Raw genomic sequence first — 56,732 nt, 5'->3', positions numbered from 1 at the left:
TCCTGCTCCATCCAGTCCATCGTGGCGGCGCCGTCGTGGACCTCACCGATCTTGTACGACACACCGGTGTAGAACAGGATGCGCTCGGTGGTGGTCGTCTTGCCCGCGTCGATGTGGGCCATGATCCCGATGTTGCGGACCTTGGCCAGGTCAAGCGAAGTGGTAGCCATAAGGCTTCGGTCTTCTCTCGGTCTCGATGTGGGGTGGGACTACCAGCGGTAGTGCGCGAAGGCCTTGTTGGACTCGGCCATCTTGTGCGTGTCCTCACGCTTCTTGACGGCCGCACCGAGGCCGTTCGAGGCGTCGAGGAGCTCGTTCATGAGGCGCTCGGTCATGGTCTTCTCGCGACGGGCGCGGGAGTAGCCCACGATCCAGCGCAGCGAGAGGGTAGCCGCGCGACCGGGCTTGACCTCGATCGGCACCTGGTAGGTGGCGCCACCGACACGGCGGGACTTGACCTCGAGGGACGGCTTGACGTTCTCGAGCGCGCGCTTCAGCGTGATGACCGGGTCAGCACCGGTCTTCTCGCGGAGGCCTTCCATGGCGCCGTAAACGATGCGCTCGGCGGTGGAGCGCTTGCCGTTCATGAGGATCTTGTTGATGAGCGACGTCACCAGAGGAGATGCGTAGACCGGGTCGATGATGACCGGGCGCTTCGGGGCGGGGCCCTTACGAGGCATTCTTACTTCTCCTTCTTGGCGCCGTAGCGGCTGCGGGCCTGCTTGCGGTTCTTGACAGCCTGGGTGTCAAGCGCACCGCGGATGATCTTGTAACGAACACCCGGCAGGTCCTTCACACGGCCACCACGCACGAGCACGATCGAGTGCTCCTGCAGGTTGTGTCCCTCACCCGGAATGTAGGCCGTGACCTCGATGCCGGAGGTCAGACGCACACGCGCGACCTTACGGAGCGCCGAGTTCGGCTTCTTCGGGGTGGTCGTGAACACTCGCGTGCAGACGCCGCGACGCTGGGGCGAAGCCTCAAGCGCGGGGGTCTTTGTCTTCTCGACCTTGTCCTGCCGGCCCTTCCGGACCAGCTGCTGGATCGTAGGCACTACTTCTCCGGTTTCTGTGTGCCGTGTAGTGAAGCTAACCTGGAACATTTGCCGACCCACGCGGTCGGGTGTGTCGGATCCGGCGGACCTCCGTGCGGACACGGAAACGCTTGGATCGCGGCGGCCGATGCGGCTCACATGCGGTTGATGGACACGCACAAGAGCCTAGGCACACCCCAGGCACAAGGTCAGAGCGTACCTACCTCACAGAGGTAGGTCAAAACAAATGCCCAGCACGAAAACACACCAGGCGCAAGCGGGAGCGCCCCGGCCCGCCCGGGGCGGGGCGCCGGCCGGGCGGGCGCGTCGCCGCCGCACGGGCCCCGCAGCGGCCTGGGACCGGCGGCCGGACGGGGTCAGTCCCGCGCCCGGCGGCGGCCCTCCGCGGCGGCCGGCGCGTCGGCGGCCGCCTCGGCGGAGGCGTCCTTCCCGGCGGCCGGGGCGTCCGGCTCCAGGAACTGGCTGACCACCTTGCCGAAGACCTCGCGGCGGCTCTCGGGAACCCCCAGCCAGCGGGCGAAGTCCTCGATGGTCGTGGGCCTGCCCCCGGGCGGCAGGCTCTGGGAGGCGAGCGGCAGCTCCTCGGGGCTCACCCGGCCGGACCTGACCAGCATGTCGCGCACCGAGACACCGAGCAGCGGGGCGATCCGGCGCATGGTCTCCAGGTCGGGCATGCTCTGCCGCTGGAGCAGCCGCGTGACGGCCGCCCGGTGGACCCCGGCCTCGTCGGCGATCCTCGACTTGCCGCCGCCCCTGGGCGCGTCGATGTCGTATCCGCGCTCCCGCATCAGGCCTTCGATCCAGGCCGCGAACGCGTCCAGTTCGTGAGTGCTCATGTGCCGCTCCTCAAGTCCGCAGTCCGCTCCATGAGATCACAGCTTAGCGTGCTTGCGCGCACAGAATTATACCTTCCACCAATGCGGCGCACCTTGCGGTCGGAGATATTAATTGCGCGCTCGCACGCAACGTGTCACAGTGGGCGCGCCGTGAGCCACGGCAGTCCCACCGTCGCGGAGTCGCCATGTCCCTCGCTCTGTCCCCAGCCCGGCCCTGCCCTCCGGCACCGCCGGCGCCGTCCGCGCAGCCCGGTCGCACACCGGGTCACACCATCCGCCCCACCGCCCTGACGACGTCCGTACCCGGGTTCGAGTCCGGTGCGACCGTGCCCGGCGTGCCCGGATCCGGCGTGCCGGTGCCCGAGGTGTCCGTGTCCGGCGCGCCGTCCGCCGCGTCCGCCGCGTCCGCCGCGTCGGCAGCGGCTGCCGCGACCGCACCGGTCCCACCGACCGGTGAGCCGTGCCTGCCCGCCGAGCCGGCGGCCGTACACCGTGCCGGGCCCTGGCACTGGCGGGCCTCCGCCGCGTGCAGGGACCTGTCGCCGGCCGTCGTCTTCGCCCGGCGGATCAAGGACGCCGCCCCCGCGCTGCGGGCCTGCGCCGTCTGCCCGGTCCGGCGCGAGTGCGTGCAGGCCGTGGCCCCGGCCGAGAGCCTGTTCGACGGAGTCTGCGGCGGCCGGCTGTGGCGCAACGGCCGTCCCGCAGCCGTCCCCTCTTCCTCCGGGAGCCTCCGTGACTGACCAGACCACAACCGACAGCGCCCTCTGGATCGCCTCGCTGATCCGGCACTTCCCCGAGCTGTGCGAGGAGTTGGCCCCCGGCCGCGCCGCGCCGTTCACCACCGCGGTCCCCGCCCAGCGCGGCCCGCGCGACGACGCGCTCGTACGGGAGGAGCGGCGCGAGGCCCTGCTCCTCCAGCAGAGCCATGGCCTGGCCGTCCCCGGGCGCAGTGCCGCGCCGCTGCGGCTGCACGTCTCAGACGCCATTCGCGACATCACCGACGGCGTGGTCGAGCTGGAGGAGGCCGTCTGCGCCCGGCTCGGTGTCCCGCGCCCCCGGCGTGCGCTGGTGCCGGAACGGTTGCGCCGGCTCGCCGCCCTGCTCGACGAGGTCGCGGCGTACTCCGTCCTGTCCCGGCACGTACGGGACGAGACGCGTCGCATGGCCCGCCGCTGCGCCCGCGCGCTCGGGGACACCGAACAGGTGGTGCGGGTGTCCGGACGGTGCCCGAGGTGCGACTCGGTCTCGCTGCGCGCCTTCCCGGACCGCCGGGCCGTGCTGTGCGTCAACCCGGCGTGCCGCTGTACCGACGAGGAGTGCGGCTGCCGCGACGACCCGGCCTACCGCCACCTGTGGCCCGAGGACGAGTGGGCCGAGCTGGTCGCCGCGGCGGGATGCCGTGCCGAGGAAATCGACTCCGCGATGGAAGGCATTCCGCAGTGACTCCTCCCGCTCCCCTCTCCCTTCCACTGCCCGCCCTGGTCCCGGGACCGCTGGCCGCGCACGAGGCGGGTGTGGCCCCGGCCACCATCCGCAAGTGGGTCCAGCTGGGGCGGCTGACCGCGGCCGGCAAGGCCGGCCGGGCCCAGCTGTTCCGGCTGGAGGACGTCTTCGCCGCGGAGCGCGACGCCAGCCGCCGGGCGCAGCGGCCGCCGGCGCGGGCCGAGCCCGCACCCGCACCCGCACCCGCACCCGTACCCGTACGGCAGGCGGAGCGGCCCGGGCGTGGCGCGGAGCCCGTGCCTACGTCCCGACCGGGCGGGGCCTGATCCCCCGGCCCCGGCCGCCCGCGCCACCCGCACCTTCTGCTCCACGCTCCCCCGCCCGTCCCCGTCGCGCCGGATGCCCGGCCTCCCTTCCGGAGGCCGGGCATCCGGCGTTTCTACGACCCGCACCCCCGCCCGCACGCTGCACCCGCCACTCCCGGGCCGGACCGCTCCACGTCGGCTCCCACCGCTTCCCGGCGTTCAGCACCAGTCCGCTCCACCTCTCCGGTTTAGTTGCGCGCTCGCACGCAACGTGTCACAGTTGGTGCAGCGGCAGAGCTGCGCCCGCAGGACGGGCGGCGGCCGGCCGCTCCCCCCGCCGGGCGGTGCCCGACCCCCGCCCCCCTTCGGGCCCGCCCGGCATCCCCTCCATCCACCAGCTGAGGTGAACCGTCGTGACCACTCCTCCTCCGAGTGCCTTCCCCGACGTCGAGGCCCTGGTCGTCGACGTCCTCAAGGCCGACTCCGCCCTGTCCTCGGCCGTCGTCGCCGTCGACCCGCCCTCCGGGTTCGACGGCACGCAGAGGGCCGTCCTGGTCAATCGCCGCGGCGGCGCCTGGACCAGCGACCTGCACGTCGACGAGCCGCTGATCGAGCTGGAGGTGTACGGCCCCAGCAAGACGGTCGCGCACGGCCTGGCCAACGCCGCCCGGCACGCGCTGCTCGCCACGATCGGCAAGAGCATCGGCTCGAACGCCTTCACGGACGTCGAGGAGCAGGACGGCCCGCGCTGGCTGCCGGACTACCTCTACCGCGGCGCGAACCGCTACGTCTGCGTGATCAAGGTGTCCGTACGCGTCTTCTGACGCCCCCACAGACCAAGGCCCTGCCGTCCGGCGGGGCCTTTGCCGTACCCGGACCCGGATTCCCCCGCGGTCCGGGGCGGCGGACCCCTATATAAGGAGAAGCATCACCATGGCAGGAAACTCGTCCGAGATCCGCGTCGCCGGCAGCGGCCGCCTCTTCGTCGCCGCCGCCGGCACCGCGCTGCCGACCGCCTTCACCGGCAAGCCGGACACCGACTGGGGTGCCAACTGGAAGGACCTCGGCTTCACCACCAGCGACGGCGTCACCTTCTCCAAGAAGGACAAGCTGGAGCCGATCGACTCCTGGCAGGCCGTCAGCCCGGTGCACTTCACGTACTCCGACCGGGACCTGAGCCTGAAGTTCTCGCTGTTCCAGTTCAACGAGCTCACCCTGCCGTTCTTCATGGGCGGCGGCGCGGTGGCCGACGAGGCCACCCCGTCCAACGGCATCTACCGCTACGACATCGCGGACTCCCCGAAGGCCGATGCCCGCGCCCTCGGCCTGGAGTTCACGGACACCAAGGCCAGTGACGGCTCGGTCGTGACCTACCGCTTCTACATCCCGCGCGGCCAGGTCACCGCCTCCGACGACATCAAGCTGGCCCGCAAGGCGGCGTCCACGCTGGGCATCACCTTCACCGCCCTGACGGCGGGCGACGACAAGCCGCTGGCGAGCTTCGTCATGAAGGACAGCGCGTACGCCGCCGTCTGATCCACCCCCTCGGGGCGGGGCGGCCCTCCGCCGCCCCGTCCCTCCCCCCTTCTCGAATCCACTCACCCTGAGGAGACGCATCACCATGGCAGGCTTCGACGTCAACGCGGCCCGCGCCCAGCGCCAGGAGGCCCTCGGCCGTACCTGGTCCTTCGAGCTGGACGGCGCGACCTACACCCTCCCCACCGAGCTCTCCCGCTCCGCCGCCAAGGGGCTGCGCAAGCTCGACGACAACGACGTGGACGGCCTGCTCCGGCTCCTGCTGGGCGAGAAGCAGTTCGCGGAGTTCGAGCAGCACGACATCACGATGCAGGACATCGCCGCGATCCTCGAGGCCTATGGCAAGGAGTCCGGGCTCGGCCTGGGGGAAGGCTGAGCCTCGTCGAGTTCGTCGACGAACACGCCGAGGCCCTCGAGGCGGACCTGCTCCGCTATTACGGCAAGGACCTGCTCGACTGGCACCGCGGGGAGCTCTCCTCGCGGCGCCTGATGGTCCTGGTCAAACACCTGCCGCGGGAGAGCTCCGTCAACCGTGAGCTGTTCGGCGAGGCCGCCGACTGGTCGGTGACCGACCACCTGCTGGCGGCGACGGTGGACCATCTCGCGGCAGCGAACTGGATGTTCGCCTCGGTCAACTCCGAGGAGGACGCCGAGCCGCTGGAGGCACCGGAACCGGTGCCCCGGCCGAACGGCAAACCCGACTCGGGCGCCGCCGGGCCGGACGCGGACGCCGCGGACGCCGACGCCGACCCGCCGGCAGCCGCCGAACCGGGTCCCTCACCGCAGCAGCTCGTCCGGTTCTTCGGCTGAGCTCCCCGCACACCAGGCCCCGGCGGGCGCCGCGTCAGCGGCTGCCCTCCGGGGCCACGGGCCTGGTTCCGCCCGCCTTCGTCTCCATGTCCTCCGCGAGCGCGCGGGCCCGGGACGTCAGGTTCCGCCGCCTGGGCTCGCCGGCCCCCTGGGACTCCGCGGACTGCCCGTGCGGGCGGGACTGCGCGGGGACCGCCTCCAGCGGAGGCACGATGGGCCGCCCGTTGCGGCGTACGACCTTACGGCTGGTCGGCGGCGTCCGCTTCTCGCGGACCTGCTGGGCGAAGAGCGGCGCCTCCCCGCTCGCGCGCGCGGCGCCCGCGTCGTCGGACCCGTCGGACCCGTCGGACCCGACGGCCCCGCCCTCGCCGCCGGACGCGTCCGGCGGCTCCTGCCCGCCCGTCCCGCCGGGCTCCGCGGAGTCCGCGGGCTGCTCCTCGACCCCCGCGAGCTCCTCGGCCGCGTCCGGACCGTCATGACGGCGCGGCCGTCCGGCGGCCTGGTCGTCGTCCTCGGTGGCCTGGGCGTGGCCGGTCTCCGACTGCCTGCCGAGGAGGGCCTGGGCCCGGCGCATGCGCTCCTCGACCTCGCGCACCGGAGCGGGCGGCTCGACCAGCGCGGCGAACGGCAGCCGGATCACCTCGGCGCCCTGGCCGTGACCCGGGCCCCTCGGCCCGCCCCGGCGGCCGGAGTTACCGGCGGCGTACGCCTCGGCGATCCGCTTCTCATACTCGCGCCGCAGGCGGGGCAGGTCCTCGGCCATGGCCTCGGCCCAGCCGGCGGTGAAGGCGGCGGTCTCGCGGCGGTCGAGCTCGGAGCGGGGTATCAGAACGACGTCCTCCGGCGCGTAGCCCGCTCCGTGAACGAGCTCGGACAGTCTGGCGAACAGATGAGGCAGGTCTGCGGCTATTTCAAGCCAGTCGACGGCTTGCTCACGCGCCTTGGCCCCGGTGTTCCTGTTCATGCGTCAGCACTGCCTTCCCACCCCCGGGCTCCCCTCACGCCCCACGTGACCCGCGTTTTCCCGGGCCGGGGAACAGGGTTCCAGCGTACCCGGTCGCCCGGAAACCCCCTGTTCCGGCCTCAACCAGCCCCTCGGACGACGCGCCCGGACGCGCCATAAGGGCTATCGAGCTCGACAAACGACGAACGGATGTTCCAAACTCGATTCGTACACCCGTTCGATCAACTGGTGCCCCCGCTCCTCGTCCGCGGCGCCACCACACAGCAAGGGCAAGTAACTGGAAGGCAGGCGTCCATGACCCAGCAGGCCGAGGGATCACCGCAGATCACGCTCCACGACCGCCTCTGCCAGCTCTTGGACGGACCCGCCCCCCTCGACAAGAGGGCGCTCCTCGGCCGCCTGCACGCCGAGATCACCAGCCGTGAGACCCGCGCGTACACGGCGGGCTGGAACGACGCCCTCGCCGAGTCGCGGCGCCCCACGCAGTAGCCCCCTGCCCTTCTTACGACCGAGCCCCCGCCAATGTTCGACCGGCGGGGGCTTCTTGGTGCTTGGCCGTCACCGGCCGGAAGCGGAGGAATCCATGGCAGAAACGATAGGGGAAGTCTCCGAGCAGCTCAGGGAGCTCAAGGCTTCGCTCCTCCATTACAACTGGGCGGTCACCGCGAAGTACGACACGGATCACCAGGAGAAGGACCCCGACAAACAGCCGAAGACTGAAGTCTTCCCCGTCACCGAGCTCAAGATGAGCCTCATCTCGTTCAGTCCCAAGGTCGTCACTGACGACCTGCTGCCGTTCGACTTCGTCAAGCGGTTCGCGGAGATGTACGAGGAGCTCCAGAAGGAGCCGTTGTCCGAGTTCTTCGAGGCGGGCGGGCTCGACGGGATCGGCGCCGCAGTCGAGAAATGGTACGAGGGCCACGAGGCCAAGTGGGAATACACCCTTTACGCCGCCTTGGGCCTCATCGTCCCGTTGGCCATCGGCGGCGCGGTCATCTGGCTCAAGAGGGCGGTGCTCGAAGCCGTCCGCGATGCGCAGTTCGCCGCGACCGGCAGGGCCGCCACCCTGAATCCGGACACGAACAGATGGGAACGTCAGACCCGGGATCAGATCACGACTCGTGAGCAGGCCGCTGGCGGTGGCATGGCCTCCATCCCGCGCGACGCGGACTTCGGACCGCTGCGGGCGCAGCTCGAAGCGCTGAACCCTCGCCTGGCGGCGTTCAACAGGTACGCCCCCGACTTCATCTCGAACTTCAAGAAGCTGCCGAGCGAGAGCCGGGCGATCAAGGCGGGAGAGGGCGTCAAGGCGGTCTCCGGGGCCATCACCGGCATCAACCACCAGGCGATGGTCTCGGTGGCCAGGGGTATGAGCAAGATCACTGGCGCCGTGAACAACTCGAACCCCAAGAAGACCCGCGATTACGCCGGTGCCATCGGGAAGCTCGCCAGCGCGATCGGTCGGCTGAAGATCGATGACGTGAGGGCCGCGACCCAGGCCCTGCTGCGCCTCAAGGTCGTCATCAGGAACCTCAAGCCCGAGAACATCCCCAAGTCGGGCGACATGCGCTCTGCCGCCGGGGCCGCCAACAGCCTCGACAAAGCCGCCCGTCGCCTCACCGGCTCCCTCACCCCCCTGGGTCCCGCACTGCGGGGTGTCAGCACGGCCGCCGCGGCCACCGCCGGCAACCTCGGCGCCTGATCCGCAACCCCACCCACAAAGGAGGTGTAACCACCATGTCTCTCGCGAGTTCCACCAAGCGCGCCTCGGACGCCCTGCGCAACCTCAAGACGCAGGCGTCCGGTGCCGCGGCCCCCGTCAAGCGGGTCGGCGACGCCAGTCGCGGCGCTTCCGGCCAGCTCAAGACGCTCCGTACGAACGCCCAGGGCTCCACCGGGCAGCTCAAGAGCCTCAAGACAGCCGCCGACCAGGCCGAACGCGCCATGTCCAAGGCCGGGCAGACCGGTCAGCGGGCCGGCACCCAGCTCGGCCGGTTCAAGACCGGCGCCGACCGGGCCGCCTCGGGCCAGGACAAGCTCAACAAGTCCATGCGGGGCAACTTCCTCGCCCGGCTGCTCGAACTGTTCATGCCGCTCATCGAGAAGATCATCGAAATGGCGATGCGCTCGAAGACCATGCAGACCGTGATCCGGACCGCGTTCAACGCGATCCGCTCCGTCATCTCCACGGTCATCAAGGTGATCGGCCCGATCATCCGAAGCGCCGGCAACCTGATCAAGTCGGTCTGGAACAGCGTCAAGAACGCCGTCATGCCGATCGTGCGGGCCATCGGCAGCGCCGTGAAGTCCGCCTTCAACGGCATCCGGTCGGTCATCAGCACCGTCATGAACGCCGTCCGCTCGGTCATCAGCAGCGCGTGGAACGGCATCAAGGCCGTCATCATGCCGGTGGTCAACTGGATCAAGTCGGCCATCCCGGGGGCCTTCAACTCCGTCAAGAACGCGATGTCCAACGCCTGGAACGGGCTCAGGGGCATCGCGTCCGGCGCCTTCGGGGCCATCCTCGGAGCGGTCCGATCCCCCATCAACTCGGTCATCGGCCTGATCAACTCGATGATCGGGCGGATCAACCGCATCCGCGTCAGCGTCCCCGGCTGGGTCCCCTTCGTCGGCGGCAAGAGCTTCGGCGTCAGCCTGCCCACCATCCCCATGCTCGCCACCGGCGGCGTGGTCATGCCGCGCAGCGGCGGTGTCCCGGCGATCCTCGCCGAGGCCGGCGAGGCCGAAGCGGTCCTGCCGCTGTCCAAGCTCGACCGCCTGCTCACCCGTACGGCCGCCCGCGCCCGGATGACCTCCGCCGCCCGGAGCTCCGGTGAGGGCTCCGCCCTGCACATCGAGCACTACTACGCCGCCCAGAACACCGACCCGCAGCGCACCGCCGACGCGCTCATGTACCTGGCCAAGGCGCGAGGATGAGTGCGGCCGTCGTCGCGAACCCCTTCGGCCGGCTCACGAGGTCGATGAACGGTGTCCGTACCCACGCCGTGGCGGCCACCCGGAACGCCCGCCAGGTCACCTCGTCGCTGAAGCAGATCGGCTCGACGGCGAAGAAGGCCGCCACCGACGCGACAGGGCTCGCGTCGGCGGCCTCCCCGGCCGGCAAGATCCTGTCGACGCTGAAGACCCAGGCCACCGCCGCCGCGACCTCCGCGGCCAAGGTCGCCCGCTCCGCCACCCGCGCCTCCACCGGCACCAAGCGGGTGGACTCCGGAGCCCGCGGGGCCGTGACGTCACTGCGGAAGATGGGCAGGAAGACCAGCGGCGTACTCGCCGTCATCGCCGGGCTGCTGCCGGCCATCGGGATCGTCTCCACGCTCATGAGCACCTTCGGCATCGCCATGACCGTGGGCGCGGTCGTCATGACCGCCATCAACGTGGCCATGCGGGCCAACCCGCTCGGCTTCGTCCTCGGCATCCTGATCCCGCTCGGCGCCTGGCTCATCGAGCTCGCCATGAACTCCGAGACCGGGCAGAAGTTCATCGAGCAGACCTTCACCGTCGTCCTCCAGGTCTTCGAGGGCTACCTGAAGTTCCTCATTCCGGTGCTGACCGCCGTCGCCACGATCGTGACCACGTACTTCAAGGGGTACTCCGCGGTCATCTCGTCGGTGGTCGGCGGTCTGCGCGGAGCCGTCAGCGGCTTCTCCGGGACCGGCAGTTCCGCGCGCTCGGCCACCAGCGCCCTGCGCGGGATCGCCTCCGGCGCGTTCAACGCGATCATGGCTCCGATCCGCCCGGTGATCAGCTTCCTGACCGGCACGCTCCCCGGAGCCTTCGCCCGCGTCCGCACCGCCCTCTCCAGCGCCCTCGGCGGCATCGGCCGCATGGTGTCCACCGGCGCCCAGGCCGTCCTCGCCGCCGTCACCGGCCCGTTCAACGGCATCATCGCCTTCGCCAACTGGATCATCGACGGCCTGGAGGACCTCAGCTTCGAGCTCCTCGGCAAGAAGTTCGGCGTCGACCTCGACAAGATCCCGATGCTCGCCGAAGGCGGCGTCGTCTGGCCCACCTCACAGGGCCGGGCCCCGGTCATCCACCCGGTCTCCGACCTCGACCGCCGCCGTGTCGCGCCCGCGTCCGCGCAGTCCCCGCGCCAGGGCCCCCATCGCATCGCCGAGTACCGGGAACCCGCCGGCGCAGGACCCCGCTCGACCGCCGAGGACCTGCTCTTCCTCGCCGCCGCCCACGCGTGAACCACGCCCCACCACCGAGAGCGAGGTGACGGCCGCCATGGCCGAGACCACCACGACCGCCGAGACCACCGACCACGCACCCGGCTCACTCATCACCCAGGACGGGCAGATGCAGTGGGCCGGAATGCTGTTCGGCCCCGGAACTCCCTACACGATCGAGAAGTCCGGGCTGACCGGCTGGGAGGACCTGCCGGAGTACGACTCCTCCGACGCCGAGCGCCCCACCGGCCACGGCGCCTGGCCCGGCGCCCGCTACGCCAAGCCCCGCAAGGTGGGCGGCACCATCTGGCTGCTCCCGGAGGCCGGCGCCTCGCTGGAGACCGTACGGGCCCTGCGCCGGGCCCTCGCCCTCGGCGACGTGGAGCGCTGGCTGGCCGTACGCCTGCACGGCGAGACCCTCGCCGTGCGCGCCCGGGTCAGCCAGCGGGTTCTGCCCACCGACCGGGTGTACGCCACCCAGGGCGCCGGCAAGGCCGCCGTCCAGTGGACGGCCACGGACCCGCGCCGCTACCTGACCGGCGAGCAGAGCGCCGTCGTCCCGGCGCCGGAGCCGGAGAGCGGCCTGAACTGGCCGCTGGTGTGGCCGCTCAACTGGGGCCAGGCCGCCAAGACCGGCGACTCGGGCGCCGACAACACCGGTTCCGCGCCCACCCATCCCGTGATCACCTTCCGCGGGCCGTGCGGCACCCCGTCGGTGACCGAGCGGATCAGCCGCCGCCGGCTGCGGTACGCCATCGACCTCACCGCCGGCGACGAGCTCGTCGTGGACACCGCGGCCGGCACGGTCACGCTCAACGGCACCGCCTCCCGCCGCCACACCGCCACCCCGGACAGCAGTCCCGAGGAGCTCTTCACCTTCGAGGCGGGCCTGGCCGAGCTGTCCTTCCGACCGGACAGCGCCCAGGCCGGGGCCGAGATGTCGGTCACCTGGCGCAGCGCGGAATGGTGACCCGCCCGCGCCGCCGCCCCTGCCTCCGCGCCGTGCACCGCACGCTCCGCACGGCCCGCACCCGACCCGCAGATCCGGAGGACCGATCATGACCGTACGAGCAGCCTGGCTCACGCCGACCGGCCAGACCCGCGAGGACACCCGCATCGCGCTGTCCGCCCTCGTCACCCCCAACGGCCAGAGCGACGCCGACATCCCCCTCAGGGCCCGCGGAGGCATCGTCCCCGGCGGCTTCACGCTGACCCCGGCATCCGCCATGCAGTGCGCCATCGGCACCGGCCGCGCCATCATCCAGGGCGACTCCCAGCAGGGCGCGTACCCGGTGGCCGTCACCGCGCCGGAGAACCTCACCCTGGCCGACGGCGATCCCCAGCTGGAGCGGATCGACCTGATCGAGCTGGCCGTACTGGACGACGCGTACGACGGCACGGGGAAGACCGAGGCCGTGCTTCGCCTGGTCAAGGGCACCCCGGCGGCCGTGCCGGTCGCCCCGCCCAGCCCCGCCGGCAGGGCCCTGCAGCTCTACACCGTCCGGGTCCCGGCGGGCACCTCGGCCGGGAACGGGGGCATCGCCTGGGCGACCGCCGTCACCAGCCTGAAGTACCCGACGGTGGCCCTCGGCGGGATCGTCCCCGCCGACGGCTTCAGGGGTGCCTACGCGGGCCAGTACCGGGACGCCGGCGGCCGCTTCCAGCGCTGGGACGGCGCCACCTGGGTCTCGTACCCGGTGGAGGTGGGCGGCATCGCCGGGCCGGGCCGACTGTCGACCGGCACGTACCCGGGCCAGTACCGGGACGGGCCGGGCGGCACGCTCCAGCGCTGGGACGGCGCCGGCTGGCAGTACGCGGAAGGCCTTTCCACCCTCCTGTTCAGCGCCTCACAGACCGCCATGCAGTCGGTGGCCTCCTCCAGCACCAGCTCCTGGACCGCGGTCAGCCTGCAGAGCACCGACGTGGACGACGCCGGCGGCTGGAACGGCACCGGCTACACCGTGACCCGCTCCGGCTGGTGGCGGGTGAACGGGCACGTCGTGTGGAACGCCGACTCCACCACCGGCTCCCGCGGCGCCCGGCTGGTCGTCTCCGGCGTCGGCGTCCCCCGGGCCACCTGGCTCCAGGGGGCCGGTCCCGGCGCCACCTCGGTCGGCGGCGACGCGCTCCTGAAGCTGACCGCGGGGCAGGTCCTGCAGCTGCACGCCCACCAGAACAGCGGGGTGGCCGTGCGCACCCTCGGCGGCTCCGGCTACGCCTGCAACCTGTCCGCCGAGTGGCTCAAGTCCTGACGGTCCGCCACCCCGCCGCGGCCCGACGCCCCTGTCAATGAACGGAGTTACCGCATGAACCTGCGCTCCAGCTGGGTGGCCCAGACCGGCCAGACCCGCGAGGACACCCGGCTCACCCAGACCGGCGCGACCACCCCGGTCAACCCCCTCCAGGCCCGCTCGGGCATCCTGCCCGGCTCGTACGACGGCCAGTACCGCCTCTCCGGCTTCTGGCTGGAGGGCACCGCGGCCATGGCCGCCACCCTCCACGAGGGCCGCGCCGTCATCCAGGGCATGAGCGGCCAGGGCGTCTACCCGGTGACGCTGCCCGGGACCGTCGTCCTCACCTTCGCCGACGGCGACGCCCAGGCGGGCCGCGTCGACCTCGTCGTGCTGCGCGTGTACGACAGCTCGTACGACACCTCCGGCAAGTACGAGGCCGTCATCGAGATCGTCCAGGGCACCCCGGCCGCCGCCCCGGCGGCGCCCGCGGCCCCTCCGCTCTCGCTGCCCCTCTACCAGGTGGCCGTCCCGGCCGGCGCCAGCGCCGGCAAGGGCGGCATCCCGTGGGGCTCGGGGCTGACGGACCTGCGCAGCACCACCGTGGGGATCGGCGGCATCCTGCCCGTCGTCGGCGATACGGGCAAAGGCTCCTACCCGGGCCAGTACCAGGACGCCGCCACATCCCTCCAGCGCTGGGACGGCGCGGCCTGGGTCCCTTACCCGTCCGCCCTGGGCGGCATCGCCCCCAAGGGCACCCTGACGACGGCCAGTTACGCGGGCCAGTACCGCGACACCCCCCAGCGGGTCCTCCAGCGCTGGAACGGCAGCTCCTGGCTGTCCGCCTTCCCCGCGCCGCTGTTCGCCGAGTCCCGCGACGCCGGATTCCTCACCTCCGCCACCTACACCTCGGCGCTCCAGGACACCGGCGTCACCGCGCTGACGCTGGCCTTCACCGGCCCCGTGTCGGGCGCGGCGCTGCTCACCCTCGGCGCCCGCGCCTGGACCACCGACACCCCGGGCGGGTACGCGTACACCTCCGTGCGCATCACCCAGGGCTCGACCGTCGTCTGGGAGCCCGACGACGAGCGGGCCGCCATCGCCTCCGGGGCGTTCGCCAACTCGGTGTCCACCGTCCTGCGGCTGTCATCGCTGAACGGCGACGCCCCGTACACGGCGACCGTGATGCACCGCGGCTCCCAGGCGACCGCGCGGACCTGGTTCGACAGCATCTTCCTGCGCCTCGACCCGCTGTTCTGAGGCCCCGAGCCACCCCGGTCCGTCCCGAGAAGAACCCCAGAAGGAGAAATCCGTGAACCTCCGATCCGCCTGGCTCGCCGTGACCGGCCAGACCCGTTCCGACACCCGCGTCGCCCCGCTCGGTGCCTTCACCCCCGTGTCCCCGGTCGCCAGCCGGTCCGGCATCCTGCCCGGCTCGTCCGACGGCAAGCTGCGGATCTCCGGTTTCACGATGGCCGGCACCACCGCGATGGGCGCGACCGTCTACCCCGGCCGGGCCATCGTCCAGGGCACCGACAGCCAGGGCGCCTACCCGGTCGCGCTCACCCAGAGCACCGCGCTGACCTTCGCCGACGGCCACGGCGTGTACGGCCGCATCGACCTCGTGGTCCTCCGCGTCTACGACAACGAGTACGACGCCTCCGGCCGTGCCGAGGCCGCCGTCGAGGTCATCCGGGGCACCCCGGCCGCGACCCCGGCCGCCCCGGCGACCCCGGCGCTGTCCCTCCCGCTGTACACGGTCACCGTCCCGGCCGGCACCAGCGCGGGCGCGGGCGGCATCAACTGGAACACGGCGCTCGTCGGCCTGCGGTCGGCCACGGTCGCCGTCGGCGGCATCCTGCCCGTCACCACCGACACGGCCTTCGGCGCGTACCCGGGCCAGTACCGGGACGTCCCCGGCGGCTTGGAGCGCTGGGACGGAGCGGCCTGGCTGCCGTACCCGGCCAGGCCCGTCTGGCAGGACTGGACCCCGGTGTGGACGACGGCGACCGGCGCGGGCCTCCCGTCCTTCGGGGACGCGTCCATCGCCGCCCGCTACATCCAGCAGGGCCCGACCGTGCACTTCAACTACTCGATCACCTTCGGCGCGTCCACCAACTTCGGGGCCGGCGCCTCCACCCCCGACAACTGGCGCTTCACCCTCCCGGTCAAAGCGGCGTGGATGACCCGCTGCGTCGGCTTCGCCGAGCTGAGCGCCGCCGTCAGGGAACGGGCCGTGGCCCGGATGCGGCTCACCTCCACGTCCTTCTTCGAGCTGGAACTCTCCTCCGGCATGCCCAGCGGGGAGAACGTCCTCTACTCCGGGCTCGCCGACTCCGTCACCCCGTGGACCTGGGCCGCCACTCACAGCATCAGCGGCTCCGGCACCTACGAGGCCGCCAAGTGAGCACCCACACCCCGTACCGCGCGATCTTCTGCGACGTACGCACCGACCGGACCATCGACATCCTGCCGCTGCGGGACGTCTCCATCGACGACTTCATCGGCAAGCCGGGCGCGCTGTCCGGCACCGTCCCGATCCCGGACAGCGCCATCGCCGCGCGGGTCGCCCGCATCGAGGAGGGCCGCACCGCGGTCTACCTGGAACGTGGCGGCGACCTGTGGTGGGGCGGGATCATCTGGACCAGCACCCTGCAGAGCGACGGGCGCGGCGTGCTCTCGCTGAGCCTGCAGGCGGCGACGTTCGACTCGTACGCCGCCCGGCGCCGCATCCGCGACACCGTGTCGTTCCCGGCGACCGACCAGCTGGAGCTCGCCCGTGAACTCTGGCGGCAGCTGCAGCGCGCGGAGGGCGGCGACATCGGCGTCACCTACGGCACCGAGAGCTCCGGCCGGCTGCAGGCCGCGTCCTGGCGGGACGGCGACGAGGTCCTCTACTCCGAGGCGATCGAGGGCCTGGCCGCGGCGGAGAACGGCTTCGAGCACCAGATCTCGGTCTTCCGCGATCCGGTCACCGGTACCCGGACCCGCCAGTTGCGGCTGGGCAGCCCCCGCATCCACACCGGCGTCACCGACCTCGTACTGGACCGGCCGGGCGCGATCCTCTCGTACTCCTTCCCCCGCGACGCGACGCGGGGCGGCACCACCGCCCGGGCCCGCGGCGCCTCCGTCAACGCCAACCAGGCCGAGGAATCGCGGCCGGTGTACTCGGACGAGCTGGTCGCCCAAGACCTGATCGACGGCGGCTGGCCCCGGATCGACCTGTCCTCGGACCACAACACGGTCGGAGACAAGGCCGTGCTCACCTCGCTGGCCTCGGCCGAGCTGGCCCGGGCCCGGGGCGCCGTGGTCATCCCGGCGATCACCATCCGCCTCGGTGGCGTGGTACCGCCGACACTGCTCGGCCGCACCGCCCGGATCCGCATCACCGACGAGTGGTACCCCGAGGGCCTCGACGCCCGCTATCGGATCATCGGCGCCAAGGTCACCCCGCCGGAGCGGGGCCGCCCGGACACCGCCGAGCTCTATCTGGAGGAGGTCTGATGCCCCAGCTGCCCGAGGACATCATCGATCGGCTGACCGCGATGGAACGCCGCATCCAGCAACTGTCCACGGCCGTCAACACCCGCCCGGCGCTCAACAGCGTTTCCGGCGGGGAGGTGCGGATCACCGACGGCGGCTCGCTGTCGGTGATCGAACCCGGCGGCACCAAGATCCTCGGTGCGGGCTTCTGGTCGACGACCGAGTACGGCATGGAGATCAAGCGGCAGAGCGGCAAGACCGCCCTGAGCGTCCGCAACGTCACCGCCGGCGATTACGACCAGGCGTTCCGCGTCTTCGACGCCTACGCGCACGAGCTCTTCTCCGACGACGTCGTCAAGGGCGGCCTGGCCCGCCCCTGGCTGGCGATGCTCCCTCCGCAGGACACCTCCACCGCTCGCTGGCCCCAGACCACGAGCACCGCCTGGACCACCGTCGCCCGCTCCTTCAACCCGCTGTGGCAGCCCCGGATGCGGCTCAACTTCCTCACCGCGGCCGCCGCCGGGGTCACCGGCCAGGTCCGGGTCCTCGTCGACGGCGTCCAGTGGGGCGACCCGGTCACCACGCCGGCCGCCTTCGACCGTACCGCGCTGGTCGTCGAGGACCTCGCCACCCGCTTCGGCAGCCTGGTGAAGGTGGAGATCCAGGCCATGGTCACCGGCGGCACCGGGGCCGTGTTCGCCCAGCCGCTGATGATGTACGGCACCCAGAGCTGACCCACCCCGCCCCGAGAGGACCCGACCTGCCCATGGACATCGACCCGACCCAGCCCTGGGGCATCGCCATCGACTACGCGGGCCGCGCCACCGTCAGCGAGGCCGGCCACACCATCCACGTACGGGTCTACGACGCCGGACTGGGCAGCAGCCAGGAACCGGACCCGGTCAACGGCTACCCGGCCGTGTACGTCACCGCCCAGTTCGCCGAGAGTGGCGGCCTCGGGGCGCAGCTGCGCGGCTCCGGCCAGGTCGTCCTGGAGCCCCCGGCCGACGGCCCGGTGACCCCCGACCCCACCGCGGTGGCCGCGGCGGTGGCCGCGTCCCTCACCGATTTCGCCCACCGCGCCACGGCCTACCGCACCCTCTGCGCCGCCTGGCCCACCACCCCGTAACCCAGCACCGACCCCGCCGCCCCGGCGCATCCACAGACAGCCCCGTCGGCGTCTGAGGCGCCGCCCCGGCGCCGCGTTCCCAGCCCCGCCGGCGTTCGAGGCGCGGATCCGGGCAGCGCCCGGCGGCCCCGCGCAGCGGACACCACGACCGGCCCCCACCCCGCGCCCCCACCCCGCGCCCCCACCCCGCGCCCCCACGCGGAACTTCCGCATGCCCGAAGGAGCCCACCATGCCCGCACCCCTGCCTGCCCAGACCCTGCTGGAAGCACTCCGCGCCGAGGGGGCCAACGTCGTCGAACACCCCGGCTGGCGCACCCACAACCGCAACCACAGGGGCGCCTGGGGCCCGGTCAACGGCATCATGATCCACCACACCGTCAGCACCGGCAGCGCCTCCAGCGTCGCCCTGTGCCGCAACGGCTACACCGAGCTGCCCGGCCCGCTCTGCCACGCAGTCATCGACAAGGCCGGCACCGTCCACCTGATCGGCCACGGCCGTACCAACCACGCCGGACTCGGCGACGGCGACGTACTGGACGCCGTCGTCGCCGAGTCGTCCCTGTCCGCACCCCGCCGCAACGACACCGACGGCAACGCCCACTTCTACGGCTTCGAGTGTGTCAACCTCGGCGACGGCCGCGACCCCTGGCCGGAGGCACAGCTCGACGCCATCGAGCGCGCCTCCGCGGCCCTGTGCCGCGCCCACGGCTGGCAGGCCGCCTCCGTCATCGGCCACAAGGAGTGGACCGGCAGCAAGGTGGACCCGCGCGGTTTCACCATGGAGTCGCTGCGCGCCCGGATCGCCGCCCGCCTCTCCGCCACCCCCACCCGCCCCACCCCGCCGTCCGGCGGCTCCGGCGGCTCCGGCGGCTCCGGCAACGGCACCCGCTACGCCCCGTTCCCCGGCGCCGCCTTCTTCCAGGGCTCCCCCTCCTCCCCGGTCGTCACCGCCATGGGCCGCCGCCTGGTCGCGGAGGGCTGCTCCGCCTACTCCCTCGGCCCCGGCCCGCAGTGGTCGGAGGCCGACCGACGCTCCTACGCCAAGTGGCAGCGCAAGCTCGGCTTCCGCGGCGCCGACGCCGACGGCTGGCCGGGCCGCGCCTCCTGGGACGCCCTCAAGGTCCCCGCCAACTGAACGCCCCCCGAGAGAAGGTCCACCATGTCCGACGCGGCGAAACGCACCCTCCGCACCCTTGTCCAGACGGCCGTCGCCCTGGCCGTCCTGCTGCCCGCCGTCATCGACGCGTCCGGCCTCCCGGCGAGCCTCCCCTGGGTCGCCGGCGCCCTCGCGGCGGCCGGTGCCCTCACCCGCGTGATGGCCCTGCCGGGCGTCCAGGCCGTCCTGCCCGGCTGGCTCCGTACGGAGTGGCCGTACGACCGGGACCGGGAGCTCCTCGCCCTCGCCGCCCGCACCGACCGACCGGGCGAGGGCCACCGGAGCGAGGAGGGCGACCGCGCATGACGGAACCCGACCCGCTGTCCGTGGCGGTGGAACTGGAGCGCCTGCGCGGAACGATGGAGGCCGGCTTCGCCAGGGTCGACGGCTCCCTCGCCCTGCTGGTTCAGCGCAGCGACCAGACGGACCGGCAGCTCGCCGACCACGAGTCCCGCCTCGACTCCCTGGAACGCTCCCGCTGGCCCCTGGCCAGCCTGACCGCGCTGGCCGCGGTCGCGGCGGTCATCATCACCGCCTGGCAGACGGCCCGGTAGACCGCTGCCCCGGCAGGACCGGCACACCCCGCCGACACCCGCGCCGGGCGGCCCCACGACCGCCCGGCGCGGCCCGGCCCCACCGGACCCGAGGAACGCGCCCAGCGCGCACGCACCCCGCCCGGACAGCACGCCCACCGCCCCGGCGACCGTACGGGCGGCCCCGGGCGGCTCCCGCCCGGCCGCCGGACCCGTACCCGGCCGGTCCCCGCGGGCCCCGCAGCACAGACCGGCACGGAACGGCACGGACCATTACGGACCATCACGGACCCGACGGCGCCCTAAGCTGCGCATCGCCCCCGCGCAGTGCGCGAGCGTCGACCAAGCAGGGAGCAGGACCTTGGGGACCGCCACACAGGAGCAGACCAGCGTCGAAGACGCCCGCTTCCGCCCCGATCCGGCCCCCCGCGCCCCGTCCCGCAAGCGCCGTCCGTACGGTCCCCTGCTCGCCTTCCTCGTCACCTCGGGGGCGGTCTGCGCCGCCTGGGCGGCCCGCGGCACCCACCCTTTCGGGGGAACCGGCCGGGCCGTCAACGACCAGGCCAACCAGTACGTCCCCTTCCACCGGGCGCTGTGGGACCTGGTCCACGGGCAGGCCGCCGGCGACCTGCTGTTCACCTGGCGCGGCGGCTTCGGCCAGCAGTTCCTGTCCGACCACCACACCTACCTCGGCAACCCCTTCTCGTGGCTGGCCGTCCTCGTCCCGCGCGACCACGTCGACCTCGCCGTCTTCGCGCTCACCCCGGTCACGACGGGCACCGCCGCCGCGCTGATGACCGTCTACCTCGGCAGGCTGCACCCCGGCCCGTGGTGGCAGCGCGGCGTCCTCGGCGCCTGCTACGGGCTGTGCGGCTGGGCGCTCAGCGACGCCTCGTACATCCCCATGTGGCTGTGGGGGCTGGTCGCGCTCCCGCTGCTCGGCATCGCCGTGGAGTGGTGCCTGGAAGGGCGCCGCTGGCCCGGCGCGGCCCTCCTCGTCGCCCTCGCCTGGTACGGCAACTTCTACACCGCGATGATGGCCACGATGGCCGCCTGCGTCCTGCTCGCCGTCCGCCTGATCACCCTCGACCTGACCGGCGCGCAGCGGCTGCGCGCCGTGTGGCGGGCCTCGACCGCGGCCGCGACCGGGATCCTGCTCACCCTCCCCCTGCTCCTGCCGTCGTTCCTGTCCAGCGGCGCGGCCCAGCCCACCCGGGCCGCCGCCTTCGACCCGGTCGGCATCGACGTCTTCCTCACCGGCGTGCTCCCGGCCACCCACCTCTGGGGCGGCAGCCCCCGGCTCTGCGTCGCCTCGCTCGGCCTGGTCCTGGCCGGCTCCTTCGTCCTCAACACCGGGATCCGGGGCCGGACCCGCCTGGTGTGGGCGGCCGCGGTGGCGCTGGTCGCCGCCTCCTTCCAGTTCCCGCCCACCCAGTACGTGTGGCACGGGCTGGCGGTGCCGAACGGCAACCCGTACCGCGAGACCTTCGTCTTCAGCGGCCTGGTCGTCGTCCTCGCCTGGCTGGCGCTGGCCCACCGGCCGCGCCCGCTCCACCTGGCCCTCTCCGCCGCGCTGCTGGTGGCGGCCGCATTCGCGCTCCGCCACACCCCCGACTTCGGCGGCTGGACCTGGCCCGCGGTCCTCGGCGGCGGCTCCCTCTCCCTGCTGGCCCTGGTCCTGCTGCGGCTCGGCGAGAAGCGCCGGTTCCTGATCCCCGCGGCCGCCGTGCTGATGGTCGGCGTCGTCCTCGCCGAGTCCACGCTCGCCGGCGTCAACGCCGACGCCCGGCGCGCCCGCGAGCGCTGGGCGAAGCCGGCCGCCACCTCGAGCCGGTCGATCGACCGGCACTTCGCCGCCGTCCGGGACGCGGAGGGCTGGCCCGCCCACCGGACCGACTCCGGCGCGCCGCAGACCTCGTACAACGACCCGCTCGCCCTGCGCGCCGAAGGGCCGCAGTTCTACAGCAGCTACCTCCCCGAGGCCACCTTCCGGGCCCTCGAACCCCTCGGCTACGGCTACAAGAACGACGGCCGCACCTTCTTCGGCGCCGACAACCCCGTGCTCGACGCGATCTTCTCGATCGGCGCCCGCGTCCGCCCGGGGAACACCCCCGGCACCTGGACCGCCCGGACCTTCCCGGCCCCGCCCCTGGTCACCGTACGGTCGGCCCGCTACGCCTCGCCCCACCCCGCGGGCAGCGTCTACGCCCGCCAGGAGGCCGTCCTCGGCGCCACGGTGTACGAGGTCCCCCGGCCCGCCCGCCGCGGCAGCGCCGCCGTGCAGACGTACGCCGCCCGCTGCACCCCCGGCTCCGAGGCCTACTGGTACTCCCCCGCGCTCTACGGCACCCTCGCCGCCGGTGGTTCCGAGCAGCCCCTGAAGTACCGGGCGACGGGCGTCGTCCCGCTCGGCCGGGTCCCCGCCTCGGGCCGCGTCGACGCCACCGTGCGGACCCGCACCCGGGGGGCCACGGCCGGCTCCCACCCCATCGGCTGCCTGGACCGCCGGGCGCTCGACGGGGCCGTGGCCGCGCTGACCGCGACCGGCGCCACCCGGATCGAGGCCGCCGGGCACACCCTCGAGGCAGCCCTCCCCCGGGGCGCCCGCGGCACGGCCGTCATCGCCACCACCGCCGTACCCGGCTGGCGGTGCTCGGCCCCCCTGAAGCCCTTCCACGGCCTGCTCGCGGTGGACCTCCCCGCCGGCGCCGACGAGGTGTCCTGCACCTTCACCCCGCGAGGCCTCACCCCGGGCCTCGCCGGCGCCACCCTCGCCCTCCTCGCCCTCACCTCGGCCGCGGTCGCCTCCCGCCGCCGCCACCGCGCCTGAGCCCCCGCGGGGGCTCAGGCGACACCGGTCCCCCGCTCCCGGGCACGAAGAAGCCCCCCGCACTCCTCACGGAGTACGGGGGGCTTCTTCTCACGCCTTACGCGTCGACGGACTCTCAGCCGTTGTACGGGCCGTAGTCGTAGTCCTCCAGCGGGACAGCCTGGCCGGAGCCGGTGCCGAAGGGCGAGTAGTCGATGTCGTCGTAGCCGACGGCCGAGTACATCGCGGCCTTGGCCTCCTCGGTGGGCTCGACCCGGATGTTGCGGTAGCGGGCGAGGCCCGTACCGGCCGGGATGAGCTTACCGATGATGACGTTCTCCTTGAGGCCGATCAGGGAGTCGGACTTGGCGTTGATCGCCGCGTCCGTCAGAACCCTGGTCGTCTCCTGGAAGGACGCCGCCGACAGCCACGACTCGGTCGCGAGCGAGGCCTTGGTGATACCCATCAGCTGCGGACGGCCGGAGGCGGGGTGACCGCCCTCGGTGACCACACGACGGTTCTCGGTCTCGAACTTCGACCGCTCGACCAGCTCGCCCGGCAGGAGCTCCGCGTCGCCGGACTCGATGATCGTCACGCGGCGCAGCATCTGCCGGATGATGATCTCGATGTGCTTGTCGTGGATCGACACGCCCTGCGAGTTGTAGACCTTCTGGACTTCGCCGACCAGGTGGACCTGGACGGCACGCTGACCGAGGATGCGCAGCACGTCGTGCGGGTTGGTGGCACCCGCGGTGAGCTTCTGGCCCACCTCGACGTGGTCGCCCTCGTGCACGACGACCTTGGCGCGCTTGGAGATCGGGAACGGCGTCTCCTCGCTTCCGTCGTCGGGCGTGATGACGATCTTCTTCGTCTTCTCGGTCTCCTCGATCCGCACGCGGCCGGCGGCCTCGGAGATCGGGGCGACACCCTTCGGCGTACGGGCCTCGAAGAGCTCGACGACACGCGGCAGACCCTGCGTGATGTCGTCACCGGCCACACCACCGGTGTGGAAGGTACGCATCGTCAGCTGGGTACCGGGCTCACCGATGGACTGGGCGGCGATGATGCCGACCGCCTCACCGATGTCGACCAGCTTGCCGGTGGCGAGCGAGCGTCCGTAGCAGAAGGCACAGGTGCCGACCGCGGACTCACAGGTCAGGACCGAGCGGGTCTTGACCTCCTCGACGCCGTTGGCGACCAGGGCGTCGATGAGCACGTCACCGAGGTCGACGTTGGCCGGCGCGATGACCTTGCCGTCGATGACGACGTCCTCGGCCAGCATGCGGGCGTAGATCGAGGTCTCGACGTCGTCGGCCTTGCGCAGCGCGCCGTCCTCGCCGCGAACGGCGATCTTCAGCTTCAGGCCGCGCTCGGTACCGCAGTCCTCCTCGCGGATGATCACGTCCTGCGAGACGTCCACCAGACGACGGGTCAGGTAACCCGAGTCGGCGGTACGCAGGGCGGTGTCCGCCAGACCCTTACGGGCACCGTGCGTGGAGATGAAGTACTCCAGAACGGTGAGGCCCTCACGGAAGGACGCCTTGATCGGACGCGGGATGGTCTCGTTCTTCGCGTTCGACACCAGACCACGCATACCGGCGATCTGTCGCATCTGCATCATGTTTCCTCGGGCACCCGAGTCAACCATCATGAAGATGGGGTTCGTCTTGGGGAAGTTCGCGTTCATCGCCTCGGCAACCTCGTTGGTCGCCTTGGTCCAGATCGCGATGAGCTCCTGCGTGCGCTCGTCCTTGGTGATCAGACCGCGCTCGTACTGCTTCTGGACCTTCTCGTCCAGGTCCTCGTAGCCCTTGACGATGGCCTTCTTGGCCTCGGGCACGACGACGTCGGAGATGGCCACGGTGACGCCCGAACGGGTCGCCCAGTGGAAGCCGGCCGCCTTCAGGTTGTCGAGCGTCGCCGCCACGATGACCTTGGGGTAGCGCTCCGCCAGGTCGTTGACGATCTCGGAGAGCTGCTTCTTGCCCACCGAGTAGTCGACGAACGGGTAGTCCTCGGGCAGCAGCTCGTTGAAGAGCGCGCGGCCCAGGGTGGTGCGCAGCCGGAAGCTGTCGCCCGGCTGGAACTCCTGCTCGCCCTCTTCGGCGACCGGGTGCGCCCAGCCCCGCGGCGGGATGGTGCCCACCGGGAAGCGGATGTCGACGGCCGACTGGAGCGCGAGCTCGCCGTTGTCGAACGCCATGGTCGCCTCGGCGGACGAGCCGAACGCACGGCCCTCGCCCTTGACGTCACGGAGCTCGCCGTCGGTGGTCAGGAAGAACAGACCGAGGACCATGTCCTGGGTCGGCATCGTGACCGGACGGCCATCGGCGGGCTTCAGGATGTTGTTCGAGGACAGCATCAGGATGCGGGCCTCGGCCTGCGCCTCCGCGGAGAGCGGGAGGTGCACGGCCATCTGGTCACCGTCGAAGTCCGCGTTGAACGCGGTGCAGACGAGCGGGTGGATCTGGATGGCCTTGCCTTCGACCAGCTGGGGCTCGAAGGCCTGGATGCCGAGGCGGTGCAGCGTGGGCGCACGGTTCAGGAGGACCGGGTGCTCGGCGATGACCTCTTCGAGCACGTCGTAGACGACCGTGCGGCCGCGCTCGACCATGCGCTTCGCCGACTTGATGTTCTGCGCGTGGTTCAGGTCCACCAGGCGCTTCATCACGAACGGCTTGAAGAGCTCCAGCGCCATGGCCTTGGGCAGGCCGCACTGGTGCAGCTTCAGCTGCGGGCCGACGACGATCACGGAACGCGCGGAGTAGTCCACGCGCTTGCCGAGGAGGTTCTGGCGGAATCGACCCTGCTTGCCCTTGAGCATGTCGCTCAGGGACTTCAGGGGACGGTTGCCGGGACCGGTCACCGGGCGACCACGACGACCGTTGTCGAAGAGGGCGTCCACGGCCTCCTGGAGCATGCGCTTCTCGTTGTTCACGATGATCTCGGGGGCACCGAGGTCGAGAAGGCGCTTCAGGCGGTTGTTGCGGTTGATCACGCGGCGGTACAGGTCGTTCAGGTCGGAGGTCGCGAAGCGGCCACCGTCCAGCTGCACCATCGGACGAAGGTCCGGCGGGATCACCGGCACGCAGTCCAGAACCATGCCCTTGGGCTTGTTGCTGGTCTGCAGGAACGCGGAGACGACCTTGAGGCGCTTGAGCGCGCGGGTCTTCTTCTGGCCCTTGCCGGTACGGATGATCTCGCGGAGGCGCTCGGCCTCCTCCTCGAGGTCGAAGGACTCCAGGCGCTTCTGCAGCGCGGCGGCGCCCATGCAGCCGTCGAAGTACGTGCCGAAGCGGTCACGCAGCTCGCGGTACAGGAGCTCGTCGCCCTCCAGGTCCTGGACCTTGAGGTTCTTGAAGCGGGCCCAGACCTCGTCGAGGCGGTCGATCTCGCGCTGGGCGCGGTCACGGAGCTGCTTCATCTCGCGCTCGGCACCTTCGCGCACCTTGCGGCGTACGTCGGCCTTCGCGCCCTCGGCCTCGAGCTCGGCCAGGTCGGTCTCGAGCTTCTTGGCACGGCCTTCGAGGTCCGCGTCGCGGCGGTTCTCGATCTGCTGGCGCTCGACGGAGACGTGGGCCTCCAGCGACGGGAGGTCGCGGGTGCGGCGCTCGTCGTCCACGAACGTGATCATGTACGCGGCGAAGTAGATGACCTTCTCGAGGTCCTTCGGCGCGAGGTCCAGCAGGTAGCCCAGGCGCGACGGGACGCCCTTGAAGTACCAGATGTGGGTGACGGGAGCGGCGAGCTCGATGTGGCCCATCCGCTCGCGGCGCACCTTGGCACGCGTGACTTCGACGCCACAGCGCTCACAGATGATGCCCTTGAAGCGGACACGCTTGTACTTGCCGCAGTAGCACTCCCAGTCCCGGGTCGGGCCGAAGATCTTCTCGCAGAAGAGTCCGTCCTTCTCGGGCTTGAGCGTGCGGTAGTTGATGGTCTCCGGCTTCTTGACCTCGCCGTGGGACCAGGTTCGGATGTCGTCCGCGGTGGCAAGGCCGATCCGCAGCTCGTCGAAGAAGTTGACGTCGAGCACTGTGCGTCAATCCCTCTTTCGGGGTCGAGTCTCAATCATGGTCTGAACGGTCCCGGGGATGACGGGGGGCTCTTGAGCGAGCCCCCCGTCAGGCCCGTCAGACCTCTTCGACGCTGCTCGGCTCGCGCCGGGACAGGTCGATACCGAGCTCCTCCGCCGCGCGGAAGACGTCCTCGTCGGTGTCGCGCATCTCGATGGACATGCCGTCCGAGGACAGCACCTCCACGTTGAGGCAGAGCGACTGCATTTCCTTGATGAGCACCTTGAAGGACTCGGGAATGCCCGGCTCGGGGATGTTCTCGCCCTTGACGATCGCCTCGTAGACCTTCACGCGGCCGGTCACGTCGTCGGACTTGATGGTCAGCAGCTCCTGGAGGGCGTAAGCGGCGCCATAAGCCTCAAGCGCCCACACCTCCATCTCACCGAAGCGCTGTCCACCGAACTGTGCCTTACCACCCAGCGGCTGCTGCGTGATCATCGAGTACGGACCGGTCGACCGAGCGTGGAGCTTGTCGTCGACCAGGTGGTGGAGCTTGAGAATGTACATGTAGCCGATGGAGACCGGCTCCGGGAACGGCTCGCCGGAGCGGCCGTCGTACAGGTGCGCCTTACCGGTCGGCAGGACCAGGCGGTCCCCGTCGCGGTTCGGGATGGTGTGCTCGAAGAGGCCGGCGAGCTCGTCCTCACGGGCGCCGTCGAACACCGGGGTGGCGACGTTGGTACCGGGCGCGACCTTGTCGGCACCGATGGCCTTCAGACGCTCGGCCCAGTCCTCGGCCAGGCCGGAGACGTCCCAGCCGCGGCTGGCGAGCCAGCCGAGGTGGATCTCCAGGACCTGTCCCGGGTTCATTCGGGACGGGACACCCAGCGGGTTGAGGATGATGTCGACCGGCGTGCCGTCTTCCAGGAAGGGCATGTCCTCGATCGGAAGGATCTTGGAGATGACGCCCTTGTTGCCGTGGCGGCCGGCGAGCTTGTCGCCGTCGGTGATCTTGCGCTTCTGGGCGACGTAGACGCGGACCAGCTGGTTCACGCCCGGGGGAAGCTCGTCGCCCTCCTCGCGGTCGAAGACGCGGACACCGATGACCTTGCCGATCTCACCGTGAGGGACCTTGAGCGAGGTGTCGCGCACCTCGCGGGCCTTCTCACCGAAGATCGCGCGGAGCAGGCGCTCCTCCGGGGTCAGCTCGGTCTCGCCCTTGGGCGTGACCTTGCCGACCAGGATGTCGCCGGCGACGACGTCCGCACCGATGCGGATGATGCCGCGCTCGTCGAGGTCCGCGAGGACCTCCTCGGAGACGTTCGGGATGTCCCGAGTGATCTCCTCGGGGCCCAGCTTGGTGTCACGGGCGTCGACCTCGTGCTCCTCGATGTGGATCGAGGAGAGGACGTCGTCCTGTACGAGGCGCTGCGACAGGATGATCGCGTCCTCGTAGTTGTGACCTTCCCAGGGCATGAACGCCACGAGCAGGTTCTTGCCGAGGGCCATTTCGCCCTCTTCGGTCGCGGGACCGTCGGCGAGGACCTGCGACTCGATGATCCGGTCGCCCTCGTCGACGATGACCTTCTGGTTGACCGAGGTGCCCTGGTTCGAGCGGGAGAACTTCGCGACGCGGTACGTGGTGTACGTGCCGTCGTCGTTCGCCACGGTGACGTAGTCGGCCGAGACCTCCTGGACGACACCGTCCTTCTCCGCGCGGATCGAGTCACCGGCGTCGACCGCACAGCGGTACTCCATGCCGGTGCCGACGAGCGGCGCCTCCGCCTTGATCAGCGGAACGGCCTGGCGCATCATGTTCGCGCCCATGAGGGCGCGGTTGGCGTCGTCGTGCTCGAGGAAGGGGATCATCGCGGTCGCGACGGACACCATCTGGCGCGGGGAGACGTCCATGTAGTCGACGTCGTCGCCGGCGATGTAGTCGATCTCGCCACCACGACGGCGAACCAGCACGCGGTTCTCGGTGAAGCGCATCTCGTCGTTCAGGCCGGCGTTGGCCTGGGCGATGACGAAGCGGTCTTCCTCGTCGGCGGTCAGGTAGTCCACGTCGTCCGTGACGACACCGTCGATGACCTTGCGGTACGGGGTCTCGACGAAGCCGAACGCGTTCACGCGGCCGTAGGACGCGAGCGAGCCGATCAGGCCGATGTTCGGGCCTTCGGGGGTCTCGATCGGGCACATGCGGCCGTAGTGCGACGGGTGGACGTCTCGGACCTCGAAGCCGGCCCGCTCACGGGACAGACCGCCGGGGCCCAGCGCCGACAGGCGGCGCTTGTGGGTCAGACCCGACAGCGGGTTGTTCTGGTCCATGAACTGCGACAGCTGGCTGGTGCCGAAGAACTCCTTGATGGAGGCGACGACCGGCCGGATGTTGATCAGGGTCTGCGGCGTGATGGCCTCGACGTCCTGAGTCGTCATGCGCTCGCGGACGACGCGCTCCATACGAGCCAGACCCGTGCGGACCTGGTTCTGGATGAGCTCGCCGACGTTGCGCAGACGACGGTTGCCGAAGTGGTCGATGTCATCGGTCTCGACCACGATCGAACGGCCGGACTCGCCGGTCGTCTCGGTCTCGCCGGCGTGCAGCTTGACCAGGTACTTGATCGTTGCGATGACGTCGTCGGTGGTGAGCACGCCGGCGTCCAGCGGCTCGTCGGCGCCGAGCTTCTTGTTCACCTTGTAGCGGCCGACCTTGGCGAGGTCGTAGCGCTTCGGGTTGAAGTAGAGGTTCTCGAGCAGCGTCTGAGCGGCCTCGCGGGTCGGCGGTTCGCCCGGACGCAGCTTGCGGTAGATGTCGAGCAGCGCGTCGTCCTGACCCTGGGTGTGGTCCTTCTCCAGGGTGGCGCGCATGGACTCGTACTCGCCGAACTCCTCGAGGATCTGCTCGGTGGTCCAGCCGAGAGCCTTCAGGAGGACGGTGACGGACTGCTTGCGCTTGCGGTCGATGCGGACACCGACCATGTCGCGCTTGTCGATCTCCATCTCGAGCCAGGCACCCCGGGAAGGGATGATCTTGGCCGCGAAGATGTCCTTGTCGGACGTCTTGTCGATGGAGGAGTCGAAGTAGACACCGGGGGAGCGGACAAGCTGCGACACGACGACACGCTCGGTGCCGTTGATGACGAAGGTGCCCTTGTTGGTCATGAGCGGGAAATCGCCCATGAAGACCGTCTGAGACTTGATCTCTCCGGTCTCGTTGTTCGTGAACTCGGCTGTGACGAACAGCGGCGCCGCGTACGTGAAGTCGCGGTCCTTGCACTCGTCGACAGAGTTCTTCGCCGGCTCGAAACGGTGGTCGCGGAAGGTCAGCGACATCGACCCGGAGAAGTCCTCGATCGGCGAGATCTCCTCGAAGATCTCTTCCAGACCGGACTTGGTGGGGACGTCCTGTCCACTCTCAAGCGCCGACTCGACGCGAGACTTCCAGGCAGCGTTGCCGAGGAGCCAGTCAAAGCTCTCGGTCTGCAGCGCCAGGAGGTTCGGAACCTCGAGGGGCTCCTTGATCTTTGCAAAGGAGATGCGCAGCGGGGCGGTGCTGGCACCGTTGTTCGTATTGGTCGAGGCGTTGCGCGAGGCGGCCAAGAGGGGGTCCTTCCGAGGGCTCGGACTCACTACGCGCGTACCGGTCCCAGCTGACACAGAAGACCTTCGTTATCCGATCCGGCCGAACGGCCAGGTCAGGACGATCAATCAGGTGTGCTCAAACGTGGGTATGCCCCTGGCGACGGGCAGGGGGCAGCTAACAGGCAGCGCAAAGGGTCAGTGTAGCCACTTGGCTCACTGATGTCCAGACCAGGTTTCCGGAAACCGGCAACAGGCCTTCCCCATGTCGTCAATCAAACCCTGCGTCCAACGCTTCGGCTCTCGTACCTCGTACACAGAGCGCGTATCAGTACTGCCCTCTTCGTAGTCGATCCATGCCTCGGATCCCGGATCGAACTGTCCGAGCGGGCCCGAGCCGGCGACGGATCTGAGAATTGCGCGCCGCGTCCCGTTCGTCAAGGCCCCCTGCTCCGAGCGGATCATCTTCGGACCCTGCCGCGGGGCAACGATGATCACCCTACTCCCCAACGAGACCAGGGCAAGTCAGGCACTGCGGGTACGCCGAAGGGCGACCACCCTTACGGGTGATCGCCCTTCGCGGGAGCCTCAGAGAGGCCCCAGAGGTGTTACTTGACCTCGACAGCCGCGCCGGCGGCCTTGAGGGACTCGGCGGCCTTGTCAGCGGCCTCCTTGGCGACCTTCTCGAGAACGGGCTTCGGGGCGCCGTCCACGAGGTCCTTGGCCTCCTTGAGGCCCAGGGAGGTCAGCTCACGCACGACCTTGATGACCTGGATCTTCTTGTCGCCGGCACCGGTGAGGATGACGTCGAACTCGTCCTGCTCCTCCGGGGCCTCGGCAACGGCGCCCGGACCGGCCGGGGCGGCGGCGACGGCCGCGGCGGCGGTGACGTCGAACTTGTCCTCGAACGCCTTCACGAACTCGGAGAGCTCGATGAGGGTCATCTCCTCGAACTGGGCGAGGAGGTCGTCCTGAGAGAGCTTCGCCATGATGGGCGATCCTTCCACTAATTCGGCAGGTGCCGGATGTATAGAGAGGCGGGCGTAACGGCCCGCTACGACCCACGCACTAGGCGGCGTGGATCATTGCGCGAGCCGAATTACTCGGCACCGCCCTGCTCGGCGAGCTTGACGCGAAGCGCTTCCGCAGTGCGGACGAACTTCGACGGCAGCGCCTGGAAGAGCGAGGCAGCCTGAGACTGCTTGCCCTTGAACGCGCCGGCCAGCTTGCTGAGCAGAACCTCGCGGGACTCGAGGTCCGCAAGCTTCTTGATCTCATCGGCGGTCAGCGCCTTACCGTCAAGGACACCGCCCTTGATGATGAGGTTCGGGTTCTCCTTGGCGAAGTCACGCAGGCTCTTCGCCGACTCCACCGGGTCACCGGTGATGAAGGCGACCGCGGTCGGACCAGCGAAGTGCTCGTCCAGCGCGGTGATCCCGGCCTGGTTGGCCGCAATCTTGGTCAGCGTGTTCTTCACCACGGCGTACTGGGCGTTCTCACCGAGCGAACGACGCAGCGTCTTGAGCTGCGCCACGGTGAGACCCCGGTACTCGGTCAGCACGGCGGCGTTCGAGCTCTGGAACTGGTCCGTGAGCTCGGCTACCGCGGCAGCCTTGTCGGGCCTTGCCATAGAGCGTCGGCCTCCTTCCGGGTGATGAGGACCGCTCAGAAGGGGCTGAACAAAACGAAACGCCCCGGCGCAAGCGCACGGGGCGTAAGCTCAACCGAATCGCTCCGGGAGCCTGTCCACGAACACCTGCGCAGGACGTCCGCATTCAACGGATCCTTCGGCCACCGCACCCTTGCGGGCACGGCAACGACCAGCGGTCTTTGGCTTCTCCCGAAGCGTACGTGAAACGGCCCAGCCGAGGCAAATCGCCTCAGGCGGTGCCGCCGCCTTCCTTCATCTTCTCCGCCAGGTCCACGACCTGGTCGGCCGGCGGAGCCGTGATCTCGACGGGCTTGTTGACGTCAAGGAACTTGACGGTGACGTCCATCGGGCCCGAGGTGCCCTGGCCGCGGGTGCGGAACTGCCTGGTCTGGTCGGCCTCGTCGATCCAGATGTCCATGGTCAGTTCCTTGATGCCCTGGGCCTCGAGCATCTTCAGGTTCCTGTCCTGCCGGGCCTTGGCCTCGGGCGTGGTGGCGGCGCTCTGGCCCTTCAGCTGGTCCAGCGAGACCGTGCCCGTCAGGTGCGTGGTCTTCTGGCCGTCGATGGTCTCCTCGCCGACCGTCTTCAGGTCCTTGGCCGCGCTCAGGTCGCCGGCCTTGTCCCCCGGGTTCTCGCCCTGCTGGCCGGCGCCGAGGGCGTCCAGCCGCTTGGCCTGGTCCGGGGCCATCGCCTTGAGGTCGAACTTCATCCACTTGCCCTCGCTGCCCAGGTAGAGGGCACCGTCGAGGAGGCGGATGCCGACGTCCTTCCCGGGCGCCTCGGGCGAGGCCACCGTCATGGACATCGCGACGGCGGGCTTGAGGCGCATGGAGGCCTCGCCGGAGATCGGCCGGCCCGCCGTGCTGCCGGACATGGTGTACCGCAGCGAGGTGATCTCCTCGGACTTCTTCCTCGTCTTCTCCAGGAACGCGGCCGGCGTGACGGCCACCGGCGTCTGGGCGGCCTGGGACGGCGCGGGGGCGGCGGCGCCGTCCTTCTTCGCGCCCTTCCCGTCCTCGCACGCCGTGGCCCCGCCCACGAGCAGTACGGCGGCCAGCGCGGCGCCGATGGTCTTCCTGCGGTATGCAGACATGGAGGTCCCCACCCCTTGTGTGATCGTCATTTGATCCCGACTTTACGTTCCCGTACCAAGCAAACGCGCGTCCATTACGGGCCTCGTGCCCGCTATGTGGCACGGCACACGAAAAGCGGGCCCCCCACCGCCCGTGAAGGGTGGTGGGGGGCCCGCTCAGCCGTGCGGAGAGCCGGTCGGGCTCAGACCGCGGCCGGGTCTTCCTCGACGAGGAGGTTCCGGGTGCGGTTGGAGTCCAGCTGGATGCCGGGGCCCATGGTGGTGCTCAGGGCGGCCTTCCTGATGTAGCGGCCCTTCGCGGCGGACGGCTTCAGACGCAGGATCTCGTCCAGGGCCGCGCCGTAGTTCTCGACCAGCTGCTCATCGGAGAAGGAGACCTTGCCGATGATGAAGTGCAGGTTCGAGTGCTTGTCGACGCGGAACTCGATCTTGCCACCCTTGATCTCGGTGACAGCCTTCGCGACGTCCATGGTGACGGTGCCGGTCTTCGGGTTCGGCATGAGGCCACGGGGACCGAGCACGCGGCCGAGGCGGCCGACCTTGCCCATGAGGTCCGGGGTGGCGACAACGGCGTCGAACTCGTTGAGGCGGTTGCCCTTGGCGATCTCGCCGATCAGCTCGTCGTCGCCGACGATGTCGGCGCCGGCGGCTTCCGCGGCCGCAGCACGGTCACCGGTCGCGAAGACCAGGACCCGGGCGGTCTTGCCGGTGCCGTGCGGGAGGTTCACGGTGCCACGCACCATCTGGTCGGCCTTGCGCGGGTCGACACCCAGGCGGAAGGCGACCTCGACGGTGCTGTCGAACTTGGTCGCGGAGGTCTCCTTGGCGATACGGACGGCCTCGAGCGGGGCGTACTGCTTCTCCCGGTCGATCTTGGCGTCCGCAGCGCGGAGAGTCTTGCTGCGCTTCACTTCTGCTCCTGTGTTGTGATTCAGGCGTGGAGTCGTGGTGCGGACCAGCGCTTGGTCCTACCACTGGTGGTACTGGGGGGTGGCTGAATCAGCCTTCGACCGTGATGCCCATCGAACGCGCGGTGCCGGAGATGATCTTCTCCGCGGCGTCGATGTCGTTGGCGTTCAGGTCGGGCATCTTGAGCTCGGCGATCTCGCGGACCTGGGCGCGCGTCAGCTTCGCGACCTTGGTCTTGTGCGGCTCGCCGGAGCCCTTCTCCACGCCCGCGCTCTTCAGGATGAGGCGCGCGGCCGGCGGAGTCTTGGTGATGAAGGTGAAGGAGCGGTCGTCGTAGACCGTGATCTCCACCGGCACGACCATGCCACGCTGCGACTCGGTCGCGGCGTTGTAGGCCTTGCAGAACTCCATGATGTTGACGCCGTGCTGACCGAGCGCGGGGCCGACCGGCGGAGCCGGGTTGGCCGCGCCGGCCTTGATCTGGAGCTTGATAAGCCCCGTGACCTTCTTCTTCTTGGGAGGCATTGCTCTCTCCGGGTCCTAGTGAGAGTTTTCAGCCGCACATCCGGTCATCCGGACGGAGGCATACCGCACCACGATAACGGGTATCGGCGCGGGGCTAAAAACCGAGCAGGTCAGACCGCCCTTGAGGGGCGATCTGACCTGTCCGGAAGCTGTGGCTCAGAAGCCGTCACTCACGCGAAGTGGATCAGCGCGGGGTCAGTTCTTCTGGATCTGGTCGAAGCTGAGCTCGACCGGGGTCTCGCGGCCGAAGATCTCGACGAGACCCTTGACCTTCTTCGAGTCCGGGTTGATCTCGTTGATGGTCGCCTGCAGCGTCGCGAACGGGCCGTCGGTGACGGTGACCGAGTCGCCGACTTCGAAGTCCAGAACCTCGATGGTCCGCTTGACGGCGGGCGCGGGCAGGCCGGCCTCTTCCGCGGCGGCCTTGGCGGCCTTCTCCTGCGCCTCCGGGGCGAGCATCTTGAGGATCTCGTCCAGCGTCAGCGGGTACGGGTCGTACGCGTTGCCGACGAAGCCGGTGACACCAGGCGTGTTGCGGACGACGCCCCAGGACTCGTTCGTCAGATCCATGCGGACGAGAACGTAGCCGGGCAGCTTGTTCTGCCGGACGTTCTTGCGCTCGCCGTTCTTGATCTGGACGATCTCTTCCTCGGGCACCTCGGCCTGGTAGATGAACTCCTCGACGTTCAGCGAGACGGCGCGCTGCTCCAGGTTGGCCTTCACGCGCTTCTCGTAGCCGGCGTAGGTGTGGATCACGTACCACTCGCCGGGCAGCAGGCGCAGCTCCTCGCGGAGGGCCTGGACCGGGTCGACGGGCTCGACCGGGGCGGCCTCTTCGGCCTCCTCGTCGCCGTCGGCCTCGGCCGCGGCCTCGACGTCGTCGGCAGCCTCGTCGTCGTCGGCCTCTTCGACCTCGGCGTCGTCCTCGACCTCGGCGTCAGCCTCGCCTTCGGCCTCGACGTGCAGCGCGGCCTCCTCGGCGGCGACACCCGCCTCGGCGTCTGCGAGCTCGGCCTCGTCGGGGTCCACGGCGTCGGCAGCCTCGACGATGTCGAGCTGGTCCTCAACGGACTCGACGGACTCGACGGACTCGTCGCTCGCGTTCAGGTTCGGGTCAGACACGGTGGCTGCTTCTTCCTGGATACAAAAGGTGGTGGAACATGCGAAAACGGGCGGCACCCATCAAGGCGCCGCCCTCCGCGGGGATCAGCCGAAGACGAACTTGATGGCTTCCTGGAACCCATAGTCAATCACGGTCACCAGACCGATCATGATGACCACGAAGACAATCACCACGGTGGTGTACGTCGTGAGCTGGTTGCGAGTGGGCCATACAACCTTGCGGAGTTCCGCGACGATCTGGCGGTAGAACAGCGCGAGACGACCCAGAGGGCCCTTCTTGCCGCGCTTACCGCCCTTGCGGGCCTTCTTCTCGCGCGTCTCGTCCTCGGCGTCAGGCATGTCGATGGAGCCCAGGGCGTCCGTCACGTCTCTCACCTGAATCCGGGTCGTGGCCGTACCGCGCCCGGTTGCGCCGCACGGCGTTGCAGAAGTACGTACCTGCGCACACACATCCTCGAAGTGGAGTGTGGAGCAGGGCCGGAGGGACTCGAACCCCCAACCGCTGGTTTTGGAGACCAGTGCTCTACCAATTGAGCTACGACCCTTTGCGTTCCCCAACCTACCGCATCCGGGCGAGTGCACGGAGTGCTCACGCTCTGGAGCGGCTGGCGAGGTCCAACGACAGGTGAGTGTACGTGAACCGGGCCCTGACGTCGAACAGAACCCTCCCTGACATCCGTGCGGTCCGGTAACTGAAACGGTGTGCGGCCGTTCTCAACGGTCTGGGACGATTGGCCGCATGACCTCTGCAACGCCTTCCTCCGAGCGCCGGGTGTCCGCCCGTATCGGCGCCATTTCCGAGTCCGCCACCCTCGCCGTGGACGCCAAGGCCAAGGCCCTCAAGGCCGCCGGGCGCCCGGTGATCGGCTTCGGTGCCGGCGAGCCCGACTTCCCGACCCCCGACTACATCGTCGAAGCCGCCGTCGAGGCCTGCCGTAACCCCAAGTACCACCGCTACACGCCGGCCGGCGGTCTCCCGGAGCTGAAGGCCGCCATCGCCGCGAAGACGCTGCGCGACTCCGGCTACGAGGTCGACGCGTCGCAGGTCCTGGTGACCAACGGCGGCAAGCAGGCGATCTACGAGGCCTTCGCGGCCATCCTGGACCCGGGTGACGAGGTCATCGTCCCGGCTCCGTACTGGACCACCTACCCGGAGTCCATCCGTCTCGCCGGCGGTGTCCCGGTCGAGGTCGTCGCCGACGAGACCACCGGTTACCGGGTGTCCGTCGAGCAGCTGGAGGCCGCGCGCACCGAGCGCACCAAGGTCGTCCTCTTCGTCTCCCCGTCCAACCCGACGGGCGCCGTCTACTCGGAGGCCGACGCCGAGGCGATCGGCCGCTGGGCCGCGGACAAGGGCCTGTGGGTCCTGACCGACGAGATCTACGAGCACCTGGTCTACGGCGACGCGAAGTTCGTCTCCCTGCCGGCGATCGTCCCCGAGCTGGCCGACAAGTGCATCATCGTCAACGGCGTCGCCAAGACGTACGCGATGACCGGCTGGCGGGTGGGCTGGATCATCGGCCCGAAGGACGTCGTCAAGGCCGCGACCAACCTGCAGTCGCACGCCACCTCCAACGTCTCCAACGTGGCCCAGGTCGCGGCGCTGGCCGCCGTCTCCGGCAGCCTGGACGCGGTGCACGAGATGCGTACCGCGTTCGACCGCCGCCGCCAGACGATGGTGCGGATGCTGAACGAGATCGACGGCGTCCTGTGCCCGACCCCCGAGGGCGCGTTCTACGTGTACCCGTCGGTGAAGGACGTGCTCGGCAAGGAGATCCGCGGCAAGCGCCCGCAGACCTCCGTCGAGCTGGCCGCCCTGATTCTGGACGAGGCCGAGGTCGCGGTCGTCCCGGGCGAGGCCTTCGGCACCCCCGGCTACCTGCGCCTCTCGTACGCCCTGGGCGACGAGGACCTGGTGGAGGGCGTGTCCCGGATCCAGAAGCTCCTGGCGGAGGCCAAGGCCTAGACCGGCCCGCGGCGAACCCCCGAGTGGCGGTCACCCCCCGAGGGCGGCCGCCACTCGCCATTCCCGGCACAGCCATCCAGGCCGACGTACCTCCAGCCCCGCCGGCGTCCGAGGCGCGGGGTCCGGGGCGGAGCCCCGATCTTGAGCCCCGCCGGCGTTTGAGGCGCGGGTCCGGGCGGAGCCCGGGAGGCCCGCGCAGCGGACCGGCCGCCGCCTCCACTCCCCCTCCGCGCACGCTCGCGCGTTCGAGCAAGCCCCCGATAGGTAAAACGCCCTCCCGCTCAGCGCGTGCGTACGGCAGGATCACCAGATGGAGCACGCACGCGACCTCACGCTTCTGCCGAAAGCACACCTCCACCTGCACTTCACCGGCTCGATGCGACCATCGACCCTGCTGGAGCTCGCCGACAAGTACGGCGTACGCCTCCCCGACGCCCTGACCGGCGGGGAGCCGCCCAAGCTGCGCGCCACCGACGAGCGCGGCTGGTTCCGCTTCCAGCGGCTGTACGACGCCGCCCGCTCCTGCCTCCGCGAGCCCGATGACATCCGCCGCCTGGTCCGCGAGGCGGCCGAGGAGGACGTACGGGACGGCAGCGGCTGGCTGGAGATCCAGGTGGATCCCACCTCCTACGCCCCCCTGCTCGGCGGCATGATCCCGGCCGTCGAGATCATCCTCGACGCCGTCGACTCGGCCTCCCGCGAGACCGGCCTCGGGATGCGGGTGGTCATCGCCGCCAACCGCATGAAGCACCCCCTGGACGCCCGTACCCTGGCCCGCCTCGCCGTGCGGTACGCCGACCGCGGCGTCGTCGGCTTCGGGCTCTCCAACGACGAACGCCGTGGCATGGCCCGCGACTTCGACCGGGCCTTCGCCATCGCCCGCGAGGGCGGCCTCCTCGCCGCCCCGCACGGCGGGGAGCTCACCGGCCCGGCCTCGGTCCGCGACTGCCTGGACGACCTGCACGCGGCCCGCATCGGGCACGGCGTACGGGCCGCCGAGGACCCGCGGCTGCTCAAGCGCCTCGCCGACCGGCAGATCACCTGCGAGGTCTGCCCCGCCTCCAACGTCGCCCTCGGGGTGTACGAGCGGCACGAGGACGTACCGCTGCGGACGCTCTTCGAGGCGGGCGTCCCGATGGCGCTGGGCGCGGATGACCCGCTGCTGTTCGGGTCCCGGCTGGCGGCCCAGTACGAGATCGCCCGTACGCACCACGCCTTCACGGACGCGGAGCTCGCCGAGCTGGCCCGCCAGTCGGTGCGCGGTTCGGCCGCGCCCGAGGAGGTGCAGGCCAAGCTGCTGGCGGGGATCGACCAGTGGCTCAGCGGGTGAGCCGCAGGTCCCCCTCGTAGCAGTCGGCGCGCACCCGGCCGCCGTCCGGGAAGCCGATCTCCAGGTGGGTGCGGCCCTGCTCGGGCAGGGCGTACTCGGCGACCGAGGCGACGGTCTCGCCGAGGTGGCGCAGGAAGGGGTGGTCGCCGAGGTCCTCGCCGACCTCGATGCGGCCCCACTCCCCCATGTCGTACGGCGCGTGCGGCGCCGCGGACTCGACGATGAGGCACTGGTCGGATCCGGTGGTGATCCGGATGGAGTCGCCGACGCTGTCGATCAGCCAGACGTCGAGGGGGGCCTCGGAGCGCTCGCCGTCGCTGATGTGCCAGGACGCGACGACTCGGCTGAGCGTGCGCCCCACGAGGCGGGTGGGGTCCGTACCGGCCCCGTGGAGGGGACAGAGCATGGGCGGCCGGGGCTCCTCAGATGCTGACGCCGACCGTCACCGGCTCGTTGACGAGGGTGACGCCGAAGGCCGCGTGGACGCCCGCGACGACCTCGCGGGCCAGGGTGAGGAGGTCTTCGGTGGTGGCCTCGCCGCGGTTGGTGAGGGCGAGGGTGTGCTTGGTGGAGATGCGCGCGGGGCCCGTGCCGTAGCCCTTGGTGAAGCCGGCCTTGTCGATGAGCCAGGCGGCGCTGGTCTTCGTACGGCCGTCGCCCGCGGGGTAGGCGGGCGGGGCGGTGTCGGGTCCGAGGCGGTCCTGGGCGCGGGCGAGGAAGGCGGCGTAGGCCTCGTCGGTCAGGACCGGGTTGTGGAAGAAGGAGCCGGCCGACCAGGTGTCGTGGTCGGCGGGGTCGAGGACCATGCCCTTGCCGGCGCGCAGCCGCAGCACGGTCTCGCGGGCGGTGGCGGCGGGGACCCGGTCGCCGGCCTCGACGCCGAGGGCGCGGGCGGTCTCGGGGTACTTGACCGGCGCGGAGAGGCCGCCGGCGTCCTCCAGGGCGAAGCGCACACGCAGGACGACGTACCGCTCGGGCTGGTGCTTGAAGGTGCTGTCGCGGTACGAGAACGCGCACTCGGCGGCGGTCAGCGTGACCGTCTCGCCGCTGGTGCGGTCGTAGGCGACGACCTCGGTGATGGTGTCGCGGACCTCTTGGCCGTACGCGCCGACGTTCTGGATCGGGGTGGCGCCCGCGGAGCCGGGGATCCCGGCGAGGCACTCGATTCCGGCGAGGCCGGCTTCGACGGTGCGGGCGACGGCGTCGCTCCAGTTCTCGCCGGCGGCGAGTTCCAGGGTGGTGCCGTCGAGGGTGAAGCCGGTGGTGGCGATGCGCAGGGCGGTGCCGTCGAAGCCGCGGTCGCCGATGACCAGGTTGCTGCCGCCGCCGATGACCAGGAGCGGGGTGCCGCTCTCGTCCGCGGCGCGGACGGCGGCGACGACCTCGGCGTCGGTGGTCGCGGTGATCAGGCGGGCGGCGGGACCACCGAGACGGAAGGTGGTCAGCGGGGCGAGGGGGGCGTCGTGGAGTTCCTGCACGGGGACAAGAGTACGGTCCGCGCCCCCCGCACCCCTGCGGGGCCACGGACCGGGACTCGTGGCCGGGTGACGGCTCAGCGTTCCGCCGCCCGCTCGGCGAGGCGGCGCTCGGCGTCGGCCGGGTGGCCTTGGGCTTGCGCGGGAGCAGGAGGGTCATGGCGGCGGCGAGGGCGACCGCTCCGGCGCCGATCCACAGGGCGGGGATGGTGCCGTCGGTGAAGGCCTGGGGGGTCTCGTAGCCGCCCTGGGCGGAGAACACGGAGGCCAGGACGGCCACGCCGAGGGCTCCCGTGCGGGCGCGGAACTCCAGCGGCTCCGCGTACGGGCGCGGGGCTCCGTGCGGGGCGGTTACCCGCCCCGCACGCTCCGCCCGCAGTCAGGCGCGGGCCGATGGGTCACGTCCCGGCCGTGCGGGCGGAGCGGAGGCTCTACGCCCCCGGGCCCCGCGTCTCGGTCGTACGGGCGGGACCGAGCCCGCCCGCCCCCCGGCTCCCCGACCCGGCCGTCAGGCCGTGCGGCGGTGCCGGGCAGGGCTCACCCGGGGTCCCGCCCGGCTCGTCCGGGACGGGCGGGGTGCGGGCGGGACGGCGGGGGCTCAGCTCAGCGCCACCACGGCCCGCGACATGCCGAGGACCTTCTGTCCGGCGCTCATGGCCGTCAGGTCGACCCGGACGCGGTTGTCGTCCAGCTTGGCGGCCACCTTGCCCGTGACCTCGATCAGGGCGCCCCGGTCGTCGTTCGGGACGACGACCGGCTTGGTGAAGCGCACCCCGTACTCGACCACCGCGCCCGGGTCGCCGACCCAGTCGGTGACCACGCGGATCGCCTCGGCCATGGTGAACATGCCGTGCGCGATCACGTCCGGCAGTCCCACCTCCGTGGCGAACTTCTCGTTCCAGTGGATCGGGTTGAAGTCCCCCGAGGCGCCGGCGTACCGCACCAGCGTGGCGCGCGTCACGGGGAAGGATCCCGCCGGGAGCTCGGTGCCGACCTCGACGTCGGCGTACTTGATCTGCGCAGCCATGTCAGGCCTCCTGGGGGGCGCGGGAGACGAGCTTCGTCCAAGCCGTCACCACGTGCTCGCCGGTCTCGTCGTGGACCTCGCCGCGGATGTCGATGATGTCGTTGCCCGCCATCGACTTCACGGCCTCGATGGTGGAGGTCACCGAGAGCCGGTCGCCGGCACGCACCGGGCGGGTGTACGCGAACTTCTGGTCCCCGTGGACCACGCGGCTGTAGTCCAGCCCCAACTGCGGATCGTCGACGACCTGGCCGGCCGCCGCGAAGGTGATGGCGAACACAAAAGTCGGCGGAGCGATCACGTCGGGGTGACCGAACCGCTTGGCGGCTTCGAGGTCGGTGTAGACGGCGTTTTCGTCACCCACCGCTACCGCGAACTCGCGGATCTTCTCCCGGCCGACCTCGTAGGGATCGGTGGGCGGGTAGCTCCGGCCCACGAAGGACTGGTCGAGAGCCATGACTCACTACCTCCTGATGAAGGGATCACGAAAGGACACGAATGAGAGCGCCGGGGCACACGGATCCGCTCCGGAATCCGGTACACGGCCGGGCCGGCCGGTTCGCGGAAACGACATGAGGCCGCCCCCTGTAATAGGGGACGACCTCATGACTGTGCCTGTTTAAACGAGACTTCGCTGGGGTCAGCGGGTCTCGCGGTGCGCGGTGTGCGAGTTGCAACGCGGGCAGTGCTTCTTCATCTCAAGACGGTCCGGGTCGTTACGCCGGTTCTTCTTGGTGATGTAGTTCCGCTCCTTGCACTCCACGCAGGCCAGCGTGATCTTCGGGCGGACGTCGGTGGCAGCCACGTGAGTGCTCCTTGACGGAAATTGGGACGGATGAACGCATACAAGAGTAGCCGACCGGGAGACCGACCCCGCAATCGGCTACTGTGTGTAGCGGCGACCGGACTTGAACCGGTGACACAGCGATTATGAGCCGCTTGCTCTACCGACTGAGCTACGCCGCTTTGATGTGATCGCCTCCCCACCCGAGGGTGGGGAACCTCTCTCACCAGAGCCCCAATGCGGAATCGAACCGCAGACCTTCTCCTTACCATGGAGACGCTCTACCGACTGAGCTATTGGGGCGAGCGAGGAAGACATTACACGGTTGCCCGCCGATCGCCCAAATCCTTTGTGGGAACAGGGCTCCGAGAGGTTCGCCCGCCTTTACGGATCACGCCTCGAAGCTCTCCGGAGCCCGATTCGGGGCAGATTGTGTCCGGGCTCACACGCGGGCCCCGGTCCTGGAGCACCGTCGGCCACCGGCGGCCACCGTCGGCCACCCGCGAGAACCAGCGGCGGTCACGGCGGCTGGCGGTGCGGTTGCGGTGCTGTGCGCGCGGGTGGGCGCGCGCCCGCCCGCGAACTCGCGTACGCGGGTGGGCGCGACCCCGGGCGCAGGCGCGGGCGCGGGCACCACACCGGTACGACTATTGCCTCCTCCGCGAAGCGGGGTGCGCCGCGCCCTAGGCTGCGAGCACGCTGCGTGATCTTGGGGCGCCGGGCCGCCGGGCCGCAGCCGCGGCCCAGGAACCGCCCGAGCCACCGCAGGAGCGCGATGTCCGACAGCGCGGCGCAGCAGCCGTTCCACTCTCCCCGCAGGGGCCACGGCGAGGGCGGCGGTCCCGGCCCCGGGCAAGGGGGCTCTCCCGGGCAGGGCCCCGGGCGGCCGCCCAGGGCCTCCTTCGGGCACGCCGCCTCCGGGCATGCCGGCCCCGCCGAGGCGACCACCCTGCTGCTGACCGGCGCCCGCCTCACGGACGGCCGTACCGTCGACGTACGCCTCGGCGGCGGCCGCATCCAGGCCGTCGGCACCGCCGGCAGCCTCCCCGCGTCCGCCCTGTCCCGGGTGGACCTGACCGGCTACCTTCTGCTGCCCGCCCCCGCCGAGCCGCACGCCCACGGGGACACCGCCCTGACCGCCGACGGCGAGGGGCCCGTCTCCTACGCCCCCGACGAGGTCCAGCGGCGGGCCACCGAAGCCGCGCTGCTCCAGCTCGGCCACGGCGCCACGGCCGTACGCTCGCACGTCCGCATCGGCGACGTGCACGGCCTCGGCCCCATGGAAGCGGTCCTCCAGGCGCGCCGCTCCCTGCGCGGGCTCACCGACCTCACCACGGTGGCCGTGCCCCGGCTGCTGACCGGGCTGGCCGGCGCGGGCGGGCTCGCCATGCTGCGGGACGCGGTCAAGATGGGGGCCTGCGTGATCGGCGGCTGCCCCGACCTGGACCCCGACCCGACGGGCTTCCTCGAAGCGGTCCTGGAACTCGCCGCCGAGCACGGCTGCCCCGTGGACCTCCACACGGACGGTGACGACCCGGCCCGCCTCGCCCGGCTCGCGGCCATGTCCGGCGGGCTCCGCCCCGGGGTGACGGTCGGGCCGTGCGGTGGTCTCTCCCGCCTCCCGCTGGACGTGGCGGCCCGCGCCGCCGACCAGCTCGCCGCGGCCGGGGTACGGGTCACCTGCCTGCCCCAGGGCGACTGCGCGGCCCTGGAGCGCCGCGGTCTGCGCACCGCGCCCGTACGCCTGCTGCGCGCCTCGGGGGTACGGGTCGCGGCCGGCAGCGGGGCCCTGCGGGACGCCGGCAACCCGGTCGGCCGCGGTGACCCGCTCGAAGCCGCGTACCTGCTGGCATCCCAGGGCGGGCTGCGCGCGGGCGAGGCGTACGACTCGGTCAGCGTCGCCGCCCGCGAGGCCATGGGGCTGCCGGAGGTCCGCGTGGAGGCCGGCTTCCCGGCGGAGCTGCTCGCCGTGCGGGGGGACCGCCTCGCGGGCGTGCTCTCCCTCGCGTACAGCCGGATCGTGATCCACCGCGGCCGGGTCGTAGCCCGGACGAGTGCCGTACGGGAGTACTGCGACTCCGCCGTCGCGGTCGCCCTGGACCTGCCCCGGCAGGGCCGTACGGAGCCCGGGCCCTGACGGTCCGCCGACCGTTCGCGGGCATTCGCGCCCGGCTCGTCGTACGGTCGGGGCATGCGCATCGTCATCGCGGGTGGACACGGTCAGATCGCGCTGCGGCTGGAGCGCCTGCTCGCCGCGCGCGGGTACGAGGTCGCGGGCATCGTCCGCGACCCGGCACAGGGCGACGCCCTCCGGGAGGCGGGCGCCGAACCGGTCCTGTGCGATCTGGAGTCGGCGTCGGTGGAGCACGTGGCGGGCATCCTCCAGGGCGCGGACGTGGCCGTCTTCGCGGCGGGCGCGGGCGCCGGCAGCGGTGTCGGACGCAAGGACACCGTGGACCGCGGCGCGGCCGTGCTGTTCGCCGACGCGGCCGAACGGGCACGCGTACGCCGCTTCCTGATGGTCTCCTCGATGGGCGCGGACGCCTGGCACGAGGGCGACGAGGTGTTCGACGTCTACCTGCGGGCGAAGGGCGAGGCGGACGACTACGTCCGCACCCGGCTGGGCCTCGAGTGGACGGTCCTGCGCCCCGGTTCCCTGATCGACGACGCGGGAAGCGGCCTGGTCCGCCTGGAGGCCCGTACGGGCCGCGGGTCCGTCCCGCGCGACGACGTGGCCGCGGTGCTGGCCGAACTGGTCGAGACCCCGGCGACGGCGGGGCTGACCCTGGAGCTCACGTCCGGTTCGACCCCGGTCACGGTGGCGGTCAAGGACGTGGCGGGCAACTGACGGGCCGGGGGCCGCGTGCCTCCGGGGCGGACTCCGGCGGCTCAGAACTCGGCGGTCACCTCGTCGTCGGACCGTCCGACCGAGTCCTGCCGGTAGCGGTCCTCGTAGGCCTGCCGGATCCGCTCGATGCGGGCGCCGCGCTCTCCGGCCTCCTTCACGGGATACAGCAGCACGACCTCGTACGAGGTCTCGCGGACGATGTCGCCGTCCTGCTCCCGCCATTGGCCGCGGCCGTCCTGGACGGTCAGCCCTTCCGGGAAGGCGGGGGTGATCTCCCGGTCCAGGAAGCGCGTGAACTCCCGCTCGTCGACCGGGTCCCGGCCGTCGGGACGTCCGGTGCCGAAGTACAGCCGGGTCTCCTGGTACGGCTCCCCCACCTCGGTGTGGAGCGCCGCCCCCACCAGGGCCGGAAGCCCGGCGCCGAGGAGGGCGATGAGCACGCCTCCGCCGGCCTTTCCCCGCGTGTCAGATGTCCATTTCACGCCCGGAGAACGAACGGCGGACCCCGACGGTGCGCCCGGCGAACGCCGCGGACGCCGAACGGACGGCGGCCGAAAGGTGCCGGTCCTTGCCCCGCACCGCGACCGGACCGGCGGGCACCGGCCGGTTCCCTCGACCGGCCCAGCCGGACGGGATGCGTCCGGATACGACGAGAAGACCCCTGTTACCGCGTTTCCGCGGTAACAGGGGTCTCACATCGCGTGGCGACGCCAGGATTCGAACCTGGGTAGGCTAAGCCGACGGATTTACAGTCCGCTCCCATTGGCCACTCGGGCACATCGCCATGAGATGTCGCCTGCGAGTCCGCTTTGGGGCGGTGCTCTGTGGCAACGACGTAAACGATACCCGATGACCGAGGGTGCTTCGCCACCGGATTGATCAGCGCCGCGGGTGGGTGCGGTGGCTAGGCTTTGCCGAGCGGACCGGAGCTGTCCGGCCGCGCCCCACGGGGCCGTCACCACCGACTTCAAGGAGCCACAGGACATGGCCGACTCCAGTTTCGACATCGTCTCGAAGGTCGAGCGGCAGGAGGTCGACAACGCCCTCAACCAGGCCGCCAAGGAACTCTCCCAGCGCTACGACTTCAAGGGCACCGGCGCCACGATCGAATGGTCCGGCGAGAAGATCGTGATGGAGGCGAACTCCCAGGAGCGCGTCAAGGCCATCCTCGACGTCTTCGAGACCAAGCTGGTCAAGCGCGGGATCTCGCTCAAGGCGCTGGACGCCGGCGAGCCGCAGCTGTCCGGCAAGGAGTACAAGATCTTCGCCACGATCGAGGAAGGCATCTCCCAGGAGAACGCCAAGAAGGTCGCGAAGATCATCCGGGACGAGGGCCCCAAGGGCGTCAAGGCCCAGGTGCAGGGCGAGGAGCTGCGCGTCAGCTCCAAGAGCCGTGACGACCTCCAGGAGGTCCAGACGCTGCTCAAGGGCAAGGAACTGGACTTCGCAATCCAGTACGTGAACTACCGCTGACCCAGGTCCGCGACCTGTTCCCACGCCGGCCCGGCGGTCTTCACCGACCGCCGGGCCGCGGCGGTTGCGGGGCGTGTGTGCGGGGCGCGTGCGGCGCGTGCGCCACTGCGGGCTTCCGCGGGCACTTGGGCGCCGGGGAGTGCGCCCGCCACGCTGGGCCGGCATCCATCACCGCGTGGCAGGGGGCTCTCGCATGCCAGGGGCCGGCACGTTTCGGGAAGACTTCGGGGCGTCCGTCGTCGTCGCACTGGTCGCGCTCCCCCTCTGTGTGGGGGTCGCCGTCGCCTCCGGGGTGCCGGCCGAGCTGGGGATCGTCACGGGGGTGGTCGGCGGGCTGGTCACGGGGTGGGTTCCGCGGGAGTTCGCTCCAGGTCAGCGGGCCCGCGGCCGGGCTCACCGTGCTCGTCTACGAGGCGGTGCGGGCGTACGGCCTGCCCGCCCTCGGGGTGCTCGTGCTGGCCGCCGGAGCGGTGCAGCTGGGCATGGGGGTGCTGCGCCTCGGGCGGTGGTTCCGGGCGATCTCCGTCGCCGTCGTGCACGGGATGCTGGCCGGGATCGGGCTGGTGCTGATCGCCGGGCAGCTGTACGCCCTAAGCGGTGTCGGGGCTCCGCGCACGACCCTGGCGAAGCTGGGCGGGGTGCCGGACCTCGTGGCCCGGGCCGACTGGGCCGCCGTGGCGCTGGGCGCCGGGACGGTCGCCGTCCTGGTGGGCTGGCGCAGGATGCCCGCCCGGCTGCGGCTGGTACCGGGGGCGCTGGTCGCCGTGGCCGCCGCGACCGCCGTGGCCGCGCTGTGGCGGATGCCCGTCGAAAGGGTGCGGGTGACCGGGGTGCTGGAAGCGGTGTCCCCGCCCCCCGCCCGCCTGGGGGGACTTCGGGGTGCTGGTGTCCGTCGGGGCGGTCGGGACCGTGGTCGCGCTGGCGCTGATCGCGTCCGCCGAGACGTTGTTCAGCGCCGCCGCCGTGGACCGCATGCACGACGGGCCCAGGACGGAGTACGACCGGGAGCTGATCGCCCAGGGGGTGGGCAACAGCGTGTGCGGGCTGCTCGGGGCGCTGCCGATGACGGCGGTGATCGTGCGCAGCGCCGCCAGCGTGGAGGCCGGGGCGCGCACCCGGGCCTCCCGGGTGATGCACGGCGGCTGGCTGCTGCTGTTCGCCGTGGCCGTCCCCCCGGTACTGGAGCTGGTGCCGCTCGCGGCGCTGGCGGGGGTGCTGCTGCACGCGGGCTGGAAGCTGCTGCCCGCGCGGGCGGTGGCCACGCTGTGGCGCACGCACCGGGGCGAGGCGGTGGTGCTGGTGGCGACGGCGGCGTCGATCGTGGCGACGAATCTTTTCGAGGGGGTGCTGTTCGGGCTGGGGCTCGCCGTCGCCAAGGCGGCCTGGGAAACCTCCCACGTGCGCGTCGAGGAGGTCTGGGAGGGCGATGAGCTGTGCGTGCGGGTCGTGGGGAACGCGAGCTTCCTGCGGCTGCCCAAGCTGCTCGACGCGCTGGACGCGCTGGACGCGCTGCCGCACGGGCAGCCGGTGCGGCTCGACCTGGGCGGGCTGCGCCATCTCGACCACGCCTGTCTGACCGCCTTGGAGGGCTGTGAGCGCAAGCGGGCTCCGCTGCCGGGCCGGGAAGGGGTCGTCTAGTGCGGACCGCTGACCAGCCCGTCGTGCGGTCCCTGGGCGGGCGGGCGGGCCCGGGGCCGGGGTGTGATCGGGCTCCCCTGCTTCCGGGGCGCTGGGGGGCTGCGCGATCGCGAATGCCCCTGTGTGGGCTCTCGGTTCAGCTGTCAAGGGCCGGGCCGTGGCAGCGGTCGGGCTGTCCGGCTGTGTGGTGCCGGCCGGCGGGCCGGGCGTTTCGGGACGGCAGGTGCGGGAGGCGGGGGGCGGGGCGCGTTGGCCCGCCCCGTACGGCCGGGGTTCAGATCCGGGTTCTGAACTCGGCCCAGGGCGTGGGGTCCAGGTCGTACTCCTCTCCCGCGGCCGAGTCCTCGCAGTACCAGGCGGTGCCGTCGATCCAGCCGCGGAGCCACTCGGCCAGGCTGGGGCTGTCGACGAACCAGGCGAGGTCGGGATCCCCCGGATTCGGGTCGAACAGGAGGACTTGGGCGCCTTCCGACCGGCAGTCGACGCACACCCACATGCCGCAGCCGAAGTCGGCCACCGGCAGCACGGCCTCCGGCCAGCGCCATCCGGACACGCGCTGGGCCTCGTACGTCCGCACGACCTCCCGCAGCGGCAGCAGCCCGTTCTCCGGGCCGAATCCGCCGTCTCCGACGCTGGTGTGGAGCCCGGCGAGCAGCGGGGGCAGGGTGAAGCCGAGTATGCGCTCGGTCCGGGCGACCTCCCCGGCCTCCAGGGGCGCGGGCAGCGGTTCTCCGTCGTCCCGCGCGCGGTGGCGGACGTGGTCCGCGACTTGCTCCAGCAACTGCTCGGTGTCGTTCATGCGTTCATGGTGACCGACTCCACCGACAGCGCGCTCACCCTGTGGACAACTCGGTCGAGGACGACCTCGACGTGCTTGTCCCTCAGGGTCGTACCGGCTCAGCGCGAGGCGAACGGCGCGTCCGTCGGGACGATCTCGCGGCCCAGCGGGAGCAGGGAGAGCGGGACCATCTTGAAGTTGGCGATGCCGAAGGGGATGCCGATGATCGTGACGCAGAGGGCGATGCCGGTGACGATGTGGCCCAGGGCCAGCCACCAGCCCGCCAGGACCAGCCACAGGACGTTGCCCACGCAGGACGGGGCGCCCGCGTCACGCCGTTCGACCGTGGTGTAGCCGAAGGGCCACAGGGCGTAGATCGCGATGCGGAAGGCGGCGATCCCGAAGGGGATGCCGATGATGGTGATGCAGAGCAGGACACCGGCCAGGACATAGCCCAGGAACAGCCAGATGCCGCTCAGCACGAGCCAAATGACGTTCAGGATTGTATTCACTGCCTGCGGCCTGCCATCTGTTCGAGCCGGGCGATGCGCTCGGCCATCGGGGGGTGGGTGGAGAACATGTTGGAGAGCCCTTCTCCCGGGCGGAACGGGTTGGCGATCATCATGTGGCTCGCCGTCTCCAGCCGGGGTTCGGCGGGCAGCGGGAGCTGCTTGGTGCCCGCGTCGAGCTTGCGCAGGGCGCTGGCCAGGGCCAGCGGGTCGCCGGTGAGCTGGGCGCCCGACGCGTCGGCCTCGTACTCGCGGGAGCGGCTGATGGCCAGCTGGATCACGGAGGCGGCCAGCGGGCCCAGGATCATGATCAGCAGCATGCCGAAGAGGCCGGGGCCCTCGTCGTCGTTCGACCGGCCGACGGGGATCAGCCAGGCGAAGTTGACCAGGAACATGATCACCGAGGCGAGTGCTCCGGCGACCGACGAGATCAGGATGTCCCGGTTGTAGACGTGGCTCAGCTCATGGCCGATGACCCCGCGCAGCTCGCGCTCGTCGAGGATGCGCAGGATGCCCTCGGTGCAGCAGACCGCGGCGTTGCGCGGGTTGCGGCCGGTGGCGAAGGCGTTGGGGGCCTCGGTCGGCGAGATGTAGAGCCGTGGCATGGGCTGGCGCGCGGACGTGGAGAGCTCGCGCACCATGCGGTAGAGATCGGGCGCCTCGAACTCGCTGACGGGGCGGGCGCGCATCGCGCGGAGGGCCAGCTTGTCGCTGTTCCAGTACGCGTACGCGTTCGTCCCGAGGGCGATCAGGACGGCGACGATCAGGCCGGTCCGTCCGAAGAAGCTTCCGATGACGATGATGAGTGCGGACATCCCGCCGAGGAGTACGGCGGTCTTGAGCCCGTTGTGCCGGCGGTGCACGGTACGCCCTCCAAGTGGTGCGGCAGGGGGACCCGTCCAGGATCTGTGGATCGGAGGGCCTACGGTCCAGTGGACCCTCCCTTCCTGGTCAACGCGAGGTGGGGGCGTGGGGTTCCCAGGGCGCGCGGGGGCGGCCGCCCCCGGGGCCGGGGCGGTGGGGGCGGTGCGGGCGGCGGCGGCCGTTGCTCCGTACGGGTTACGGCGCCCGGGGGGCCCTTCGTACGGCTGGCGCGCGGACCGGCGTGGGGGTTACTGGGGGAAGAGCGACCCCGACGCGAAGCGCAGGACCAGCTGCGGGGCGCCCGAGAGCGCCACGGCGGTCACGGCGGTGATCACGATCGCGGCCGTCACCGGCCACGGGGCCCGCGCGGGGGCGGCGGCCGGGGATTCGGCGGGGGTCTCGGCGGCTTCCGACGCGCGGAACAGCAGCGCGGTCCAGCGCAGGTAGTAGTACAGGGCGAGGACGACGTTGACCGCCATGACGACGGCCAGCCAGCCCAGGCCCGCGTCGACCGCGGACCGGAAGACGGTGACCTTGGCGAAGAGGCCGATGAGGCCCGGTGGCAGGCCGGCCAGGCAGAGCAGGAAGAAGGCCAGCGAGAGGGCGGCGAGGGGGCGCTCGGCGTACAGGCCGCGGTAGTCGCTGATCCGCTGGAGCGGCTTGGTGCGGGCGACCAGCGCGGCGACGGCGAAGGCGCCGAGGTTCACGGCCGCGTACATGAGGGCGTAGGCGACGGTGGAGCCGATCTGGTCGCGCCCGGAGTACGCGGCGGCCGCGATCGGGACCAGCAGGTAGCCGGCCTGGCCGACCGAGGACCAGGCGAGGAGGCGTACGGCGCTGTTCGGCCGGTCGGCGGACTGGCGCAGGGCGGCGGCGTTGCCGAGGGTCATGGTGAGGGCGGCGAGGACGGCGAGGGCCGGACCCCAGATGTCGGAGTACGCCGGGAAGGCGATCACCGTCACGAGGATGAGACCGGTGAAGCCGACGGCCTTGCCGATCACCGAGAGGTAGCCCGCGATGGGCAGGGGGGCGCCCACGTAGGTGTCGGGGACCCAGAAGTGGAAGGGGACGGCCGCGGTCTTGAAGGCGAAGCCGACGAGGGTGAGCGCGACGCCGGCCATGGCGAGGGTGTCGAGCTGCCCGGGGACGTCTTCGAGGCGGTCGGCGACCTGGCTGAGGTGCAGGGATCCGGTGGCGGCGTAGACGAAGCTGACGCCCATCAGGGACACGGCGGTGGCCGTGACGGAGGACAGGAAGAACTTGAGCGCGGCCTCGGAGGAGAGCCGGTCGCCGCGGCGCATGCCGACGAGGGCGAAGGCGGGCAGCGAGGCGACTTCGAGGGCGACGATCAGGGTCGCGAGGTCACGGGAGGCGGGCAGCAGGGCCGCGCCGGCGGCGGAGGAGAGCAGCAGGAACCAGTACTCGCCGGCCGGCATGCGCGCGTCGCGGACGGCGGTGACCGACAGCAGCGCGGTGATCAGGGCGCCGGCCAGGACCAGGAACTGGACGACGAGCGCGAAGTGGTCGGCGGTGTAGCTGCAGGCGGCCGGGTCGCCGGTGAGGCAGAAGGTGGTGCGGTCGCCGGCGCGCAGCGGCAGCAGGGCGGCGGTCGCGGCGGCGAGGCCGGCCACGGAGACCCAGCCGAGGACGCCCTTGCGGTGCTCCGGTACGAAGAGGTCGGCGACCAGCACGGCCAGGCCGACGGCGGCGGTGATGACGACGGGCGCGATGGCGAGCCAGTCGACGGACTGGACCAGGTTCGGGGTCTCGGCGGCGAGGACCGCGAGGGCCGTCATGAGGTGCCTCCTGCGAGGAGCTTCTGGACGGCCGGGTCGGTGAGGCCGAGGAGGACCGCGGGCCACAGGCCGGCGAGGACGGTGAGGGCGGCGAGCGGGGTCCAGGCGGCGAACTCATAGCGCTGGACGTCCGCGACGGCGAGTTCGGGACCGGCCTTCGGGTCGCCCATGCAGACGCGCCGCACGACGATCAGAAGGTACGCGGCAGTGAGCAGCGTGCCGAACGCGCCGACGGCCGTGTAGGTCAGGAACGCGGGGCGCGGCAGCCCCCCGGCCGGGTCGAAGGCGCCGAACAGGGCCAGCATCTCGCCCCAGAAGCCGGCCAGGCCGGGCAGGCCGAGGGAAGCGACGGCGGCGAAGGCGAGGAGCGCGCCGAGGCGCGGGGCGCGGCCGTAGAGGGCGGCGCCGGTGGCTCCGGCGAGGGTGTCGAGGTCGGCGGTGCCGTAGCGGTCCTTGAGGGCGCCGACCAGGAAGAAGAGGAGGCCGGTGATCAGGCCGTGGGCGATGTTGGCGAAGAGCGCGCCGTTGACGCCGGTGGGGGTCATCGACGCGATGCCGAGGAGTACGAAGCCCATGTGGCCGACGGAGGAGTACGCGATGAGGCGCTTGAGGTCGCCCTTGCCTCCCTTGCGGGCCAGCGCGAGGCAGGCGAGGGATCCGTAGACGATGCCGACGGCGGCGAAGGCGCCCAGGTAGGGGGCGAACGCGGCCATGCCGTCGGGGGTGACGGGGATCAGGATGCGGACGAACCCGTACGTGCCCATCTTCAGCAGGACGCCGGCCAGCAGGACGGAGCCGACGGTGGGGGCGGCGGTGTGGGCGTCCGGGAGCCAGCTGTGCAGCGGCCACATCGGGGTCTTCACGGCGAGGCCGGTCCCGATGGCGAGGACGGCCAGGAGCTGGGTGGTGCGGGACAGTTCGCGGCCGTTGTCAGAGGCGAGTGCCACCATGTCGAAAGTGCCGCTGTTCAGTCCGATGAGCAGCAGGCCGAGCAGCATGACGACGGAGCCGAGGAGGGTGTAGAGGATGAACTTCCAGGCGGCGGCCTTCCTCCCGCCCGTCTCCCGGCCACCACCCCTGGCGGAGGCGCTCCCCGCCACACCTTCCGATCGGCCCCAGCGGGCGATGAGGAAGTACATCGGGATGAGGACCATCTCGAAGGCGAGGAAGAAGAGCAGCAGGTCGAGGACGGCGAAGGTCGCGAGGGTGCCGGACTCCAGGACGAGCAGCAGGGCGATGAAGGCCTTCGGGGAGGGGCCCTCGGGGAGCTTGAAGTAGCTGTAGAGCGCGCAGAGGAAGAACAGCAGCGCGGTCATCAGGAGGAGGGGGAGCGAGATGCCGTCGACGCCGAGGTGGATCCGGACGTTCAGCGCCTGGATCCAGCTGATGTCCGTCGTCGCCTGGAAGCGGGCCGGGGCGTCGTGGTCGAAGCCCAGGGCGAGGGCGATGGCCGCGGCGAGGATCACGCCGGTGACGGTCACGCCGTGGCGCAGCACGGCCTGTTCGGGGCTGCGACCCTTGAGTCCGGGCGGGGCCGGCAGGAGGGCCGCGGCGGCGCCGAGGAGTGGTGCGGCCACGATGAACGCCAGAAGGAACTGCATCACGGACGGGCTGATATCAATCACGGCTGACTCACGGCTCACGATCCGGCGTTGACGTTGGCGAGGACGGCGGTGGCGATCGCCAGGACCACGGCGCCGGCGAGCAGGGCGCTCAGGTAGCTCTGCACGTTGCCGGTCTGGGCGCGGCGTACGAGGCCGCCGAGCAGCCGGGGGCCGGCGCCCGCGCCGCGGACGTACGTGTCCACGACCTCGCGGTCGAGGAAGCGGACGAGGCTCGCGGCCGCCAGGACGGGGCGGACGAACAGCCGGTCGTAGACGGCGTCGAGGTGGAAGCCGTCGGCCGCGTGGCGGTGGAGCGGGCCGAGGAGGGCCCGTCCGGGGTCGGCGGCGGGTCCCGCGGGGACGGCGGGGTGCGTGTGGGCGACCTGCGCGACCTCGGGGGTCTCGGCGGCGGACTCGGCGGCTGCGGTGGCGGCGGACACCGTTGCGGCGACGGCGGCGGGCCGTTCGGCGACGGGGGCGGCCGCGGTCCCGGGGGCCGCGGAGGGGCCGGGGCCGGCCGCGGCTGCTGCCGCGGGGCCGATGGCGGCGGGGGCGGTGGCGGCCTTGGCGGTGGCGCGCTGCCAGAGGGCGTAGGTGAGCATCGCGCCGATGGCGGCGGCGCCCGTGCCGAGGATCGAGGTGGCAAGGGTCGGGGTGAGCCGCCCGCCGTCGAACCAGTCGGCGAGGGGGCCCGCCGCGAGGCCGAAGCCGACCGAGGGGATCGCCAGCAGCCACAGCACGCCCGTCATGGCGAGGGGCTCCTTGCCGTGGTCGGGGGCGCTCGCGCCCCGGCCGCGGAAGGCCATGAGCCACAGCCGGGTGGCGTAGGCGGCGGTGAGCAGGGCGGTCAGCACACCGGCGACCAGGACCAGCCAGCCGGCGGCGCTGGGGGCGAACTCCGAATGGCCGGTGGCGGCGTGCTCGGCGGCGACGAGGACGGCTTCCTTGGAGAAGAAGCCGGCGAAGGGCGGGATTGCGGCGAGCGCGAGCAGCGCGATCGTCATCGTCCAGAAGGCGTCGGGGATGCGCCGGGCGAGGCCGCTCATCCGGGACATGGCGGCGAGGGAGTTCGTACCGGCGGCGTGGATGATCACGCCCGCGCCGAGGAACAGCAGCGCCTTGAAGGCGCCGTGCGACAGGAGGTGGAAGACGGCTGCCCCGCGGTCGCCGACGGCCAGGGCGCCGGTCATGTAGCCGAGCTGGCCGATCGTGGAATAGGCGAGGACGCGCTTGATGTCGTCCTGCGCGAGGGCGGCGAGGCCGGAGCCGACCATCGTGACGGCCGCCATGACGGCCATGGCCACCAGCGCGGCTCGGGAGGCCGCGAAGACCGGCAGGAGGCGGGCGACGAAGTAGACGCCGGCGGCCACCATCGTCGCGGCGTGGATCAGTGCGGAGACCGGGGTCGGGCCCGCCATGGCGTCGGGGAGCCAGGTGTGCAGCGGGAACTGCGCGGACTTGCCCGCGACGCCGGCGAGGAGCAGCAGCGCGATCAGCGTCGGGTGGTCGAGGCCGCCCGCGGCGACGGTGTCGAGGATCTTGGTGATCCGGAACGAACCGGCGTCGGTGGCGAGCGCGAACAGGCCGATCAGGAAGGGAACGTCGCCGAGCTTGGTGACGAGGAAGGCCTTCAGGGAGGCCGAGCGGGCCGCCTCGGTCTCCCAGTAGTGCCCGACCAGGAAGTACGAGCAGATGCCCATGACTTCCCAGCCGACGAGCAGCACCATCAGGTCGCCGGAGTAGACGACGAGCAGCATGGCGGAGGTGAACAGGGAGACCAGGGCGGCGTACGACGGGTAGCGCGGGTCCTCGCGGAGGTACGCCGTGGAGTAGAGCTGTACGCACGTGGCGACGACCCCGACCAGTACGGCGACCAGCACGGCGAAGCCGTCCAGGTAGAGCGACAGCTCGATCGGCACCGAGCCGGTCGGGGTCAGCTCGGTCGCGGTGTCGATCGCCTGGCCACCGCCCTGGCGGAGGGCGACGAGCACGGCCAGGACGGCGGCGGCCAGCGTGGGGAGGATGGCGAGGGGCCGGACGAAGCCGGGGGCGGTGCGGCCGAAGAGCAGTCCCGCCACCGCGCCCAGGAAGGGCAGGAGGGGGACGAGTACGGCGAGGGTCGTGGTGCTCACGCGGCGGCCTCCGGGCGTGCGGTGCCGGTACCGGAGCCGGTGGCTGTGGGGGTGCCGGTGGCGGCGGTCCGGTCGGGCTCGTGGCCTTCGGCGGTGTCGCGCATCCGGTCGACGTCCGAGGTGCCGCGGTTGCGGTAGACCATCAGCACGATGGCGAGGCCGATGCCGATCTCGGCGGCGGCGATGGCGATGGTGAAGAGGGTCAGGGCCTGGCCGGCGTGCAGGGCGTCGCGCAGCCACACGTCGAAGGCCACCAGGTTGAGGTTGACGGCGTTGAGCATCAGCTCGACGGACATCAGGACCAGGATGGCGTTGCGGCGGGCCAGGACTCCGTACAGGCCCGTGCAGAAGAGGAGCGCCGCGAGGACGGCGGGGTAGGCGAGGTGCATCAGCGCCGGCCCTTCTTGTCGGCCGGGGCCTCGGGGGCCGGGGCCTCGGGGGCGGCGGCCTGGGGGGTGACGGCGGGGGTGGCCTCGGCCGGGGTGGTCTCGGCCGGGGTGGTCTCGGCCGGGTCGTTCCTGCGGGACAGCACGATGGCGCCGATCAGGGCCGCGAGGAGGAGCACGGACAGCGCCTCGAAGGGCAGCACCCAGTGCTGGAAGAGGATCTCGCCGGAGACCTTCGTGGAGCCCTGGACCGGGCCGTCGAGGTCGATCCACGTGGTGCGGAAGGCGTCGACGACAACCCAGACGAGCGCGACGGCGGCGACGACCGCGACGCCGAGGGCGACGGGCCGGTTGCCGGAGTCCGCGTCCGGGGAGCGGCCGATGGGGGCCTTGGTGAGCATCAGCCCGAAGAGGAGGAGGACGACCACGGAGCCGAGGTAGATCAGGACCTGGACCCAGGCGATGAACTCGGCGGTCAGCAGCAGGTACTCGACGGCGATGCCGCCGAGCGCGACGACGAGCCAGAGGGCGGCGTGCACCAGCTGTTTGGTGGTGACCGTGACGAGGGCGGCGCCGAGCGTGGCGAGGCCGACGAGAACGAAGGCGATCTCGACGCCGGTCGGCGAGAGGAAGCCGGGTGCCTGCGCGGCGGCGGGCGCGGTGGCCGCGGCCGCGGCGGCGAAGTGGGCGGTGAACATCAGGCGGTGCCTCCCGCCGGGGCGTCGGGGGCGTCAGGAGGGGTGGGAC

The 56,732-nt window shown here is 71.3% G+C and carries 54 protein-coding genes, 4 tRNA genes and 2 pseudogenes (1 of these 60 running past the window's edge); 28 read left to right on the top strand and 32 right to left on the bottom strand.

All coding sequences use genetic code 11. The annotated features are described in order from the left end of the window. The 4 genes from fusA to OTB16_RS31305 form a co-directional block, all read right to left on the bottom strand. Positions 1–170: the start of an elongation factor G gene (gene fusA / locus OTB16_RS31320; protein ID WP_267724766.1), read on the bottom strand. 1,960 nt of this gene lie to the left of the window's left edge; only the first 170 of its 2,130 coding nucleotides appear in the window; the start codon lies at positions 168–170; the stop codon falls past the left edge of the window. A 39-nt stretch (positions 171–209) separates the two neighbouring features. Further along, positions 210–680, bottom strand: a complete 471-nt coding sequence (rpsG, locus tag OTB16_RS31315; protein ID WP_267724764.1) for a 30S ribosomal protein S7 — start codon at positions 678–680, stop codon at positions 210–212. A 2-nt stretch (positions 681–682) separates the two neighbouring features. Then, positions 683–1,054 (bottom strand): 30S ribosomal protein S12, encoded by a 372-nt coding sequence (gene rpsL / locus OTB16_RS31310; protein ID WP_007265893.1) that lies wholly within the window; start codon positions 1,052–1,054, stop codon positions 683–685. Between the two features lie 356 nt (positions 1,055–1,410). Then, positions 1,411–1,890: a helix-turn-helix domain-containing protein gene (locus tag OTB16_RS31305; protein WP_267724753.1), complete on the bottom strand. Its 480-nt coding sequence runs from the start codon at positions 1,888–1,890 to the stop codon at positions 1,411–1,413. A 335-nt stretch (positions 1,891–2,225) separates the two neighbouring features. Here OTB16_RS31305 and OTB16_RS31300 point away from each other — a divergent pair, with 335 nt between their 5' ends. The 7 genes and pseudogenes from OTB16_RS31300 to OTB16_RS31270 all read left to right on the top strand — a co-directional run bounded on the left by OTB16_RS31300 (position 2,226) and on the right by OTB16_RS31270 (position 5,984). Further along, on the top strand, positions 2,226–2,630 hold the full coding sequence (locus tag OTB16_RS31300; RefSeq protein WP_267724750.1) for a WhiB family transcriptional regulator: 405 nt from the start codon (positions 2,226–2,228) through the stop codon (positions 2,628–2,630). Next, on the top strand, positions 2,623–3,333 hold the full coding sequence (locus OTB16_RS31295) for a hypothetical protein (RefSeq protein ID WP_267724748.1): 711 nt from the start codon (positions 2,623–2,625) through the stop codon (positions 3,331–3,333). Before OTB16_RS31300 ends, OTB16_RS31295 begins: the two co-directional genes overlap by 8 nt. Before the next feature lie 26 nt (positions 3,334–3,359). Beyond that, positions 3,360–3,551 (top strand): annotated as a pseudogene (locus OTB16_RS39720) (MerR family transcriptional regulator); the annotation flags it as partial. 500 nt (positions 3,552–4,051) lie between these two features. Further along, positions 4,052–4,462: a hypothetical protein gene (locus tag OTB16_RS31285; RefSeq protein ID WP_267724745.1), complete on the top strand. Its 411-nt coding sequence runs from the start codon at positions 4,052–4,054 to the stop codon at positions 4,460–4,462. Positions 4,463–4,571: 109 nt separating this feature from the next. Continuing rightward, positions 4,572–5,174 (top strand): phage tail tube protein, encoded by a 603-nt coding sequence (locus OTB16_RS31280; RefSeq protein ID WP_267724743.1) that lies wholly within the window; start codon positions 4,572–4,574, stop codon positions 5,172–5,174. A gap of 85 nt (positions 5,175–5,259) precedes the next feature. Further along, the gene (locus tag OTB16_RS31275) at positions 5,260–5,550 is read left to right on the top strand and encodes a hypothetical protein (RefSeq protein WP_267724741.1); all 291 of its coding nucleotides are present in this window, start codon (positions 5,260–5,262) and stop codon (positions 5,548–5,550) included. 113 nt (positions 5,551–5,663) lie between these two features. After that, complete coding sequence (locus OTB16_RS31270) at positions 5,664–5,984, top strand: hypothetical protein (protein ID WP_267724738.1); 321 nt, start codon at positions 5,664–5,666, stop codon at positions 5,982–5,984. Between the two features lie 34 nt (positions 5,985–6,018). Here the strand turns inward: OTB16_RS31270 and OTB16_RS31265 are convergent, their stop codons facing one another. Then, complete coding sequence (locus tag OTB16_RS31265) at positions 6,019–6,948, bottom strand: hypothetical protein (RefSeq protein WP_267724736.1); 930 nt, start codon at positions 6,946–6,948, stop codon at positions 6,019–6,021. Between the two features lie 294 nt (positions 6,949–7,242). Here OTB16_RS31265 and OTB16_RS31260 point away from each other — a divergent pair, with 294 nt between their 5' ends. From OTB16_RS31260 to OTB16_RS31190, 15 genes are all read left to right on the top strand, one after another. Then, positions 7,243–7,437 (top strand): hypothetical protein, encoded by a 195-nt coding sequence (locus OTB16_RS31260; protein WP_267724734.1) that lies wholly within the window; start codon positions 7,243–7,245, stop codon positions 7,435–7,437. Between the two features lie 55 nt (positions 7,438–7,492). Then, positions 7,493–8,650, top strand: a complete 1,158-nt coding sequence (locus tag OTB16_RS31255) for a hypothetical protein (RefSeq protein ID WP_267724732.1) — start codon at positions 7,493–7,495, stop codon at positions 8,648–8,650. Positions 8,651–8,685: 35 nt separating this feature from the next. Then, complete coding sequence (locus tag OTB16_RS31250; RefSeq protein WP_267724730.1) at positions 8,686–9,885, top strand: phage tail protein; 1,200 nt, start codon at positions 8,686–8,688, stop codon at positions 9,883–9,885. Then, complete coding sequence (locus tag OTB16_RS31245; RefSeq protein ID WP_267724725.1) at positions 9,882–11,162, top strand: phage tail tape measure protein; 1,281 nt, start codon at positions 9,882–9,884, stop codon at positions 11,160–11,162. Before OTB16_RS31250 ends, OTB16_RS31245 begins: the two co-directional genes overlap by 4 nt. A 37-nt stretch (positions 11,163–11,199) precedes the next feature. After that, positions 11,200–12,111: a phage distal tail protein gene (locus OTB16_RS31240; RefSeq protein ID WP_267724722.1), complete on the top strand. Its 912-nt coding sequence runs from the start codon at positions 11,200–11,202 to the stop codon at positions 12,109–12,111. A gap of 88 nt (positions 12,112–12,199) precedes the next feature. Then, positions 12,200–13,393, top strand: a complete 1,194-nt coding sequence (locus OTB16_RS31235; RefSeq protein ID WP_267724720.1) for a hypothetical protein — start codon at positions 12,200–12,202, stop codon at positions 13,391–13,393. A gap of 54 nt (positions 13,394–13,447) precedes the next feature. Continuing rightward, on the top strand, positions 13,448–14,632 hold the full coding sequence (locus tag OTB16_RS31230) for a hypothetical protein (protein WP_267724719.1): 1,185 nt from the start codon (positions 13,448–13,450) through the stop codon (positions 14,630–14,632). Between the two features lie 52 nt (positions 14,633–14,684). Continuing rightward, positions 14,685–15,779: a hypothetical protein gene (locus tag OTB16_RS31225; RefSeq protein WP_267724717.1), complete on the top strand. Its 1,095-nt coding sequence runs from the start codon at positions 14,685–14,687 to the stop codon at positions 15,777–15,779. After that, entirely contained in the window at positions 15,776–16,876 is a 1,101-nt protein-coding gene (locus OTB16_RS31220) for a hypothetical protein (RefSeq protein WP_267724715.1), read from the top strand. The genes OTB16_RS31225 and OTB16_RS31220 overlap by 4 nt, the downstream gene beginning before the upstream one ends. Then, positions 16,876–17,589: a hypothetical protein gene (locus OTB16_RS31215; RefSeq protein WP_267724712.1), complete on the top strand. Its 714-nt coding sequence runs from the start codon at positions 16,876–16,878 to the stop codon at positions 17,587–17,589. The genes OTB16_RS31220 and OTB16_RS31215 overlap by 1 nt, the downstream gene beginning before the upstream one ends. A gap of 32 nt (positions 17,590–17,621) precedes the next feature. After that, a complete protein-coding gene (locus OTB16_RS31210; protein WP_267724711.1) occupies positions 17,622–17,984 on the top strand; it encodes an ATP-binding protein in 363 nt (120 codons plus the stop codon). 230 nt (positions 17,985–18,214) lie between these two features. After that, positions 18,215–19,120, top strand: a complete 906-nt coding sequence (locus tag OTB16_RS31205) for a peptidoglycan-binding protein (RefSeq protein ID WP_267724708.1) — start codon at positions 18,215–18,217, stop codon at positions 19,118–19,120. Positions 19,121–19,144: 24 nt separating this feature from the next. Then, positions 19,145–19,447 (top strand): hypothetical protein, encoded by a 303-nt coding sequence (locus OTB16_RS31200; protein ID WP_267724706.1) that lies wholly within the window; start codon positions 19,145–19,147, stop codon positions 19,445–19,447. Continuing rightward, positions 19,444–19,695 carry a hypothetical protein gene (locus tag OTB16_RS31195; protein WP_267724704.1) on the top strand — a complete coding sequence of 84 codons (252 nt, stop codon included), beginning with the start codon at positions 19,444–19,446 and terminating at the stop codon, positions 19,693–19,695. Before OTB16_RS31200 ends, OTB16_RS31195 begins: the two co-directional genes overlap by 4 nt. Positions 19,696–20,035: 340 nt before the next feature. Then, the gene (locus tag OTB16_RS31190; protein ID WP_267724701.1) at positions 20,036–22,504 is read left to right on the top strand and encodes a YfhO family protein; all 2,469 of its coding nucleotides are present in this window, start codon (positions 20,036–20,038) and stop codon (positions 22,502–22,504) included. 115 nt (positions 22,505–22,619) lie between these two features. On the opposite strand, the gene OTB16_RS31185 is transcribed toward OTB16_RS31190, so the two are convergent. The 10 genes from OTB16_RS31185 to OTB16_RS31140 all read right to left on the bottom strand — a co-directional run bounded on the left by OTB16_RS31185 (position 22,620) and on the right by OTB16_RS31140 (position 35,923). Beyond that, complete coding sequence (locus OTB16_RS31185; RefSeq protein ID WP_267724700.1) at positions 22,620–26,519, bottom strand: DNA-directed RNA polymerase subunit beta'; 3,900 nt, start codon at positions 26,517–26,519, stop codon at positions 22,620–22,622. Between the two features lie 97 nt (positions 26,520–26,616). Next, positions 26,617–30,099 carry a DNA-directed RNA polymerase subunit beta gene (gene rpoB, locus OTB16_RS31180; RefSeq protein ID WP_267724697.1) on the bottom strand — a complete coding sequence of 1,161 codons (3,483 nt, stop codon included), beginning with the start codon at positions 30,097–30,099 and terminating at the stop codon, positions 26,617–26,619. Between the two features lie 587 nt (positions 30,100–30,686). Next, positions 30,687–31,067 (bottom strand): 50S ribosomal protein L7/L12, encoded by a 381-nt coding sequence (rplL, locus tag OTB16_RS31175; protein ID WP_267724694.1) that lies wholly within the window; start codon positions 31,065–31,067, stop codon positions 30,687–30,689. Between the two features lie 110 nt (positions 31,068–31,177). Continuing rightward, the gene (gene rplJ, locus OTB16_RS31170; RefSeq protein WP_267724692.1) at positions 31,178–31,708 is read right to left on the bottom strand and encodes a 50S ribosomal protein L10; all 531 of its coding nucleotides are present in this window, start codon (positions 31,706–31,708) and stop codon (positions 31,178–31,180) included. A 250-nt stretch (positions 31,709–31,958) separates the two neighbouring features. Continuing rightward, entirely contained in the window at positions 31,959–32,822 is an 864-nt protein-coding gene (locus OTB16_RS31165) for an SCO4651 family lipoprotein (protein WP_267724690.1), read from the bottom strand. 182 nt (positions 32,823–33,004) lie between these two features. Further along, positions 33,005–33,733: a 50S ribosomal protein L1 gene (gene rplA, locus OTB16_RS31160; RefSeq protein ID WP_267724687.1), complete on the bottom strand. Its 729-nt coding sequence runs from the start codon at positions 33,731–33,733 to the stop codon at positions 33,005–33,007. Positions 33,734–33,821: 88 nt separating this feature from the next. Next, entirely contained in the window at positions 33,822–34,256 is a 435-nt protein-coding gene (gene rplK / locus OTB16_RS31155) for a 50S ribosomal protein L11 (protein ID WP_267724684.1), read from the bottom strand. Between the two features lie 195 nt (positions 34,257–34,451). Next, entirely contained in the window at positions 34,452–35,378 is a 927-nt protein-coding gene (gene nusG / locus OTB16_RS31150) for a transcription termination/antitermination protein NusG (RefSeq protein ID WP_267724682.1), read from the bottom strand. Positions 35,379–35,462: 84 nt separating this feature from the next. Beyond that, positions 35,463–35,744, bottom strand: coding sequence for a preprotein translocase subunit SecE (gene secE / locus OTB16_RS31145; RefSeq protein ID WP_030825982.1), 282 nt, complete (start codon positions 35,742–35,744; stop codon positions 35,463–35,465). 106 nt (positions 35,745–35,850) lie between these two features. Then, positions 35,851–35,923, bottom strand: a tRNA-Trp gene (locus tag OTB16_RS31140). Positions 35,924–36,117: 194 nt separating this feature from the next. On the opposite strand from OTB16_RS31140, the gene OTB16_RS31135 reads away from it, so the two are divergent. Continuing rightward, positions 36,118–37,344 (top strand): pyridoxal phosphate-dependent aminotransferase, encoded by a 1,227-nt coding sequence (locus OTB16_RS31135; RefSeq protein WP_267724674.1) that lies wholly within the window; start codon positions 36,118–36,120, stop codon positions 37,342–37,344. A gap of 310 nt (positions 37,345–37,654) precedes the next feature. Then, on the top strand, positions 37,655–38,674 hold the full coding sequence (locus OTB16_RS31130; protein WP_267724670.1) for an adenosine deaminase: 1,020 nt from the start codon (positions 37,655–37,657) through the stop codon (positions 38,672–38,674). Here the strand turns inward: OTB16_RS31130 and OTB16_RS31125 are convergent. The 7 genes from OTB16_RS31125 to OTB16_RS31090 form a co-directional block, all read right to left on the bottom strand. Then, complete coding sequence (locus OTB16_RS31125; protein WP_267724668.1) at positions 38,664–39,080, bottom strand: hypothetical protein; 417 nt, start codon at positions 39,078–39,080, stop codon at positions 38,664–38,666. The genes OTB16_RS31130 and OTB16_RS31125 overlap by 11 nt on opposite strands. A 16-nt stretch (positions 39,081–39,096) precedes the next feature. Continuing rightward, positions 39,097–40,152 (bottom strand): UDP-N-acetylmuramate dehydrogenase, encoded by a 1,056-nt coding sequence (locus OTB16_RS31120; protein ID WP_267724666.1) that lies wholly within the window; start codon positions 40,150–40,152, stop codon positions 39,097–39,099. Between the two features lie 595 nt (positions 40,153–40,747). Next, entirely contained in the window at positions 40,748–41,176 is a 429-nt protein-coding gene (locus OTB16_RS31110) for a MaoC family dehydratase (protein ID WP_267724664.1), read from the bottom strand. A 1-nt stretch (position 41,177) separates the two neighbouring features. Then, positions 41,178–41,630, bottom strand: coding sequence for a MaoC family dehydratase N-terminal domain-containing protein (locus OTB16_RS31105; protein ID WP_267724662.1), 453 nt, complete (start codon positions 41,628–41,630; stop codon positions 41,178–41,180). 183 nt (positions 41,631–41,813) lie between these two features. Further along, complete coding sequence (gene rpmG, locus OTB16_RS31100; RefSeq protein WP_006604855.1) at positions 41,814–41,978, bottom strand: 50S ribosomal protein L33; 165 nt, start codon at positions 41,976–41,978, stop codon at positions 41,814–41,816. A gap of 88 nt (positions 41,979–42,066) precedes the next feature. Further along, positions 42,067–42,139, bottom strand: a tRNA-Met gene (locus OTB16_RS31095). Positions 42,140–42,187: 48 nt separating this feature from the next. After that, positions 42,188–42,260, bottom strand: a tRNA-Thr gene (locus tag OTB16_RS31090). 472 nt (positions 42,261–42,732) lie between these two features. Between OTB16_RS31090 and OTB16_RS31085 the strand changes: the two genes are divergently transcribed. Further along, entirely contained in the window at positions 42,733–44,094 is a 1,362-nt protein-coding gene (locus OTB16_RS31085) for an amidohydrolase family protein (protein WP_267724620.1), read from the top strand. Between the two features lie 54 nt (positions 44,095–44,148). Next, positions 44,149–44,805 (top strand): SDR family oxidoreductase, encoded by a 657-nt coding sequence (locus OTB16_RS31080; RefSeq protein WP_267724618.1) that lies wholly within the window; start codon positions 44,149–44,151, stop codon positions 44,803–44,805. Positions 44,806–44,846: 41 nt separating this feature from the next. On the opposite strand, the gene OTB16_RS31075 is transcribed toward OTB16_RS31080, so the two are convergent. Beyond that, positions 44,847–45,245: a DUF3574 domain-containing protein gene (locus OTB16_RS31075; RefSeq protein WP_267724615.1), complete on the bottom strand. Its 399-nt coding sequence runs from the start codon at positions 45,243–45,245 to the stop codon at positions 44,847–44,849. Between the two features lie 262 nt (positions 45,246–45,507). Further along, a tRNA-Tyr gene (locus OTB16_RS31070) sits at positions 45,508–45,589 on the bottom strand. Between the two features lie 200 nt (positions 45,590–45,789). On the opposite strand from OTB16_RS31070, the gene OTB16_RS31065 reads away from it, so the two are divergent. Both OTB16_RS31065 and OTB16_RS31060 read left to right on the top strand, forming a co-directional pair. Continuing rightward, positions 45,790–46,278 (top strand): YajQ family cyclic di-GMP-binding protein, encoded by a 489-nt coding sequence (locus OTB16_RS31065; protein WP_267724613.1) that lies wholly within the window; start codon positions 45,790–45,792, stop codon positions 46,276–46,278. 193 nt (positions 46,279–46,471) lie between these two features. Next, positions 46,472–47,916: pseudogene (locus OTB16_RS31060) on the top strand (SulP family inorganic anion transporter). Between the two features lie 274 nt (positions 47,917–48,190). Here OTB16_RS31060 and OTB16_RS31055 read toward each other — a convergent pair. The 8 genes from OTB16_RS31055 to OTB16_RS31020 all read right to left on the bottom strand — a co-directional run bounded on the left by OTB16_RS31055 (position 48,191) and on the right by OTB16_RS31020 (position 56,683). Then, positions 48,191–48,715: an SMI1/KNR4 family protein gene (locus OTB16_RS31055; protein WP_267724611.1), complete on the bottom strand. Its 525-nt coding sequence runs from the start codon at positions 48,713–48,715 to the stop codon at positions 48,191–48,193. 98 nt (positions 48,716–48,813) lie between these two features. Then, the gene (locus OTB16_RS31050) at positions 48,814–49,206 is read right to left on the bottom strand and encodes a YccF domain-containing protein (protein ID WP_267724609.1); all 393 of its coding nucleotides are present in this window, start codon (positions 49,204–49,206) and stop codon (positions 48,814–48,816) included. Beyond that, complete coding sequence (gene htpX / locus OTB16_RS31045; protein ID WP_267724607.1) at positions 49,203–50,066, bottom strand: zinc metalloprotease HtpX; 864 nt, start codon at positions 50,064–50,066, stop codon at positions 49,203–49,205. The genes OTB16_RS31050 and htpX overlap by 4 nt, the downstream gene beginning before the upstream one ends. A gap of 249 nt (positions 50,067–50,315) precedes the next feature. Then, positions 50,316–51,863 (bottom strand): NADH-quinone oxidoreductase subunit N, encoded by a 1,548-nt coding sequence (locus OTB16_RS31040; RefSeq protein ID WP_267724605.1) that lies wholly within the window; start codon positions 51,861–51,863, stop codon positions 50,316–50,318. Then, positions 51,860–53,464, bottom strand: a complete 1,605-nt coding sequence (locus OTB16_RS31035; RefSeq protein ID WP_267725081.1) for a complex I subunit 4 family protein — start codon at positions 53,462–53,464, stop codon at positions 51,860–51,862. Before OTB16_RS31035 ends, OTB16_RS31040 begins: the two co-directional genes overlap by 4 nt. Positions 53,465–53,502: 38 nt before the next feature. Then, positions 53,503–55,599 carry an NADH-quinone oxidoreductase subunit 5 family protein gene (locus OTB16_RS31030; protein WP_267724603.1) on the bottom strand — a complete coding sequence of 699 codons (2,097 nt, stop codon included), beginning with the start codon at positions 55,597–55,599 and terminating at the stop codon, positions 53,503–53,505. Beyond that, on the bottom strand, positions 55,596–55,988 hold the full coding sequence (gene nuoK, locus OTB16_RS31025) for an NADH-quinone oxidoreductase subunit NuoK (RefSeq protein ID WP_267724601.1): 393 nt from the start codon (positions 55,986–55,988) through the stop codon (positions 55,596–55,598). Before nuoK ends, OTB16_RS31030 begins: the two co-directional genes overlap by 4 nt. Continuing rightward, positions 55,988–56,683 carry an NADH-quinone oxidoreductase subunit J family protein gene (locus OTB16_RS31020; RefSeq protein ID WP_267724600.1) on the bottom strand — a complete coding sequence of 232 codons (696 nt, stop codon included), beginning with the start codon at positions 56,681–56,683 and terminating at the stop codon, positions 55,988–55,990. The genes nuoK and OTB16_RS31020 overlap by 1 nt, the downstream gene beginning before the upstream one ends. Between the last annotated feature and the right edge of the window lie 49 nt (positions 56,684–56,732).

It is taken from the genome of Streptomyces antarcticus (assembly GCF_026627255.1).
GTDB classification, from domain to species: Bacteria; Actinomycetota; Actinomycetes; order Streptomycetales; family Streptomycetaceae; genus Streptomyces; species Streptomyces antarcticus.
Note: the sequence above shows the minus strand (reverse complement) of the source record. Positions and strands in the feature narration are given on the sequence as shown.

Bases quoted from the DNA above. Each gene is read 5' to 3' on its own strand.
- rpsG (WP_267724764.1), bottom strand. From the start codon at position 680: ATGCCTCGTAAGGGCCCCGCCCCGAAGCGCCCGGTCATCATCGACCCG.
- OTB16_RS31305 (WP_267724753.1), bottom strand. From the start codon at position 1,890: ATGAGCACTCACGAACTGGACGCGTTCGCGGCCTGGATCGAAGGCCTG.
- OTB16_RS31280 (WP_267724743.1), top strand. From the start codon at position 4,572: ATGGCAGGAAACTCGTCCGAGATCCGCGTCGCCGGCAGCGGCCGCCTC.
- OTB16_RS31275 (WP_267724741.1), top strand. From the start codon at position 5,260: ATGGCAGGCTTCGACGTCAACGCGGCCCGCGCCCAGCGCCAGGAGGCC.
- OTB16_RS31270 (WP_267724738.1), top strand. From the start codon at position 5,664: ATGGTCCTGGTCAAACACCTGCCGCGGGAGAGCTCCGTCAACCGTGAG.
- OTB16_RS31265 (WP_267724736.1), bottom strand. From the start codon at position 6,948: ATGAACAGGAACACCGGGGCCAAGGCGCGTGAGCAAGCCGTCGACTGG.
- OTB16_RS31260 (WP_267724734.1), top strand. From the start codon at position 7,243: ATGACCCAGCAGGCCGAGGGATCACCGCAGATCACGCTCCACGACCGC.
- OTB16_RS31250 (WP_267724730.1), top strand. From the start codon at position 8,686: ATGTCTCTCGCGAGTTCCACCAAGCGCGCCTCGGACGCCCTGCGCAAC.
- OTB16_RS31245 (WP_267724725.1), top strand. From the start codon at position 9,882: ATGAGTGCGGCCGTCGTCGCGAACCCCTTCGGCCGGCTCACGAGGTCG.
- OTB16_RS31240 (WP_267724722.1), top strand. From the start codon at position 11,200: ATGGCCGAGACCACCACGACCGCCGAGACCACCGACCACGCACCCGGC.
- OTB16_RS31235 (WP_267724720.1), top strand. From the start codon at position 12,200: ATGACCGTACGAGCAGCCTGGCTCACGCCGACCGGCCAGACCCGCGAG.
- OTB16_RS31230 (WP_267724719.1), top strand. From the start codon at position 13,448: ATGAACCTGCGCTCCAGCTGGGTGGCCCAGACCGGCCAGACCCGCGAG.
- OTB16_RS31215 (WP_267724712.1), top strand. From the start codon at position 16,876: ATGCCCCAGCTGCCCGAGGACATCATCGATCGGCTGACCGCGATGGAA.
- OTB16_RS31210 (WP_267724711.1), top strand. From the start codon at position 17,622: ATGGACATCGACCCGACCCAGCCCTGGGGCATCGCCATCGACTACGCG.
- OTB16_RS31205 (WP_267724708.1), top strand. From the start codon at position 18,215: ATGCCCGCACCCCTGCCTGCCCAGACCCTGCTGGAAGCACTCCGCGCC.
- OTB16_RS31200 (WP_267724706.1), top strand. From the start codon at position 19,145: ATGTCCGACGCGGCGAAACGCACCCTCCGCACCCTTGTCCAGACGGCC.
- OTB16_RS31195 (WP_267724704.1), top strand. From the start codon at position 19,444: ATGACGGAACCCGACCCGCTGTCCGTGGCGGTGGAACTGGAGCGCCTG.
- rplL (WP_267724694.1), bottom strand. From the start codon at position 31,067: ATGGCGAAGCTCTCTCAGGACGACCTCCTCGCCCAGTTCGAGGAGATG.
- rplJ (WP_267724692.1), bottom strand. From the start codon at position 31,708: ATGGCAAGGCCCGACAAGGCTGCCGCGGTAGCCGAGCTCACGGACCAG.
- OTB16_RS31165 (WP_267724690.1), bottom strand. From the start codon at position 32,822: ATGTCTGCATACCGCAGGAAGACCATCGGCGCCGCGCTGGCCGCCGTA.
- rplK (WP_267724684.1), bottom strand. From the start codon at position 34,256: ATGCCTCCCAAGAAGAAGAAGGTCACGGGGCTTATCAAGCTCCAGATC.
- OTB16_RS31135 (WP_267724674.1), top strand. From the start codon at position 36,118: ATGACCTCTGCAACGCCTTCCTCCGAGCGCCGGGTGTCCGCCCGTATC.
- OTB16_RS31130 (WP_267724670.1), top strand. From the start codon at position 37,655: ATGGAGCACGCACGCGACCTCACGCTTCTGCCGAAAGCACACCTCCAC.
- OTB16_RS31125 (WP_267724668.1), bottom strand. From the start codon at position 39,080: ATGCTCTGTCCCCTCCACGGGGCCGGTACGGACCCCACCCGCCTCGTG.
- OTB16_RS31110 (WP_267724664.1), bottom strand. From the start codon at position 41,176: ATGGCTGCGCAGATCAAGTACGCCGACGTCGAGGTCGGCACCGAGCTC.
- OTB16_RS31105 (WP_267724662.1), bottom strand. From the start codon at position 41,630: ATGGCTCTCGACCAGTCCTTCGTGGGCCGGAGCTACCCGCCCACCGAT.
- OTB16_RS31085 (WP_267724620.1), top strand. From the start codon at position 42,733: ATGTCCGACAGCGCGGCGCAGCAGCCGTTCCACTCTCCCCGCAGGGGC.
- OTB16_RS31080 (WP_267724618.1), top strand. From the start codon at position 44,149: ATGCGCATCGTCATCGCGGGTGGACACGGTCAGATCGCGCTGCGGCTG.
- OTB16_RS31065 (WP_267724613.1), top strand. From the start codon at position 45,790: ATGGCCGACTCCAGTTTCGACATCGTCTCGAAGGTCGAGCGGCAGGAG.
- OTB16_RS31055 (WP_267724611.1), bottom strand. From the start codon at position 48,715: ATGAACGACACCGAGCAGTTGCTGGAGCAAGTCGCGGACCACGTCCGC.
- OTB16_RS31040 (WP_267724605.1), bottom strand. From the start codon at position 51,863: ATGACGGCCCTCGCGGTCCTCGCCGCCGAGACCCCGAACCTGGTCCAG.
- OTB16_RS31035 (WP_267725081.1), bottom strand. From the start codon at position 53,464: ATGCAGTTCCTTCTGGCGTTCATCGTGGCCGCACCACTCCTCGGCGCC.
- nuoK (WP_267724601.1), bottom strand. From the start codon at position 55,988: ATGCACCTCGCCTACCCCGCCGTCCTCGCGGCGCTCCTCTTCTGCACG.
- OTB16_RS31020 (WP_267724600.1), bottom strand. From the start codon at position 56,683: ATGTTCACCGCCCACTTCGCCGCCGCGGCCGCGGCCACCGCGCCCGCC.